The organism is Bradyrhizobium guangxiense (genome assembly GCF_004114915.1).
In the GTDB taxonomy this organism is placed as follows: Bacteria; Pseudomonadota; Alphaproteobacteria; order Rhizobiales; family Xanthobacteraceae; genus Bradyrhizobium; species Bradyrhizobium guangxiense.
Genome location: NZ_CP022219.1, coordinates 6,535,818 through 6,593,277, shown reverse-complemented (window position 1 = coordinate 6,593,277; position 57,460 = coordinate 6,535,818). Strand labels below are relative to the sequence as shown.

At 64.7% G+C, this 57,460-nt stretch carries 46 protein-coding genes, 1 tRNA gene and 1 pseudogene (2 of these 48 only partly in view); 21 read left to right on the top strand and 27 right to left on the bottom strand.

Annotated elements, in window-relative coordinates; genetic code table 11:
- Together X268_RS31545 and X268_RS31540 are read left to right on the top strand one after the other, a co-directional pair.
- On the top strand, positions 1–78 hold the final stretch of the coding sequence (locus X268_RS31545) for a DNA-3-methyladenine glycosylase I (protein ID WP_128928560.1). The gene continues 609 nt to the left of window position 1, outside the view; 78 of the gene's 687 nt are visible here — the last part of the coding sequence; its start codon lies beyond the left edge, outside the window; its stop codon occupies positions 76–78.
- 214 nt (positions 79–292) lie between these two features.
- Positions 293–586, top strand: a complete 294-nt coding sequence (locus tag X268_RS31540; RefSeq protein WP_128928559.1) for a hypothetical protein — start codon at positions 293–295, stop codon at positions 584–586.
- Between the two features lie 68 nt (positions 587–654).
- Here the strand turns inward: X268_RS31540 and dinB are convergent, their stop codons facing one another.
- Positions 655–1,755, bottom strand: coding sequence for a DNA polymerase IV (gene dinB / locus X268_RS31535; protein WP_128928558.1), 1,101 nt, complete (start codon positions 1,753–1,755; stop codon positions 655–657).
- Between the two features lie 42 nt (positions 1,756–1,797).
- Between dinB and X268_RS31530 the strand changes: the two genes are divergently transcribed.
- Entirely contained in the window at positions 1,798–2,241 is a 444-nt protein-coding gene (locus X268_RS31530; protein ID WP_128928557.1) for a TspO/MBR family protein, read from the top strand.
- Between the two features lie 96 nt (positions 2,242–2,337).
- Entirely contained in the window at positions 2,338–2,547 is a 210-nt protein-coding gene (locus tag X268_RS31525) for a hypothetical protein (protein ID WP_128928556.1), read from the top strand.
- 27 nt (positions 2,548–2,574) lie between these two features.
- Here the strand turns inward: X268_RS31525 and X268_RS31520 are convergent.
- The 13 genes from X268_RS31520 to X268_RS31460 form a co-directional block, all read right to left on the bottom strand.
- A tRNA-Arg gene (locus X268_RS31520) sits at positions 2,575–2,651 on the bottom strand.
- Positions 2,652–2,813: 162 nt separating this feature from the next.
- Positions 2,814–3,917: a sensor domain-containing diguanylate cyclase gene (locus X268_RS31515; RefSeq protein WP_128928555.1), complete on the bottom strand. Its 1,104-nt coding sequence runs from the start codon at positions 3,915–3,917 to the stop codon at positions 2,814–2,816.
- Positions 3,917–7,039 (bottom strand): bifunctional diguanylate cyclase/phosphodiesterase, encoded by a 3,123-nt coding sequence (locus tag X268_RS31510; RefSeq protein ID WP_128928554.1) that lies wholly within the window; start codon positions 7,037–7,039, stop codon positions 3,917–3,919. The genes X268_RS31515 and X268_RS31510 overlap by 1 nt, the downstream gene beginning before the upstream one ends.
- 175 nt (positions 7,040–7,214) lie before the next feature.
- On the bottom strand, positions 7,215–8,297 hold the full coding sequence (locus tag X268_RS31505) for a branched-chain amino acid ABC transporter permease (RefSeq protein ID WP_208764402.1): 1,083 nt from the start codon (positions 8,295–8,297) through the stop codon (positions 7,215–7,217).
- A complete protein-coding gene (locus X268_RS31500; RefSeq protein ID WP_128928552.1) occupies positions 8,294–9,304 on the bottom strand; it encodes a branched-chain amino acid ABC transporter permease in 1,011 nt (336 codons plus the stop codon). The genes X268_RS31505 and X268_RS31500 overlap by 4 nt, the downstream gene beginning before the upstream one ends.
- Positions 9,301–10,023, bottom strand: a complete 723-nt coding sequence (locus X268_RS31495) for an ABC transporter ATP-binding protein (RefSeq protein WP_128928551.1) — start codon at positions 10,021–10,023, stop codon at positions 9,301–9,303. Before X268_RS31495 ends, X268_RS31500 begins: the two co-directional genes overlap by 4 nt.
- Complete coding sequence (locus X268_RS31490; RefSeq protein WP_128928550.1) at positions 10,020–10,808, bottom strand: ABC transporter ATP-binding protein; 789 nt, start codon at positions 10,806–10,808, stop codon at positions 10,020–10,022. The genes X268_RS31495 and X268_RS31490 overlap by 4 nt, the downstream gene beginning before the upstream one ends.
- Before the next feature lie 181 nt (positions 10,809–10,989).
- A complete protein-coding gene (locus X268_RS31485) occupies positions 10,990–12,174 on the bottom strand; it encodes a substrate-binding domain-containing protein (RefSeq protein ID WP_164938038.1) in 1,185 nt (394 codons plus the stop codon).
- A gap of 106 nt (positions 12,175–12,280) precedes the next feature.
- Positions 12,281–14,308, bottom strand: a complete 2,028-nt coding sequence (locus tag X268_RS31480; RefSeq protein WP_128928548.1) for an acyl CoA:acetate/3-ketoacid CoA transferase — start codon at positions 14,306–14,308, stop codon at positions 12,281–12,283.
- Between the two features lie 97 nt (positions 14,309–14,405).
- Entirely contained in the window at positions 14,406–15,716 is a 1,311-nt protein-coding gene (locus X268_RS31475) for an MFS transporter (protein WP_128928547.1), read from the bottom strand.
- 197 nt (positions 15,717–15,913) lie between these two features.
- Positions 15,914–17,356 (bottom strand): sigma-54 interaction domain-containing protein, encoded by a 1,443-nt coding sequence (locus tag X268_RS31470; protein WP_128928546.1) that lies wholly within the window; start codon positions 17,354–17,356, stop codon positions 15,914–15,916.
- 99 nt (positions 17,357–17,455) lie between these two features.
- Positions 17,456–19,192, bottom strand: coding sequence for a putative bifunctional diguanylate cyclase/phosphodiesterase (locus tag X268_RS31465; protein ID WP_164938037.1), 1,737 nt, complete (start codon positions 19,190–19,192; stop codon positions 17,456–17,458).
- Between the two features lie 304 nt (positions 19,193–19,496).
- On the bottom strand, positions 19,497–20,462 hold the full coding sequence (locus X268_RS31460; RefSeq protein WP_128928544.1) for a sensor histidine kinase: 966 nt from the start codon (positions 20,460–20,462) through the stop codon (positions 19,497–19,499).
- A gap of 179 nt (positions 20,463–20,641) precedes the next feature.
- Here X268_RS31460 and X268_RS31455 point away from each other — a divergent pair, with 179 nt between their 5' ends.
- The gene (locus X268_RS31455; protein ID WP_128928543.1) at positions 20,642–21,481 is read left to right on the top strand and encodes an SDR family NAD(P)-dependent oxidoreductase; all 840 of its coding nucleotides are present in this window, start codon (positions 20,642–20,644) and stop codon (positions 21,479–21,481) included.
- Positions 21,482–21,641: 160 nt separating this feature from the next.
- Here X268_RS31455 and X268_RS31450 read toward each other — a convergent pair whose 3' ends face one another.
- Positions 21,642–23,018 (bottom strand): cytochrome P450, encoded by a 1,377-nt coding sequence (locus X268_RS31450; protein ID WP_128928542.1) that lies wholly within the window; start codon positions 23,016–23,018, stop codon positions 21,642–21,644.
- A 148-nt stretch (positions 23,019–23,166) separates the two neighbouring features.
- Complete coding sequence (locus X268_RS31445) at positions 23,167–24,402, bottom strand: LLM class flavin-dependent oxidoreductase (protein ID WP_128928541.1); 1,236 nt, start codon at positions 24,400–24,402, stop codon at positions 23,167–23,169.
- Positions 24,403–24,784: 382 nt separating this feature from the next.
- Between X268_RS31445 and X268_RS31440 the strand changes: the two genes are divergently transcribed.
- Positions 24,785–26,191: an MFS transporter gene (locus X268_RS31440; protein ID WP_128928540.1), complete on the top strand. Its 1,407-nt coding sequence runs from the start codon at positions 24,785–24,787 to the stop codon at positions 26,189–26,191.
- A gap of 147 nt (positions 26,192–26,338) precedes the next feature.
- Positions 26,339–27,502 carry an extracellular catalytic domain type 1 short-chain-length polyhydroxyalkanoate depolymerase gene (locus tag X268_RS31435; RefSeq protein ID WP_128928539.1) on the top strand — a complete coding sequence of 388 codons (1,164 nt, stop codon included), beginning with the start codon at positions 26,339–26,341 and terminating at the stop codon, positions 27,500–27,502.
- A 1-nt stretch (position 27,503) separates the two neighbouring features.
- Here the strand turns inward: X268_RS31435 and X268_RS31430 are convergent, their stop codons facing one another.
- The gene (locus X268_RS31430; RefSeq protein WP_245477715.1) at positions 27,504–27,806 is read right to left on the bottom strand and encodes a hypothetical protein; all 303 of its coding nucleotides are present in this window, start codon (positions 27,804–27,806) and stop codon (positions 27,504–27,506) included.
- Between the two features lie 140 nt (positions 27,807–27,946).
- Here X268_RS31430 and X268_RS31425 point away from each other — a divergent pair, with 140 nt between their 5' ends.
- Positions 27,947–28,315: a winged helix-turn-helix transcriptional regulator gene (locus X268_RS31425; RefSeq protein WP_128928537.1), complete on the top strand. Its 369-nt coding sequence runs from the start codon at positions 27,947–27,949 to the stop codon at positions 28,313–28,315.
- A gap of 3 nt (positions 28,316–28,318) precedes the next feature.
- Here X268_RS31425 and X268_RS31420 read toward each other — a convergent pair whose 3' ends face one another.
- Complete coding sequence (locus X268_RS31420) at positions 28,319–28,987, bottom strand: MBL fold metallo-hydrolase (protein WP_128928536.1); 669 nt, start codon at positions 28,985–28,987, stop codon at positions 28,319–28,321.
- A gap of 162 nt (positions 28,988–29,149) precedes the next feature.
- Here X268_RS31420 and X268_RS31415 point away from each other — a divergent pair, with 162 nt between their 5' ends.
- The gene (locus X268_RS31415) at positions 29,150–30,748 is read left to right on the top strand and encodes an alpha-amylase family glycosyl hydrolase (RefSeq protein WP_128928535.1); all 1,599 of its coding nucleotides are present in this window, start codon (positions 29,150–29,152) and stop codon (positions 30,746–30,748) included.
- Positions 30,749–30,923: 175 nt separating this feature from the next.
- Here the strand turns inward: X268_RS31415 and X268_RS31410 are convergent, their stop codons facing one another.
- Complete coding sequence (locus X268_RS31410; RefSeq protein ID WP_128928534.1) at positions 30,924–32,624, bottom strand: alpha-amylase family protein; 1,701 nt, start codon at positions 32,622–32,624, stop codon at positions 30,924–30,926.
- A gap of 121 nt (positions 32,625–32,745) precedes the next feature.
- On the opposite strand from X268_RS31410, the gene X268_RS31405 reads away from it, so the two are divergent.
- Entirely contained in the window at positions 32,746–33,237 is a 492-nt protein-coding gene (locus X268_RS31405; RefSeq protein ID WP_128928533.1) for an MmcB family DNA repair protein, read from the top strand.
- 35 nt (positions 33,238–33,272) lie between these two features.
- Here X268_RS31405 and X268_RS31400 read toward each other — a convergent pair whose 3' ends face one another.
- Together X268_RS31400 and X268_RS31395 are read right to left on the bottom strand one after the other, a co-directional pair.
- Positions 33,273–33,827, bottom strand: coding sequence for an ActR/PrrA/RegA family redox response regulator transcription factor (locus X268_RS31400; RefSeq protein WP_128928532.1), 555 nt, complete (start codon positions 33,825–33,827; stop codon positions 33,273–33,275).
- Between the two features lie 194 nt (positions 33,828–34,021).
- Complete coding sequence (locus X268_RS31395; RefSeq protein ID WP_128929450.1) at positions 34,022–35,344, bottom strand: ActS/PrrB/RegB family redox-sensitive histidine kinase; 1,323 nt, start codon at positions 35,342–35,344, stop codon at positions 34,022–34,024.
- Positions 35,345–35,450: 106 nt separating this feature from the next.
- Between X268_RS31395 and X268_RS31390 the strand changes: the two genes are divergently transcribed.
- From X268_RS31390 to X268_RS31375, 4 genes are all read left to right on the top strand, one after another.
- Complete coding sequence (locus X268_RS31390; RefSeq protein ID WP_128928531.1) at positions 35,451–36,254, top strand: ABC transporter ATP-binding protein; 804 nt, start codon at positions 35,451–35,453, stop codon at positions 36,252–36,254.
- 31 nt (positions 36,255–36,285) lie between these two features.
- Positions 36,286–37,104, top strand: coding sequence for an ABC transporter permease (locus tag X268_RS31385; RefSeq protein ID WP_128928530.1), 819 nt, complete (start codon positions 36,286–36,288; stop codon positions 37,102–37,104).
- 122 nt (positions 37,105–37,226) lie between these two features.
- Positions 37,227–38,555, top strand: a complete 1,329-nt coding sequence (locus X268_RS31380; protein WP_128928529.1) for a polyhydroxyalkanoate depolymerase — start codon at positions 37,227–37,229, stop codon at positions 38,553–38,555.
- A gap of 217 nt (positions 38,556–38,772) precedes the next feature.
- Positions 38,773–39,612, top strand: coding sequence for a M48 family metallopeptidase (locus X268_RS31375; protein ID WP_128928528.1), 840 nt, complete (start codon positions 38,773–38,775; stop codon positions 39,610–39,612).
- A 270-nt stretch (positions 39,613–39,882) separates the two neighbouring features.
- Here X268_RS31375 and X268_RS31370 read toward each other — a convergent pair whose 3' ends face one another.
- Positions 39,883–42,099, bottom strand: a complete 2,217-nt coding sequence (locus X268_RS31370) for a transglycosylase domain-containing protein (RefSeq protein WP_128928527.1) — start codon at positions 42,097–42,099, stop codon at positions 39,883–39,885.
- 178 nt (positions 42,100–42,277) lie between these two features.
- Here X268_RS31370 and X268_RS31365 point away from each other — a divergent pair, with 178 nt between their 5' ends.
- On the top strand, positions 42,278–42,703 hold the full coding sequence (locus tag X268_RS31365) for a DUF1330 domain-containing protein (RefSeq protein WP_128928526.1): 426 nt from the start codon (positions 42,278–42,280) through the stop codon (positions 42,701–42,703).
- Between the two features lie 247 nt (positions 42,704–42,950).
- Here the strand turns inward: X268_RS31365 and X268_RS31360 are convergent, their stop codons facing one another.
- The 3 genes from X268_RS31360 to X268_RS31350 form a co-directional block, all read right to left on the bottom strand.
- Positions 42,951–44,177 (bottom strand): ABC transporter substrate-binding protein, encoded by a 1,227-nt coding sequence (locus X268_RS31360; protein ID WP_128928525.1) that lies wholly within the window; start codon positions 44,175–44,177, stop codon positions 42,951–42,953.
- Between the two features lie 265 nt (positions 44,178–44,442).
- Positions 44,443–45,684 (bottom strand): ABC transporter substrate-binding protein, encoded by a 1,242-nt coding sequence (locus X268_RS31355; RefSeq protein ID WP_128928524.1) that lies wholly within the window; start codon positions 45,682–45,684, stop codon positions 44,443–44,445.
- A 162-nt stretch (positions 45,685–45,846) separates the two neighbouring features.
- Positions 45,847–46,203, bottom strand: coding sequence for a DUF1304 domain-containing protein (locus X268_RS31350; RefSeq protein WP_208764477.1), 357 nt, complete (start codon positions 46,201–46,203; stop codon positions 45,847–45,849).
- A 98-nt stretch (positions 46,204–46,301) separates the two neighbouring features.
- Between X268_RS31350 and X268_RS31345 the strand changes: the two genes are divergently transcribed.
- On the top strand, positions 46,302–46,832 hold the full coding sequence (locus X268_RS31345; protein ID WP_128928523.1) for a methylated-DNA--[protein]-cysteine S-methyltransferase: 531 nt from the start codon (positions 46,302–46,304) through the stop codon (positions 46,830–46,832).
- A 159-nt stretch (positions 46,833–46,991) separates the two neighbouring features.
- Here the strand turns inward: X268_RS31345 and X268_RS31340 are convergent, their stop codons facing one another.
- Positions 46,992–49,781: a [protein-PII] uridylyltransferase gene (locus X268_RS31340; RefSeq protein WP_128928522.1), complete on the bottom strand. Its 2,790-nt coding sequence runs from the start codon at positions 49,779–49,781 to the stop codon at positions 46,992–46,994.
- Between the two features lie 193 nt (positions 49,782–49,974).
- Between X268_RS31340 and X268_RS31335 the strand changes: the two are divergent.
- From X268_RS31335 to X268_RS31315, 4 genes and pseudogenes are all read left to right on the top strand, one after another.
- A pseudogene (locus tag X268_RS31335) lies at positions 49,975–50,666 on the top strand (ABC transporter substrate-binding protein); the annotation flags it as partial.
- A gap of 155 nt (positions 50,667–50,821) precedes the next feature.
- Positions 50,822–51,331, top strand: a complete 510-nt coding sequence (locus X268_RS31325; RefSeq protein ID WP_128928521.1) for an OsmC family protein — start codon at positions 50,822–50,824, stop codon at positions 51,329–51,331.
- Positions 51,332–51,511: 180 nt separating this feature from the next.
- Complete coding sequence (locus tag X268_RS31320) at positions 51,512–52,321, top strand: hypothetical protein (RefSeq protein WP_128928520.1); 810 nt, start codon at positions 51,512–51,514, stop codon at positions 52,319–52,321.
- A gap of 391 nt (positions 52,322–52,712) precedes the next feature.
- Positions 52,713–54,389, top strand: coding sequence for a methyl-accepting chemotaxis protein (locus X268_RS31315; RefSeq protein WP_128928519.1), 1,677 nt, complete (start codon positions 52,713–52,715; stop codon positions 54,387–54,389).
- A 28-nt stretch (positions 54,390–54,417) separates the two neighbouring features.
- Here the strand turns inward: X268_RS31315 and mutS are convergent, their stop codons facing one another.
- Entirely contained in the window at positions 54,418–57,156 is a 2,739-nt protein-coding gene (gene mutS / locus X268_RS31310; RefSeq protein ID WP_128928518.1) for a DNA mismatch repair protein MutS, read from the bottom strand.
- Between the two features lie 283 nt (positions 57,157–57,439).
- Between mutS and pcaF the strand changes: the two genes are divergently transcribed.
- Positions 57,440–57,460, top strand: partial view of a 3-oxoadipyl-CoA thiolase gene (gene pcaF, locus X268_RS31305; RefSeq protein WP_128928517.1) — the 5' portion only. 1,188 nt of this gene lie beyond the right edge of the window; the window shows 21 of its 1,209 coding nt (coding positions 1–21); its start codon is at positions 57,440–57,442; its stop codon lies off the right edge, out of view.

The following is a 57,460-nucleotide window of genomic DNA, read 5'->3' as shown; positions in this document are numbered from 1 at the left end:
GCCGAGGAGACTGGCCTGTCCTACACCTATCTGTCACGAATCTGCGCGCTGTCGGTGGGTGAGAACCGCAGCGAGTAGCGGGTCGATAGAGCGCCATCGGCTGCTGGATCGTGGACATCGTGTGGCGATCTCATGCCGCGAGCGCGGCAGACGGAACGCACGATCACGAAATACATTTCACAGGAACATTTGTGCACAGCACCTGTTCGGACTGGAGCCAGGCGGACAAGGGTGCAGGGAACGCGCGCTCCCGCCCGGGCCAATGAAACCGGACACAGAAACGGAGCAGTTCATGAAGCTCACATCCGAACAGGTGAAGCAGACCGTCAACCAACTCGGCGCTCAGGTGCTGCCCGACGAGCATCCGGCCATGCCGCAGCTCAACAGCATGTTCGGCGATCACACCTTTTTCGTCGATGAGATGGGCCTCAAAGTGCTCGAGCCCACACCATCGCTCGGCGCCGATCGCCAGAGCGGTGAAGTCGTCAGCCTCGCCGATTGGGGCGATTCCGACCTGACCCGCCTGATGGCGCACGAGCCCGAGCCGACCGGCGTGATCGTGGTGTTCGAGCACATGAAGCATTGAGCGGATCGGCTTTTCATGGGTGGCGGGTGTGAAACCCGTCACCGTCAGCCGCATGCGCTCAGTTTCGTTCAAATGCCCAGGGTCAGCTGCGACTCCGCATCGTCGCCGGCCTGGAGCGCGGACAGCGACACACCCAGCAGCCTGGCGCGCTTGGCCAGCGGCATCTCGGCCTCGAGCAGGCCGCAGGCCAGCCGTGCCAGATCGTCACGGTTGGCGACTACCGCAGCGACGGATTTGCTGCGCGTGATGATCTCGAAATCGGCAAACTTGATCTTCAGCGTGATGGTGCGGCCGCGATTTCCGGTGGTCTCGCAATGGCGCCAGACCTTGTCGACGAGAGGTCTGAGCTCAGCGGCCAGTGCGCCATATTCGTCGAGGTCGGCCTGGAACGTGGTCTCCGCGCCGATCGACTTGCGGATCCGGTTGGCCCGCACCGGCCGCTCGTCGACGCCGCGCGAGATCCAGTAGTAATAGGCGCCCGACTTGCCGAAATGCGCGTTCATGAACTCCAGCGTCTGATTGCGAATGTCGAGTCCGGTGAACAGGCCGAGCGCGTTCATCTTCGCAGCCGTCGCCGGCCCGATGCCGTGAAACTTCGCGACCGGCAGCGTCTCGACGAAGGCCGGTCCCATCTCCGGCGCGATCACGAACTGACCATTGGGCTTGCGATGATCGGAGGCGAGCTTGGCCAGAAACTTGTTGTAGGAGATGCCCGCCGACGCGTTGAGGCCGGTCTCGGCCTTGATCTTCTGGCGAATGCGCAGGGCGATGTCCCGCGCCAGCGGGATGCCTTGCAGGTTTTCCGTCACGTCGAGATAGGCCTCGTCGAGGGACAACGGTTCGATGACCGGCGTGTGCTCGGCAAAGATGTCGCGGATCTGCCTGGAGATCGCCTTGTAGACCTCGAAGCGCGGCTTGACGAAGATCAGCTCGGGGCATTGCCGCTTCGCCGTCACCGAGGGCATGGCGGAGCGAACGCCGAACTTGCGGGCCTCATAGCTGGCGGCCGCGACCACGCCGCGCTCGGCCGAGCCTCCGACCGCGACCGGCCTTCCGCGCAGCTCCGGATTGTCGCGCTGCTCGACCGAGGCATAGAAGGCATCCATGTCGATATGGATGATCTTGCGGACAGGCGAGGGCTCGCCGGTCGTCGGGTCGGATTCGCTCATGCAAGCATGATACAATTGCGTGGTGAGATGCGCGAGGTAGGGATGCTTCAGTTGCTGGTCTTCGTGGTGGGCGTGGTCGGCATCGGCTGGCTGATCGGCGCGACCAATCTCCCGGGAGAATGGTATGCGAGCCTCGCCAAGCCGGCTTTCGTGCCGCCGAACTGGGCGTTTCCGGTGGCCTGGACCATCCTCTACGTCATGATCGCAATTGCGGGCTGGCGGACCTATCGGCATGGACCCCGAAGCAGCGCGATGCTGGTCTGGGCGGCGCAACTGGCCCTGAACTTCGCCTGGTCGCCGGTCATGTTCACGCTGCATCAGATCGGCGCCGCGCTCGTCATCCTGATCGGCCTGTTCGTTGCGATCGTGACCTACATCAGCCTCGAGATGTCCCGAGACAGACCGGCCGCCGCCTTGTTCGTGCCCTACGCAGCCTGGGTCGCGTTTGCCGGCGCGCTCAATGCGGCGATCTGGCGGTTGAATTGAGGTGTTCACCTGAGAGTTCTTCAAAGAAGAATCCCAGGCTTGTGAGTGGCAAGCATGGCCGCGCGATCTAATATGAGGTCGCGGAGGACAAAGCCAATGCAATACAGCTCCGAGCTCATTCACACGATGCGGCAAGCGCTGGAGACCGTGATGGCGAGCGTGCCGGCCCATCAATCGGTGTTCGGCCTGAAGGCGGCCGTCGCCGAATGCATCCTGAACGCCGCCGCACACGGCCAGACGTCATATGACGGGTTGGTGACGGTCGCGTCCGATCAGATTCAGACGATGATCTCGATGCTGACGTGAGCGGCGGCGCGAAGCCCGCGGCGAGACTGGCGCACCCGACACGATTCGAACGTGTGACCTTTGCCTTCGGAGGGCAACGCTCTATCCAGCTGAGCTACGGGTGCTAGTCGAGGTTCATTTAGCCGATTGGCGAGGGGCGGGCAACCGCTTCTCGCCGGATCGGCCCTAAAGCATGATCCGGAAAAGTGCGAAGCGGCTTTCCGGAAAGATCATGCGCAAGCAATAACCTAAAGCGCGGTGACGATTTATTTGAATCTCATCCCACTTTAGGCCGATTTGCGCCGGAAAGGGCCCGGAACCGCTGCGGCCCGCCGGCCGAGGCTGGCGAACTCGGCCAGCACCCGCTCGGCGCAGATGACGCGGTTGCGGCCGAGCCGTTTGGCGACATAGAGCGCCTCGTCGGCCGCACCCAGCAGACGGTCGGGGCCGCCGTCGACCGCGCCTGGAATGCGGCTGGCGACGCCGACGCTGAGGGTGACGTGGTCGCCCGCGCCCGCGGCGCCGTGGGTAATCGCTAAGGCCATGACGGCGCCGCGGATTTCCTCGGCGATGACGCAGGCGCTGTCGCAATCCATGTCCGGCAGGATCAGCGCGAACTCCTCGCCGCCATAGCGGCTGGCGAGATCGAGCGGACGCACGGCGTGCCGGCTGACGACGGCAGCGACGGCGCGCAGGCATTCGTCGCCGGTCTGGTGGCCATGGTGGTCGTTGAACAGTTTGAAATGGTCGACGTCGGCGAACAGCAGCGCCAGCGGTTTTTGCGTGCGCTGGCCGCGCGCCCATTCGCTCATCAGCATCTGGTCGAACGAGCGGCGGTTCGACAGGCCGGTCAGCCCGTCCTTGGTGGCGAGCTCCTTCAGCGCCATCTCGGCGCGCTTCTGGGCGGTGAGGTCGCGCAGCGTCTCCACCACGGCGATCAGATGGCCGGCCTCGTCGTGGATGGGACCGGCATCGATGGCGAGATAGAGCTGGCTGCCGAGCTTCGGCATCGTGCACCAGTTCTCCGCGGAAAAGCCGAGCCCGTTATGGCCGCGCGCGGCATATTCGGAATAGAACTCCGGAAGCCGTTCGGGCTGGTCGAGTGCGACGAGGTCGGCAAGGCAGGGGCGCCTGGTCTCGTAGAAGGCCTGCCAGTGCTTCGAGGTGCCGATCACCTCCGAGGCGGCAAGGCCGGTCAACCGCTCGCAGGCCCGGTTCCAGATCACGACGCGGCGCTCCGGATCGATCACGAAGGTCGGCACCACCAGGTGCTGCATCAGGCGCACGGCGTAGGAATCAGCGACGTCGACGGTCTTCGCCGCCGCTTTGCCTGGAGCCTTGCCTGAACCCCTGGCTGAGGCCTTTCCCGACGGCTTCACTGGTTTCGCCATCAGGCCCCCGCCGCCACTGGCAAGGTCCCGGGCAAGCCGTCGCCCGGACCGAACAGCTTCCGCACTTCGCTGGCCGGCTTCGGCGCGCTGAACAGATAGCCCTGCATCTGCGTGCAGCCGAGCGCGCGCAGCATCTCGCGCTGCGCCTCGGTCTCGACCCCTTCGGCGACCGTGGTCATGTTGCTGGCGGCGGCGATGTTCACCACCGCCTGCACGATCACGGGTGCGCCACTGGTCTCCGCGATGTCGGCGACGAAGCAGCGGTCGATCTTGATCTTGTCGAACGGGAAGCGCTTGAGATAGCTGAGCGAGGAATAGCCGGTGCCGAAATCGTCCAGCGCGATGCGCACGCCGATCGAACGGAGCTGGTGCAGGATCGAGAGCGCAGCCTCGTCGTCGCGGATCAGCACGGCCTCGGTGATCTCGAGCTCGAGCCGGCGCGGGTCGAGGCCAGAGGCGGCGAGAGCGCCCGCGATCCGCAGCGCCAGCGTGTCGCATTTGAGCTGCACCGGCGACACGTTGACCGCGACGCGGACATGCGTCGGCCAGGTCGCGGCCTCGTTGCAGGCTGTGCGCAGCACCCAGTCGCCGAGCTCGGTGATCAGGCCGGTGTCCTCGGCGACCGGAATGAATTCCGCCGGCGACACCATGCCGCGCTCGGGGTGACGCCAGCGCAGCAGCGCCTCGCAGCCCGAGACTTCGCCCGAGCGCAGGTCGACCAGCGGCTGATAGTGGATCTCGAAGCCGCCGTTCACCAGCGCCTGCCGCAAATCCTGCTCCATGCTCAGGCGCGCCCTGGCGCTCGCGTCCATCGCCGGCTCGAAGAAGCGATGGGTGCGGCGGCCCTCGGCCTTGGCGCCGTACATCGCGAGATCGGCGTTCTTGATGAGCTGATCGAGGTCGGTGCCGTCCTGCGGCGCCAGCGCGATCCCGATGCTCGCGTCGGTGGCGAGCTGATGGCCGAGACAATGATAGGGCTGCCGGATTACCTGGTAGATCCGGGTGACGAAGGACAGCACCTCGGCAGAGGATTGGATTCCGGTCTGGATCACGGCGAACTCGTCACCGCCCAGCCGCGCGATGAGATCGCCTTCCTTGAGGCAGCTGCGGAGACGGCCTGCGATCGCCTTCAACAGCTCGTCGCCGACGTGGTGCCCGAGCGAATCGTTGATCCCCTTGAACTCGTCGACGTCGATATAGAGCAGGGCGAACTGATCCCCGCCGGCGACCTTGGTCAGCTCGTGCTCGATCTGCTCGCGGAACAGCGTGCGGTTCGGCAGGTCGGTCAGCGCATCGTAATGCGCCATGTGTGCGATCTTTTCGTCGGCCCGGCGCCGCTCGGTGACGTCGTCGATGACGTGGATGAGATAGCGCGGCTCGCCGGCGTCGTCGCGGATGCCGATCCGGGTCGAGGTAATGTAGCGCAGCCCTGTGCCGGGCATCTGCCAGGCGTGTTCGTCCTTGAACAAGCCTTTGGTCGATTTCAGGGCGTTGCTGTCGTCTTCGGTGATGCGCCCGGCGGGCCCCTTCGGGAAGATGTCGAAAGCGGTCTTGCCCACGACGTCCTGACGGGACTGGCCGAACAGCTGCTCGGCGACACCGTTCAGCAGCAGGTATTGCCGCGTGCGGGCGTCCTTCACCGTGATCTGCGACGGGATGTGGTCGATGATCTCGCGCAGGAACGTGTAGTTGCGGTCGCGCTCCTGTTCCAGGTTGCGGCGCTCGGTGATGTCCTCGATCGTGGCGACCCAGCCGCCCTGTGCCAGCGGGGTATTTATCACCTGGAAGGCACGGCCGTTAGCGAGCTGATGTATACGCGTGGAGACCGTTCCTTCCGCAACCACCCTCATGACATCGGCGCAAAAGGCTTCGACATCGCCGTCGAATGCGCCGCGTTCCTTACGATGATACATCGCCTCGCGGATGTGGCAGCCGGGCTTGATGACGTCGTGGGAGAGGCCGAACATCTCGGCGTAACGGCGGTTACAGGTGACGATGTATCCCGCGGCGTCGTACAGGATCAGCCCTTGGGTCATGTTGTTGAGGGCGGTGTGGAGCCGCAGCCGCTCCGCTTCCAGCCGCTCCTGCGCCTCGCGGTTCTGGCGGTTGATCAGGCGAATGATCAGATAGAGCATCAATGCGATGACCGTTGCCGAAACCGCGGCGGCCGTGACCATGAAGCCGGTCTGCTGCCGCCAGTCCGCCAGGGCCGCGGCCGTCGTGTTGGTGGCGAGGATGACCAGCGGGAAGTGCGTCAGCGACGCGGCCGAGCCGAGCCGCTCCTCGCCGTCGACGGGGCTCTTGCCGCGGAGCGTCTGCTGGCCGCCTTGGGCCAGCACCTTCTGCATTAACGGCGCGTCCTTGAAGTTCCGTCCGATCAGCTCCTCGCGATGCGGATAGCGCGCCAGCAACTTGCCTTCGCGATCGAACAGCGAGATGGCCGTGCCCTCGGCAAGTGCGACGGAGGCGAAATAATGCTGGTAGCTGTCCGGATCGATCCGGCGGACCATCGCGCCGAGGAAGGTGCCGTCCGCGCCGTTCAAGCGGCGCGCGACGATCGTCGTCCATTTGTTGAGGATGAAGCTGCGGACGGATTCCAGCAGCACCGGTTCGGACTGCGGATTGGTCTTGAATGTCTGGAAGTAGGTCCGCGAGGACACGTTGATCTTGGGCAGCGGCTGGGCGCGCGACCAGTTGATCAGCTCGCCGTCGGCATCGTAGATCGCGATATCGCCGAGATAGGACACGGAGCTGATCTTGCCGCGCAGCATCTGGTGTGCCGCAGGTCCGGACATGCGTTCGCGGAACATCGCCGGCGAGGTGATCTCCATCAGGTTCATCTGGCCGATCAGATCGGCGGCGACGACGTCGGAATCCTCGAATTGCTGATCGAAGTGCCGCGCGATCAGCTGCACCGTGTTTTCCAGCTCGCGTTCGCGATTGGCCAGGGTGCGCTCGCGAAACTCGCCGACGGCCATGGCAGTCACGGCGAAGATGCCGGCGACCAGCAACACGCCGCACAGCGTCAGCCACAGCACAGGACCACGCCGCGCCAAGCCCTCCCAGCCGCTCCTTGCGGCTAGAGACATTCCGGCTGCCACCGTGGAAAAGACCTGGCGCATTCCCCCCTCCCTGGAGGAACACGAATACACCGCACAAATGGCCTAAACCTTAGGAAAGCCAGTTACCTAAGCCTTAATCCAGTTGCGCAATGGCGCCCGCATGCAGCGGAGCGGGTATCGCGCCGCGGTTGTGCGGCGCGTGCGGCAATCGCTGCGCTGCATCGTTAACTGAGGCTTAATGCGGACTGCCGGCGCTCTTGCCGGCGGGATTGCGCAGCCGTCCGACCACGCCGGTCGGGAAGAAGTAGACGCTGGCGATGAACAGCAGCCCGAGCCACAGCAGCCAGCGGTCGGGGTGCAGCAGTCCCGGCAGCAGCGGCAGGCCGGCTTCCGACGCCGCCTTGGAGGCGACGCCCATCAGCGACTGCAGATAGTTCTGCGCGAGGATGAAGATGGTGGCGCCGATGATCGCGCCGTAGATCGTGCCCATGCCGCCGATCACGACCATCAGCAGGATGTCGAGCATGATCGAGAAGCTGAGCGAGGTGTCGGGACCGGCATAGCGCAGCCACAGCGCGTTCAGGATGCCCGCGCTGGCGGCGACAAGGGCGGCGAGGCAGTTGGCATAGGTCAGGTGGAATACGGTGCGGAAGCCGAGCGCCTCGGCGCGAAAGCGGTTCTCGCGGATCGCCTGCAGCACGCGGCCGAACGGCGAGTTCACCACGCGCAACAGAGCGAGGATCATCAGGGCAGAGATGGAGAACACCAGGTAGAAGGTCAGGATGCGGCCGTTGATCTCGAAGCCGAACAGGTTCTTCGAGATCAGCACGGTGCCGGGACGCAGCAGCTCCGGCAGCTGGAAGCTGCGCCCGTCCTCGCCGCCGGTCAGCCAGGACAGCTGCGAGGCCAGCACCTGGAAAGCGGAGGCGACCGCGAGCGTGATCATGGCGAAGAAGATCGCCGCGACGCGCAGCGAGAACAGGCCGATCGCGAGCGCGAGCAGGGCTGCCAGCGGCAGGCCGACGACGATGCCGGTTGCGACCGCGGCCCAATTCGGGCCCATCCCGTACAGCGCGATGGCGATGGCGTAACTCCCGATGCCGTAGAACATGGTGTGGGCGAACGACACCGAGCCGGTATAGCCGAGCAGGAGGTCGTAGGAGGCGACCAGCGCGGCGAAGACACAGATCTTGGCCGCGACGTTCAGCGCCTTGGCGCCAGGGAACAGGAATGGCGTCGCCGCCAGCGCCAGGATGATGACGACGAGAACGAGCGTGAGGATGCGGCTACGCGGCGGATCGCCTGAGAGGATCATCATCGGCTGGTCACCGCATAGAGGCCGCGCGGCCGCCACATCAGAATGGCGACCATCAGCAGGATGTTGGAGACGAGGGCGAGTTTCGGCACCAGGAAGCCGCCGTAATTGGCAATCATGGCGACGAGAATCGCACCGATGAAGCAGCCGCCGATCGATCCCAGCCCGCCGATGATGACGACGATGAAGATCAGCACGGTAAGGTCGTCGCTCATGGAGGCGTGGACCTGCTCGCGATAGAGCGCCCACATCACGCCGCCGAGGCCGGCCAGCGCAGATCCCGTCATGAACACGCCGAGGAACAGGCGGCGGATGCGATAGCCGAGCGCCTCGACCATCTCGCGGTTCTCGACGCCGGCGCGAATCAAGAGGCCGAGCTTGGTGCGGTTGAGCACGAGCTGGATCGCGATGAAGACGGCAAGCCCGATCAACATCGCCAGCACGCGGTACTTGGCGATTGCGACGTCGCCGAGGATGAAGGAGCCGCGCAGCGAGGCCGGCAGCGGCATTGGGATGATCTGCGGCCCCCACAGCGCATAGAGCGTCTGCTCGGCGACGATCAGGCCGCCGGTTGTCATCAGGATCTGCTTCAGATGCTGGCCATAGACCGGCAGGATCAGCACCCGCTCGACGACGAGGCCGAGCGCGCCCGACACCGCCATCGAGAGCAGCGCGGCCGGCGCCAGCACCGCGAGGTTCATCCAGAGCGAATCGGCCTGAATGGAGGCCGCGAACGGCGCCAGCACCAGGGTCGCGACATAGGCGCCGACGGCGATGAAGGCGCCATGGCCGAAATTGAGCACGTCCATCAGGCCGAACACCAGCGTGAGGCCCGAAGCCATGATGAAGATCATCATGCCCATGGCAAGACTGGCGGCGGTCAAGGTCAGCCAGGAGGAGGTCGAACCGATCAGCGGGATCATGACAAGCGCGAGCGCCACCGGCAGCAGGATCGGCGCGAGGTCGCGCTTCGGCTTCGGCAGAGGATCGGTTGCGGCAAGGTCAGTCACTGATGCGCCTCCAGGCTCAGGCCAAGCAGCCGCTCCTGCAGCGGCACGTCGGCGGCGAGCGCCGCCATCTCGCCGCGATGGACGATGGTGCCGTTGTCCATCACCAGCACGTTGTCGCCGAGCTCGCGGGCGGCGAAGAAATTCTGCTCGACCAGGAGGATGGTCGCGCCCTTGCGCTTGATCTCCTTCAGGCACTCGATCAGTGCCATCACGATGGCCGGCGCCAGACCTTTGGTCGGCTCGTCGATCAGGAGCAGCTTGCGCGGCTCGATGATGGCGCGCGCGATCGACAGCATCTGCTTTTGCCCGCCGGAGAGGCTTCCCGCGCGCGACAGCCAGAACCGGCGCAGCGCCGGGAAGAAGCCGAAGATCCATTCCAGCTGCTTGTCGTCCATCGCAGCGTCTCGCGCCGCCAGCACGAGATTCTCCTTCACGGTGAGATCGGAGAACACGGCCATGCTCTCCGGAACATAGCCGACGCCGAGCCTTGCAATATCGGGCGTGGCGCGGCTCTCGATGCGCATCCCGGCGAGGCTGATCTCGCCGCTGGAAGCCTGCCACAGCCCCATGATGGTGCGCAGCGTCGTGGTCTTGCCGGCGCCGTTGCGGCCGAGCAGCATCGTGGTCTGCCCTTGCGGGACGGCGAGATCGATGCCCTGGAGGATGTGGTAGCGCCCGATATGGGTGTGGACGCCGGAGAGCCTGAGCAGGTCGGTCATGAGGCACTCCCTGCAGCGTTGCCTGCAGTGTTCTTGGGCGCGACGCCGAGATAGGCTTCCTGCACGATCGGCGAGGCGATCACCTCGGCAGGAGCGCCGTCGGCGACGAGCTGGCCGTTGTGCAGGACGATGATGCGGTCAGCGAGCGAGCGCACCACGTCCATCTTGTGCTCGACCAGCAGGATGATCTTGCTCTTGTCCTGCTTGAGCTGCGCGATCAGGTTGAGGACAACAGGCACCTCGTCGATGCTCATGCCCGCGGTCGGCTCATCGAACATGAAGACATCAGGTTCGAGCGCGATCATCAGGGCGACCTCGAGCTTGCGCTGGTCGCCATGCGACAGCGCGGTAGCAGTGACGCCGCGACGATTGCCGAGCGCGACCTGGTCGAGGATGGCATCGGCGCGCGCGATCAGGTCGCGCCGCATCGTCCAGGGCCGCAGCATGTCGTAATGGGTGCCGTTCGCCGCCTGCACCGCGAGGCGGACGTTCTCTTCCACGGTGAGGTTCGGAAACAGGTTGGTCAGCTGAAACGCGCGCCCGAGTCCTGCACGGGTCCGCATCGGCGCGGAATGCTGTGTGATGTCAGTGCCGTCGAACAGGATGCTGCCGCTGGAAGCGCGCAACTGGCCCGAGATCAGGTTGAAATAAGTGGTCTTGCCGGCGCCGTTCGGCCCGACGATGGCGGTGAGCTCGCCGGGGCGAAAGCTGCACGTTACGCTGTTGACCGCGACATGACCGCCGAAGCGGATGGTGAGGTCGCGGGTTTCGAGGGAAAGCGTCATGTTTCGTAAGGTGTCTCGGCCCGGTGATACACCTCTCCCCGGAGGGGAGAGGTCGATTTGTCCCTGGCGATGCGAAGTATCGTCCAGTGCTATCGGGTGAGGGGGCTCAGGTCTCACGAGAGAGCAGAACCCCTCACCCGCGCCTTCGGCGCGACCTCTCCCTATGGGAGAGGTGAAACCATCACCGCTTGTTGCGGACGGGAACGTCCATGTCCTCGATCTTCAGCTCGCGCACCGGCTCGAGCACGGCCCAGGCGACGTTCGGATCGACCTTGACCTTGAAGTGATACATGCTCTGCAGCGCCTGATGGTCCTCCTTGCGGAACACCATCTTGCCCTTCGGCGTGTCGAACTCGAGACCCTCCATCGCCGTGATCAGCTTCTCGGTGTCGGTCGACTTCGCCTTGGTGACGGCGGCGACGACGGACATCGCAGCGGCAAAGCCGCCCGCGGTGAAGAAGTCCGGCGGCGCGTTGAAGCGCTTCTGGTGCTCGGCGACCAGCCAGTCGTTCACCGGGTTCTTCGGGATCTCGTAGAAATAGTAGGTCGCGCCTTCCATGCCGGGCAGGCCCTTATAGGCGGCGAGCGCGGGCAAAATGTTGCCGCCGGTGGAGAGCTCGATGCCGTAGCGCTTCGGGTCCATGTCTTGGAGCTTGGCCAGCGGATTGCCGGCGCCGGCCCAGATCACCCAGATCACCTTGCGGCCGGGCTTGTCCTTCAGTGCGTCGAACAGGCGCTGGCCGACCGCGGTGAAGTCGGTGGTCGAGGTCGGAGCATATTCTTCCGCGGCGAGCGTCGCGCCGGTCTTGGCGAGCGCCTCCTTGAAGGCGGCGACGCCATCGCGGCCGAACGCATAGTCCTGTGCCAGGGTTGCGACGGTGACGCCCTGCTTGCCGATCGCGACCGCATTCGAGATCGCGTCCTGTGAGGAATTGCGCGCGGTGCGGAAGATGTAGCGATTCCACTTCTCGCCGGTAATCTGGTCCGCGACGGCGGGCTCGACGATCAGGATCTTCTTATTCTCCTCGGCGACGGGGAGAATCGCGAGTGCCGCGGCCGACGAGGTCGTGCCGATGGCGATGTCGGCCTTGTCGTCCTGATAGGCTTCCGCGAGCGCAGCCTTCGCAAGGTCCGGCTTGCCCTGGTCGTCCTTGGTGATGATGACGATCTTGCGCCCGTCGAGCGTCATCGTGCCCTTGGTGGCGTATTCAAAGCCCATTTTCAGACCGGTCTCGGTCTGCTTGGCGTAGGCCTCGAGCGGGCCGGTCTTGCCGTAGATCAGCGCGACCTTGAGATCGTCGGCGCGTGCGGAGGTGCCCGCGGCGAGCGCGAGAAGGGTTGTTGTTATGATGAGTGATCGACGCACGATGGTCCCTCCTGATTGAATGCCTTTCGGCAACAGCGATTTGCACAACACTACAAATATTGCAATTGAACCTTACGGCCGAGCGTGCCGGACTTTCGAACATGCATCATTTCTGGGCCGACCGCGCATTGCCGGCGCCCTCGGCCCGGCGCCGATCGGACTGCGCCTCCTCGGCGCTCTCGAAAATATGCGGCGCGACGCCGCGTCTCTCCAGGGCTTCGCCGAGCTTGATGCGCAGGAAGCCCGACGTGGTGTAGCGCGACACGCCGGAATAGAAGCGGTCGACCAGGCTGCGCACCATGGCCGAATAATCGTCCATCAGCTCCGGCAGGATGGAAAAATTGTCATAGTTGACGATGGCGTAGACCCGGCGGCCGAGCGGCGCGAGCCTGGCCTCGACGATCGCAGCGATGGTGTCGATCTCGGCCTTGCTGCGCAGCGGGTAGCGTTCCAGGTTGACGAAGAACAGGTTCTGCTGCTCGTCCAGCGTGAACCGCTGGTCTAGCGGGATGGTAAGCAGGCGCTCGCGCAGGTCCATCAGACCCTCGCGGAAGATGCGGTCGTCCATCAGCGCCGGGTCGCGCGGGATCAGCGGCTTGAAATCCATCAGGCGCAGGATGTCGCGCTCGACGTCGATGCCGGGCGCGACCTCGGTGAGCTCGAGCCCGCCGGCCCGGAGTTCGAACACGCAGCGCTCGGTGACGTACAGCGTGCGCTGCCTGCGCGCGGCGGCAAACGGGCCGCTGAAGGTGACGTGCTCGACGCCGTCGACGAACTTGCGCGACTTGGCCTCGTCGAGAATGACAAGCTTGCCGTCCTTCACCGCGATGCGCTGCTTGCCTGCGCCGAAGGTGCCGACAAAGATCACCTCCTTGGCGTTCTGGCTGATATTGATGAAGCCGCCGGCGCCCGCGAGCTTCGGCCCGAACTTGCTGACATTGAGGTTGCCGGCGCGATCGACCTGGGCGAGGCCGAGGAAGGCGGCATCCAGACCGCCGCCGTCGTAGAAGTCGAACTGGTAGGGCTGGTCGATCACCGCCTGCGTGTTGATCGCCGCGCCGAAATCGATGCCGCTCGCGGGGATGCCGCCGATCACGCCGGGCTCCGCCGTCAGCGTGATGAGGTCGATGATCCGCTCCTCATTCGCGACCGAGGCGATCCCCTCGGGCATGCCGATGCCGAGATTGACGACGCTGTTGGCCTTGAGCTCGAGCGCGGCGCGCCGCGCGATGATCTTGCGCTCGCTGACCGGCATCACCGGCAGCGAGGCGGCACGGACGCGGATCTCACTGGAGAAGGCCGGATTGTAAGGCGTGCCGAAGGTCTGCCAGTGATTCTCCGGCTTCGCTACGACCACGCAATCGACGAGAATGCCGGGGATCTTGACCTGGCGCGGATTGAGGCTGCCAGCCTCGGCGACGCGCTCGACCTGGGCGATGACGATGCCGCCGGAATTATGCGCGGCCATGGCGATGGCTAGCGCCTCCAGCGTCAGCGCCTCCTTCTCCATGGTGAGGTTGCCGTCGGGATCGCCGGTGGTGGCGCGGATGATCCCGACATCGATCGGAAACGTCTTGTAGAGCAGGCACTCTTCGCCGCGCAGCGTGATCAGCTCCACCAGATCTTCGGTGGTGCGCGCGTTCAGCTTGCCGCCGCCCTGCCGGGGGTCGACGAAGGTGCCCATGCCGACGCGGGTGACATGGCCGGGCCGGTGCGCCGCGATGTCGCGGAACAGGTGCGTGATGACGCCCTGCGGCAGGTTGTAAGCCTCGATCTGCCCCGCGATCGCGAGCTGCTGCAATTTCGGCGCAAGCCCCCAATGGCCGCCGATCACGCGCCGGACCAGGCCCTCATGCGCGAAATGGTTGAGGCCGCGCTGCTTGCCGTCGCCCTGGCCCGCGGCATAGACCAGCGTCAGGTTGCGCGGCTTGCCCTGCGTGTAGGGCGCATCGCCCTCGTTGGAGAGATAGAGCTCCTCCAGCGCGATCGCGATCTCCTCGGCAAAGCCGATGCCGACGAAGCCGCCGGTCGCCACCGTGTCGCCGTCGCGGATCAGCATGACCGCCTCAGTCGCGGTGACGACCTTGCCCTTCTCGGAATTGCGCAGGTAAGGCAGAGCTGGATGATGGCTCACGGCGTTCCTCCCGTTCCCTCGACCGTATGCCGTTGTTGTCGTTGATCTTATCGCGGGGAGCAGGCCTGGAATAGGTCGCTCCCCGCGACAAGGGGCATCAGGACTGCACTATCTTGCGTGTCTCGGTGGCGAAATAGACCGACACGACGGTGATCAGCGCCAGCGCGATCATGTAGAGCGAGATCGGCCAGGTCGCCGGCGCGTAGGCCGTCATCAATCCCGTCGCGATCAGCGGCGACAGCGCGCCGGCGAAGATCGAGGCGAGGTTGTAGCCGAGCGAGACGCCGCTATAGCGCACCTTGGTGCCGAACAGCTCCGACAGGAAGCTCGCCTGCGGCCCGTACATCGCAGCGTGTCCGACCGCGAGACCGAGCACGATCGCGATCCAGGCATATTGCGGGTTCTTGGTTGCCAGCAGCATGAACAGCGGGAACGACATCAGCGCCGAGAACACCGCGCCAAAGATGTAGATCGGCCGCCGCCCGAGCCGGTCGGAGAGCGCGCCGAAGACGGGAATGGTGAAGGTCTCGATCGCCGCGCCGATCAGGACGCCGTTGAGCATGTCCTGCTTGTTCATGCCGAGCGATTGCGTCGCATAGGCGAGCACGAAGGTCGCGTAGATATAGAAGAAGCCGTTCTCGGCGAAGCGCGCGCCCATCGCCAGCAGGATGTTCTTCGGGTACATCCTGATCGCCTCGAGGATCGGCATCTTCACGTCCTGCTTGGTGTCCTTGACCCTCTGGAACTCCGGCGATTCCGCGATGGTGAAGCGGATCCACAGCCCGACCAGCACCAGCGCGATCGAGAACAGGAACGGGAGGCGCCAACCCCAGGCATAGAGCTGCGCGTCGGTCAGCATCGCCGAGACCACCGAGAACACCAGCGTGCCGAGCACGAGGCCGAGCGGCGCCCCGAGCTGCGGCCAGCTGCCATAAAAACCTTTCTTATCCGCAGGCGCATGCTCGACCGCCATCAGCACCGCGCCGCCCCATTCGCCTCCCAAGCCAAAGCCCTGGATCAGCCGGCAGGCTACGAGCAGGATGGCGGCCCAGATGCCGGCGGTCTCGTAGGTCGGCAGGAAGCCGATCGCCGCGGTCGCCGCGCCCATGATCAGCAGCGTCAGATACAGCATGGTCTTGCGGCCGATCTTGTCGCCGTAATGCCCGAACACCACGCCGCCGAGCGGACGCGCGATGAAGCCGAGCGCGTAGGTTGCGAATGCGAGCAGCGTTCCCATCATGGGGTCGAAGGTCGGAAAGAACAGCTTGTTGAAGATCAGCGCCGCAGCGGTGCCGTAGAGGAAGAAGTCGTACCACTCGATCGCCGTGCCGATCAGGCTCGCGGTGGCGACCGTGACGTGCGAGGGCTGTCTCGCCTGAAGCTGATGGACCGAGATCGCTTCACTCATCGTGCGTCCTCCCTGGTTTGAGAATGCGCATGTGCAGCATGCGTCATTGTGCAAAGCGAAGAGCAAGGTCCGCGCCAGATGCGGGCCGTTTGGGCAAATTGGCTGAAAACACGGCAATTTCCGCTGTTGTGGGCGAAGCGAGCCGCGACATAGCGTGTCCGGAATCCGAGACTCCGGACAGGTGCGTGTCTCGAAACTCAGACGGAGGCCGGTCCCGAAGCGAGGCCGAACTTGGCGAGCTTCTTGTAGAAGGTCGCGCGCGAGATCCGCAGCATCCTGGCGGCCTCGGTGATCTGGCCGTTGCTAGCGGCGAGTGCCTGTTCGAGCGTGTGCTTCTCGAATTCGGCCTCGGCCTCGGCATAGGGCACGACGGCGCCGGTCGGCCGCTCCGCCGCTGTGGACCTGATCTCGGCGCCGACGGGGAGAATGCGCGCGAAATCCTCGCCGGTCAGCCGGCCGGAATCGCTGAGGATCAGCGCCCGCTCCAGAATGTTGCGGAGCTCGCGGACGTTGCCCGGCCAATCGTAGCGCGCGAGCGCGGCGAGCGCGCTCGGCGTGATCTTGGCCTTGACGTAGTCGCCGGATGCGCTGATGTCCTCGAGCAGCCGGGCGCTGATCTCGGGAAGATCCTCCAGGCAATGGCGCAGCGGCGGCAGGTCGATCGAAAGCACGTTCAGCCGATAATAGAGATCGGGGCGGAATGCGCCGTCGCTGACGCGCTTGCGCAAGTCCACATTGGTTGCCGCGACCACGCGCACGTCGACCTTGGAGATCTTGTCCGAGCCGAGCGGCTCGATCTCGCGCTCCTGCAGCACGCGCAGCAGCTTGGCCTGCAATTGCAGCGGCATCTCGCCGATCTCGTCCAGGAACAGCGTGCCGCCGTCGGCGAGGCGGAATTTGCCCTCGCGCCCCCGGCGGTCGGCGCCGGTATAGGCGCCGGGCGCGGTGCCGAAGAACTCCGATTCGATCAGCGTGTCGGGAATCGCGGCCACATTGACGCTGACGAACGGCTTCTCCGCGCGCGAGGAAGCGTTGTGGATCGCCTGCGCCAGCATCTCCTTGCCGGTTCCGGTCTCGCCGGTGAGCAGCACGGTGACGTTCTGCCGCGCGGCGCGGCTTGCGAGCGCCTTGGCCTGCGCGATGCCCGGCGTGGTGCCGACGAAGTCGGCGAAGGTGAAGCGCGCCGCGCGCGCGTTGGACAATTGCCGCCGCGCCAGCCGCAGATCGCTCTCGAGCTGGGCGACGCGGGCGAGCAGCGGCTTCAGGCTCTCGAGGTGATCATAGAGCACGAAGCCGATCGCGCCGATCACCACCCCCTTCTCGTCCTCGATCGGCATGCGCGTGACGACGAGCTGCTCGCCGCCGAGCTCCATGATGTCGAGCAGGATCGGCTCGCCGGTCTCGACCACCTTCCGCATCAGGCTGTTCGGAATGACCTCCTCGATCGGCCGGCCGATCGCCTCATCGGTGCGCTTGAGGCCGAGCGCGGCGAGGTATTTTTCGTTGACGTAGACGACGCGGCCGCCGCGGTCGATCGCGATCGCGCCCTCGCAGAGCTTTTCCAGCCGTTCGAACAGCGTCTCCATCGCGCGCGCACGAAGGTAAGCGGGGTCGCTGATCGAGGAGGAAGAGGCAGACATGACATACCTCGTGGGAGGTCCGCCCGTGTATTAGCAAAAGGCCAGCAATTTCAAAGGGGGAATTGGGGGCTGAAGCCAGCTCGGCGATCGCTGTCGCCCCTACCTCCGATATCCGCCCGCGCGCGAATAGCTTTGGCGGTTCTGCTGGTGCGGGCGGCTTGCGACGCTTGCCCGCGACTCGCTGGAGAGCGGGGTTGCGAGCTTCAGCTCCTCCAGGAAGATCGGACGGGAGAAGTAATAGCCCTGGGCGTAGCGGATCTTGGTCGCGGCCTGCAGATAGACGAGCTCCTCGTAGGATTCGAGGCCTTCGGCGATCACGGTCATGCCGAGCGCTTCGCTCAAGGATTCGATCGCGCGCAGGATGCCCTGGCTGCGCGGGCGCTTATGAATGTCGGTGATGAAGGTGCGGTCGATCTTGATCTCGTCCGCGGTGATGTCGGCCAGCGCCGAGAGCGAGGAGTAGCCGGTGCCAAAATCGTCGATGGAGATGCCGACGCCGAGCTTGCGGAACATCGGCAGGATCTCGGCCTGGAACTGATTCTTGGCGACGAAGGCGTCTTCCGTCACCTCGATCATGAAGCGCTGCGGAAAGCCGGTCTCATCCAGCGCCCGGGCGAAGCTGCGCATGAATTCGGGATTGCCGGCCTGCTTGGCGGCGACGTTGATGCTGATGGTCGCTTCCGCGCCGAACGTCTCGTTGATCGGGTCGATCGACTTGACGATCTCGGCGAGCACGAGGTGAGTCAGCTCGTCGATCAGGCCGAGCTCGCTGGCGAGATTAATGAACGAGCCGGGCGCCTGGATCACGCCTTCGTCGTCTCGCAGGCGCACCAACGCCTCGATGCCCTTCACCGCCTGAGTGCGGATGTCGACCTTGGACTGGAAGGCGCAACAGAAGCGCTTCTCCAGCAGCGCGAGCCGCAGCGACTGCTCGACCTTCATGCGCGCGAGCGCCTCGCGCTCCATGCTGGCGTCGAAGAAGGCCGCCGATCCCTTGCCGTCGTTCTTGACGCGGTACATCGCGATGTCGGCGTTCTGGCGCAGCGTCTCGAAGCTGCTTCCGTGATCGGGATAGAGGCTGACGCCGACGGAGGTGGAGGCGAAGACTTCCGAATTGTCGATGAAGAACGGCGCCGTCAGCCGCTCCAGCGTCGACTGCATGAATTCGGCGACCTCTTGCTGGCTCTGGACCGGCGACAGCAGCAGCAGGAATTCGTCGCCGGAGATGCGCGACAGCATATCGGAATCGCGCAGGTCGCGTCCGAGCCGCTTCGACAGCTCGACCAGCAGCGCATCGCCGACGGCGTGGCCGTAATAGTCGTTGATGTGCTTGAAATTGTCGACGTCGAGGAAGGCGAGCGCGAAGCGCGAGCCGCCGCGATTGTCCGCAAGCAGGCTGTTGGCACGATGTTCGATCACGCGCCGCGAAGGCAATCCGGTCAGCTCGTCGAAATAGGCCGAGCGGAACAGCTGGTCCTCGAAATTCTTCTGCTCGGTGATGTCGGAGGACGCCGAGATCAGCAGCTCGCGCCCGGCGAGGCGAACGGGACGATGGGTCGTGAGCAGCACCTGGCGTGCGGCACCGCCGTGAAGCGCTTCCTCGGTGACGACGGCCTGGCCGGCGCTCAGGGCCCGGCGACAAGCTTCGCGGCGCGGTGTCAGATCGGGTGAGGGGCGGCTGCCGTCCATGCCGAGCTGCGCGGCCGCGGCATCGTTCACCAGCAGCAGCTCGCCTTGCGCATCCTGCACGGTCAGGCCGGTCGGCAGCATTCTAACGATTTCTTTGAGAAAACCGAGCTCGGCTTCGAGCGCGCCGGAATATTCGTTGTCGTTCATAGAAGGCATGAATCTTGTTGTTTCAGCGCGCTTTTGCAATGGGCGCGATCTTGCGCGGTTCCCTCTTAAGTTTGGTTAAGGGGTCAGGAGAAATACGGGGGTGTTTTGGCGGAAAATTGCGACGTTGCGACGCGTGCCGACGATCGTCATTAACAGAGGGTCAACGGCGCTCGAGAAACCGCGAGCGGAGCGCTCATGCGCTTTCGGTTGGACAGAGTCGAGCGCAGGATTTGCTGGATCGAAACGCGGCGCGGCGAGGCCGGCCCCCCTCTCACCTTGCGACTTCCGAACCCGACATCGCGGTCTAGCCGCTCTCGGGAATGCGACACTGCATGATGCAATGCAGCCCGGTCTTCAAATAGGTGATCTCGGTTCTGCCGTCGAAGGCGGACAGTGCCGATTTCAGCAGCTTGGTGCCGAAGCCGGGCTCGGACACCTCGTCCACGCTCGGTCCCCCGGTTTCGTCCCAGGTGATGGTCAGGCGGTCGTCGCTGACGGTCCATGAGACCTGCAAGAGACCGCGCGGCGCGGAGAACGCGCCGTACTTGCCCGCATTGGTGGCGAGCTCGTGAAACATCAGCGATAGCGTGACCGCGAGCTTCGGCGGCAGGAACAGCCGCTCGCCATTGAGGGTGAAGCGAACATGGCCGTAAGGCCCGAGCTCCGAGATCAGGAGATCGCGGATGTCGCAGCCGGCCTTGTCGATTCGCGAGATCAGATCGTCGGTTGCGGCCAGCGAGCGCAGCCGCGGATCGACCCGAGCCCAGACCGCCGGCTGGTCATGCAGCACCTGGTGCAGCACGGCATGCACGGTCGACAGCTTGTTCTTCAGCCGGTGCTGCAGCTCGTCGACCAGCAGCTTGCGATACTCTTCCTCCTCGATCAGGCGCTTGGCGATTCGACGCTGCTCCGCCAGCAAGGTGCGATAGTGCTCGACGCCCCAGATGGTGAGCGCGCAGACCGCCCAATAGAGCGCGAGCAGGGCAAACCGGGCGCGATCGGCAAAGGCATCGCCGAAATTCACGACGACGCCGAGCACGCCGCCGACCAGCGCGGTCACGATCCCGATCCGGAAGCCTCCGAACGCGGCGGCAAAGAACACGGCTGGAAAATAGGGCGTGAAGTAGACATCGGGCCGCACCTGCGCGAGCGCCCAGCGCGCCAGGGTCGCAACCAGCAGGCAAGCCACCGCAAAGGCAATGCTCAGACCGAGCGATGGCGGCGCCGTACCCTGCCAACCCCTGCGGAATTCGTCGATCAGCTTCCCCATGCGCAGCCCAGTTGCGATATGCGTCGGAAAATCGAGCGGCCCATCAGGATGGTACGCATTCCGTCCGCGCAAGCATAGCTTGCCTTGGCGGAGACAGGCAGGGATAGTAGTCGCCGCCGCGATGACAGCGGCCGATATTCGCCATTTGGCATCAAATCGTTCGAAAACAGGAACATTCCATGGGCAGGCTGGACGGCAAGGTTGCAGTGATCACGGGAGCGACGAGCGGGATCGGATTGCGCACTGCGGAAGTCTTCGTTGCCGAAGGTGCCAAAATTGTGATCGCGGGCCGGCGCGTACCGGAAGGCGAAGCGCTGGCGAAGCAGCTCGGCGCCAATTGCATCTTCCGCCAGACCGATGTGACGGTCGAAGCGCAGATGCAGGCCTTGATCGCGCTCGCGGTCGACAAGTTCGGCCGGATCGACTGCCTGTTCAACAATGCGGGCGGCCCGGCGCAGACCGGCGGCATCGAGGGCCTCGAGGTCGAGCGCTTCGACGCGGCGATGGCAACACTGGTGCGCAGCGTCATGCTCGGCATGAAGCACGCCGCGCCTCACATGAAGAGGCAGGGTAGCGGCAGCATCATCAACAATGGCAGCATCGCCGGACGTCTCGCCGGGTTCTCGTCCTCGATGGTGTACAGCGCGGCCAAGGCGGCGGTGATCCACCTCACCAAATGCGTGGCGATGGAGCTCGGCGAGTCCAATGTGCGCGTCAACGCGATCTCGCCCGGTGCGATCGCGACCGGCATCTTCGGCAAGGCGCTGGGACTCTCGACCGACGCCGCGGAGAAGACACCGGCGGTGATGCGCGAGGTCTACAAGACCGCGCAGCCGATCCCGCGGGCCGGCCTGCCGGACGACATCGCCCAGGCCGCCGTGTTCCTGGCGAGCGACGAATCCAGCTTCATCAACGGCCACGACCTCGTCGTCGACGGCGCCATGACCGGCGGCCGCAATTGGAGCCAGCAGCAGCAGGGCTATGTAGCCTTGCGCAAGGCCTTCGATCAGGGGGCGTAGCAGCCCCGGCGACGGTGCCGTAGGGTTGGCAAAGGCGCGCTCTTCGCGCCGTGCCCACCATCGATGTTTGCACCCGGAGGGCGTGGTGGGCACGCTTCGCTTTGCCGCCCCGCGAGACCTCGTCCCCGGACGCAGTGCAGCGCTTCTTCAGCGGTGAGTGCTAAACCGCCTTCACCCTCACCCGCAATCCGTCCCGCGGCTTCGGGATCGGCCACATCTGCCAGTCCGGCTTGTAGCCTGGCTCCAGCGACACCTCGAGGTTCTGCAGGAAGTGCCGGGCGAAGCATTTTGCCTGCATATAGGCGAAGTGCAGGCCGAGGCACATATGAGCGCCGCCGCCGAACGGGACGAAGGCGAAGCGGTGACGGCTCCGTTGCGCCTCCTCGGTGAAGCGCAAGGGATCGAAGCGATCCGGCTCCGGCCAGATGTCCCTCATGTGATGGGTGTAGAGCGGATTGACGCCGACCGCGGTGCCGGCCGGAATCGTAAAGCCCTTGAAGGTGAAATCGCGCATCGCGCGGCGCGGCATCGAGGGCACCGGCGGCTTGATCCGCAGCGCTTCCTTGAACGCCATCTCCGACAGCGGCATCTTCTCGAGATCGTCGAAGCTGCTCGGCGCATCCGCCGCAAGCCCGAGCGCGAGACCCTCCGCGCGCAGCCTGTCCTGCCAGTCCGGGTTGGCGGCAAGCTCGCCGACGAAGGAGGTCAGCGACGAGGTCAGCGTGTCGTGTGCCGCCATCATCAAGAAGCTCATGTGGTCGATGATGTCCTGCTCGGACAGCAGCGCGCCATCCTCATGGGTGGCACGGCAGAGCTGCGAGAACAGATCGTCGCCGCCGTGATTGCCGCGCCGCAGCGGGATCTGCTCGCGGAAATAGGCGACGATGCGCTTTCGACCTCTGACGCCGGCCGCCATCTGGGTGCCGGGCAGGGGGCGGCGGATCGGGGCCACGGCAGCCGCGACCATGTCGACGAAGGCGCGGTTGATCTCGTCGACCTCCGGCCCGATGTCGGCGCCGAGGAACGAGGCCGCGGCGAGATCGAGCGTGAGCTGCTTCATCGCGGGGTAGAGCTGCATCTCCCCCTGCTTGGCCTTCCATTGCGCGACGCGCGCGGCGATGCCGCGGTCGAGATCGGCCAGATAGGATTTCATCGGCCCGGACTTGAACGCGACCGACAGGGTCTTGCGGTGCAGCCGGTGCTCGTCGAAATCGAGCAGCATCAATCCGCGCGGAAACAACAGGCCGAGGACCTTGTTCCAGCCGTGGGTCGAGGAGAACAGCTTTTGCTGGTCGAACATCACGAGCTCGTTGGCCTCGGGCCCGAGCAGCACGACATTGGTCTCGCCGAACACGTGGGTGCGGTAGACCGGGCCGTATTTGGCACCGTTCGCCTCGATATGGCCCTTGGGGTCGGCCAGCACCTGCAGGGTCTTGCCGATGATCGGCCAGCCTTCGTCGCCGGGAATGTGCGTCAGGGCGTTGCGTTTGGGCGCGGTGAAGCCGGGCGCCGTTGCGGCCACATTCTGCATCGACATGACGATTGCTCCGGTTGGCAGGCCCCGCCAGCGTAGCACAATCCGGGTGCGGTGAGCTGCGGTCGTCTTGCGTACAAAATCGTCACACCCACCAGCGTCGTCGCGGGCTCGCGCTGCGCGCCTCCCGGGACGACGGGTCGAGTGCGGTCTACCGCTTCGCCGCTTCCTTCTGCAGATCGGGGGCGTTGACGGCGGGGATGGCGACACGGCCGGGGCCCGTCACCTTCAGCGCCTCGGCGGCCTTCTCGTTCTCCATGATCTTGGCCATCACCGCCTGGCCCGCGCGCTCGAAGATCGCGCGGTTCTCGATCACGAATTTTTGCGACCGGCGCAGGCCGTCGATATAGCCGTTGATCTCCGGCACCACGTAGCGCGCCACCATGTCCCAGCTTCGGCGCGTCGCTTCCGGATTGGCCCAGTCGTGCACGAAACCGATGATGGCGCCGACGCCGCCGGAGACCTGCATCACGTTCTTGATGGTTTTGACGAGATCGTCGGGCGTGCCGATGGTGGAGGCCGCGCCCTCGACGAAGGCGGTCTTGTCCACGGCTTCATCCGGCGAGGAGAATGCGGTCAGGCCCGGCCGTTGCAGCGTGCCGACGTTATACTCGTTGTGCCAGCGCATCAGCCCGGCGCCGGCCTCCTTGCGCGCCTGCTCACGGGTCTCGGCGATGTGGAAGGTCAGGAGCACGCGCCAGTCGGCGCGGTCGACCTTCGTGCCGTGCTTCTTCGCTGCATCCTCGGCGAACTGCCATTGCTGCTGCAGTGACATCAGCCCTTGCGTGGTCATCGAGCCCAGCGAGATGATGCCGATGCCGTACTTGCCGGCGAGTGTCATGCCTGACGGCGAGATCTGCGAGGCCACCACGAACGGCATCTTCTCCTGCAACGGCAGGATCTGCAGCGCGGCGTCGTTCATGGTAAACCAGTCGCTCTTGGCGGTGACGCGCTCGCCGTTGAAGAGCCGGCGGATGATGCCGATGGCCTCGTCCTGGCGGTCGCGCTGCGTCATCGGGTCGATGCCGAGCGTATGTGCGTCGGAGGCGAGCGCGCCGGGGCCGGAGCCGAAGATGGCGCGGCCGCCGGTCATGTGGTCGAGTTGCACCATGCGCTGGGCGACGTTGAAGGGATGGTGATAGGGCAGCGACACCACGCCGGTGCCGAGCTTGATCCGCTTGGTGCGCTCGCCGGCCGCGGCCAGGAACATCTCGGGCGAGGCGATCATCTCCCAGCCGGACGAATGATGCTCGCCGCACCAGAACTCGTCATAGCCGAGCGCATCTAACTGCTCGACGAGGTCGAGGTCGCGCCGGAACTGGAGCATCGGATGCTCCCCGATCGGGTGATGCGGGGCAAGAAAGGCTCCGAACTTCAGGCGCGCCATGGCGTTTCTCCGGCTTTGATTTTCTGCTTGTTGAAACAGTGAGGCTACGTGCCGGCGCGCGCGAACGCAATCGCGCGATGTCCCGCGTTACGGAATGCCGGCATGCGTGAAGGCTGGATGCTCCTGCTCCCTGTCCCGCTTGAGCGGCTTCTTCGTGGCCATCCTTCGAGACGCCCGCCTATGGCGGGCTCCTCAGGATGAGGTCGGAGTGCGCGGGAGCAGCTTCAACAGGCGCCGATGCTGCTTAGCCTCATCCTGAGGAGACCGCGAAGTGGTCGTCTCGAAGGACGAGGCGCGCGCTCCGAACCTTACCTGCGAGGTAATCGCGTGGCTGCATGCGGTCTGAAATCATCGGGCAACGACAGTCCAAAGGCCCACACCGATGCACCAAATCGTCACAAAGCCCGTCGATTCGACCCGCCGCTGGTGGGTGCTGGCGATCGTGGTCGCCGCGCAGTTCATGTTCGGCGTCGATGCCTTCATCGTGAACGTCGCCATCCCCACTATCGCGGTCGAGCTGCACGCGACGCCGGCCCAGATCGAATCCGTGATCGCGATCTATCTGATCGCCTATGCCACGCTGGTCGTCACCGGCGGCCGACTCGGCGACATCCACGGCACCAGGAACGTGTTCCTCGCCGGCGTGCTCGGTTTCACCCTGACGTCGCTGTGGTGCGGCCTCGCGCAATCCGGCGCGGAGCTGATCATCGCGCGGCTGGCGCAGGGTGCCACCGCAGCGCTGATGGTGCCGCAGGTGCTGGCGACGCTGCATCTGCTCTTCACCGATGAATCGCGCAGCCGCGCCTTCGCCGTCTACGGCATCGTGCTCGGGCTGGCCGGCGCCGCCGGCTTCCTGCTCGGCGGTCTCCTGATCACGATGGACCTTGCCGGCACCGGCTGGAGGTCGGTGTTCTTCGTCAACGTTCCCTGCGGCCTCGCCATTGCGGCGGCCGCCTGGTGCATCATGCCCTCGGTGCCGCGGCGATCGGGTACCAGGCTCGACATCAAGGGCAGCATGGTCCTGTTCGCGGGGCTGCTGTGCCTCATCGGTCCGCTGCTGTTCGGTCACGATGTCGGCTGGGCCCCCTGGCTGTGGGCCGTGATGGCGGTCGGCGGCGTCATCCTGGCTGCGTTCCTGAAGCTGGAGCATGCGGTCGCGCGCGCCGGCGGCATGCCGCTGATCGACCTGACGCTGCTGGCGGACTCCGCTTTCCTGCGCGGGCTCGGCGCCGCCTTCTTTTTCTTCTTCGCCAATCTTTCGTTCTACCTCGTCATGACGCTGTTCATGCAGCGAGGCCTCGAGATCCCGCCGCTCTCGGCCGGCATGGCCTTCATCCCGCTCGCGCTGGCCTTCGTCGTGGCGTCGCGCCACAGCGGCGCGCGGGCGCGGCATCGTGGCACCAAGGTGCTGATCGAGGGCTGCGCGCTTCAGATCGCGGGCCTTGCCGCACTCGCGCTTGTTGCGGGCTGCGTCGATGCGCCGTCGCCGCTCCTCATCGCGCTCACCATGATCATCTTCGGTTACGGCCAGGGATTGGTGATGGCGCCACTCTCCGGTGCGGTGCTCTCGACCGTGAAGCCCGTCGCCGCAGGCTCCGCCTCCGGCATCTACGGCACCATTGCACAGATCGGAAATGCGGCCGGAGTGGCCGCAATCGGCGCGGTATTTTTCGCGGTCGACGCGTTGCAATCAACGCGCGCAGGATTTTTGGTCTCGCTTGTGCTGTTTGTGACATTAATCATGATCTGCGTCGCATTTCTGTCGTGGCTGCGCCGCGCATCTGCATGAAGTTGAGGCATTGCGGTTAATGCGTGCAGATTCCCTGTAGATTTGCCGTGATTTCCGCTGGATTGACAGCGCACGGTCTTTTTATTTTGCACCGCAGCAACTATCTGGTTTGGCTAGACGTTGAACGTCGCCCACCAGGAATTTGCCGTGTCGTTAGCTAGAAATGTCGATCTGTTGAGACGTCTGCCCAGGCTGGACGGTCTGCGCTTCGCCGAGCCTGGCCGCAGCGCTGACGCCTCCAGCCCGTTGCAGGAAGTCACCGGCTTCGGCAGCAATCCCGGCGCCTTGCGGATGTTCGCGTTCGTGCCGCCGCAGTTGCAGAAGCCGCGCGCGCTCGTCGTCGTGCTGCATGGCTGCGGCCAGACCGCGGCTGCTTACGACCTCGGGGCCGGCTGGTCGACATTGGCGCAGCACTATGGCTTCGCGCTGGTGATGCCCGAGCAGCAGCGCGTCAACAACGGCAATACCTGCTTCAACTGGTTCAATCCGGAAGACATTGCGCGAGGCAGCGGCGAGGCGCATTCGATCCGCGAGATGATCGCGCATATGGTCAAGGCACATCGCATCGAGTCCAGGCGCGTCTACATCACCGGCCTGTCCGCCGGCGGCGGCATGACGTCGGTGATGCTCGCGACCTATCCGGAAGTCTTCGCGGCGGGCGCGGGGATTGCCGGACTGCCCTATGGCATCGCCGCGAACCTGCGCGAGGCGCTCGACGGCATGTTTCATTCGCCGGCGCGCCCGGCGCGCGAGCTCGGCGATCTCGTGCGCAACGCGTCCGATCATCGTGGTCCCTGGCCGAAAATCTCGGTGTGGCACGGCAGTGCCGACCGCACCGTCAATCCCGGCAATGCCAACGAGATCGTCAAGCAATGGCTCGATCTGCACGATCTGCCGGAAGCGCCGATGGCGGAAACCATGGTCGACGGCTATCCGCGTCAGGCCTGGTGGGGCAAGGACGGCGAGACGCTGGTCGAGTCCTACGCCATCACCGACATGGCCCACGGCACGCCGCTGGGGCTCGCCGATAACGATCAGCGCTATGGCGTCGAAGGCGCGTTCCTGATCGAGGCCGGCATTTCCTCGTCCTATCACATCGCAAAGTTCTTCGGCCTCACCGACTGGATCGCGGACGCGGCAAAGGCGGAAGCGAGGCCGGCCGCGAAGCCGGTGCTCCCGCCCGCGCCCCATCTCGCCCGCTCGATCCGCGCTGCCGAACAACCGGCGGAGCCGAAGCGTGAGCAGGGGCGCGGCTTCGACCTCGGCCAGATCATCACCCGCGCGCTGACCGCGGCGGGGCTGATGAAGTAGCTCAGGCTGTCTGGTCGATCCACTCGATCGGCGTCACCGTCACCTCGCCGCCGGCGACCTTGCGCGTCATCTCCTGATAAGCCCTAAAGAAGTCGCGCGATTGCAGCGCTTTCTGCGCGGCGTCATCGGCGACACTGGCGAGGTGGAAATAGCTGCTGCCGTCGCGGGCCTTCAGCACACGATAGCCGATCCGCCCCTTGAGCTCCGGATCGCCGTCGATCGCCTTGACGAAGCGGCCGATCTCCCTGTGCCATTCTTCCGTCGTGCCGTTCCTGAAGTCGTATCTGATCATGAAGTGCTTCATGTGACGCTCCCTGTTCGTCCTGTGCGTCATCATCTGCGGCTTGGAGGCAATCCTGCAAGTATGGACAAAATTGATAGTATGGACTTTTTCGCCGTCGCGCCTATCCTTTCGGCAAGCTGGCTGCGCATGGAGGAGACGACATGGCAAGGGCGAACCCGGCGCGCAGCTGTCCGGTTGCGGCCTTTCAGAAGATGATCAGCGGCAAATACAAGCTGCGCATCGTCTGGGACCTCAAGGACGGCCCGCGCCGCTATGGCGAGATCCGAAGCGGACTGCTGCGCGGTGCCACCGGCAGCGCGGAGATCACTCCGCGCGTGCTCAGCCGCGAACTGAAGGCGCTCACCGCGAGCGGGCTGATCGACCGCAGGGATTTTGGCGAGGTGCCGCCGAAGGTCGAGTATCGCCTCACCCGCAAGGGCAAGAGCTTCGTGCCCGTCGTCGCGGCGATCCGCGAGTGGGGCGAACGTCACCTCGGTGAGACCGCCGCGCTCGTGGACGCGGCGGAATAAACCTCACATCTCGCCGGTAATGAACGGATTGGTCATCCGCTCCTGGCCGATGCTCGAGCCGGCGCCGTGGCCGCAGATGAAGCCGACGTCGTCGCCGAGTGGAAGCAGTTTTGTCAGAATCGAGTTGATCAGCGTGGCGTGGCTGCCGCCGGGCAAATCGGTGCGCCCGACCGAGCCGGCGAACAGGACGTCGCCGACATGGGCGAAGCGCAGCTCCTTGTTGAAGAACACCACGCTGCCGGGGGAGTGACCGGGACAGTGGAAGATGTCGAACTGCAAATCGCCGATCGACACGCTGTCGCCCTCGTTGAGCCAGCGGTCCGGCGCGAAGTTGCGCACGCCGGTCATGCCGAAGCGGGCGCCGCTCTCGACCACGTTGTCGAGCAGGAACTTGTCCGCTTCATGCGGCCCTTCGATCGGCACCTTCAGGGCATCACGCAGATCGGCCGCGCCGCCGACATGGTCGATATGGCCGTGGGTCAGCCAGATCTTCTCCACGGTGACGCCGGTCTGCTTGATCGCGTCCAGGATTTTCGGCACGTCCCCGCCGGGATCGATCACCACGGCCTTCTTGCTGGGCTCGTCCCAGATGATGGTGCAGTTCTGTTCGAACAGCGTCACGGGAACGATGATCGCGCCCGCCTTGGCTTTGGTGTCATTTTGCTCGGTCATGGCGCCACAATGCCGATTTTTGTCAGGCCGCCAAGCAAAAGATTCGGGCCGCCCGCGCGGAACAACCGTCACACGGCCGTCCCAATTGGCTTGCCAATTTGAACCGGGGCGGCGCTGTCGCGTTCTCCCGCGCAAGACGCAGATTCTGGATGGTCTTCCGGCATGGCTCAAAGCAACGAGAACTGGTGGCGCGACGGCATTTTCTACCAGATCTACCCGCGTTCGTTTCAGGATTCCAACGGTGACGGCGTCGGCGATCTCGCCGGCATTTTGCGGCGGCTGCCTTACGTCAAGTCGCTCGGCGTCAACGCGATCTGGCTCTCGCCGATCTTCCCGTCGCCGATGGCCGATTTCGGCTACGATATCTCCGACTATACCGGCATCGAGCCGCTGTTCGGCACGATGGAAGATTTCGATGCGCTGATCGCGGCGGTCCACGACAACGGCCTGAAGCTGATCCTCGACCTCGTGCCCAACCACACCTCCGATCAGCATCCCTGGTTCGTCGAGAGCCGCGCCTCGCGCGACAATCCCAAGCGCGACTGGTACATCTGGCGTGATCCCGCGCATGACGGCGGCGTGCCCAACAACTGGCTGTCCGAATTCGGCGGCAGTGCGTGGCAGTTCGACGAGACCACCGGCCAGTATTATTACCACGCCTTCCTCGCCCAGCAGCCGGACCTAAACTGGCGCAACCCGGACGTTCGCGCCGCGATCTACGACGTAATGCGGTTCTGGCTGGACAAGGGCGTCGACGGCTTTCGCGTCGACGTGATCTGGCACCTCGTCAAGGACGCCGAATTCCGCGACAATCCGCCCAACCCGCATTACGTCGAGGGCCGGCCGCCGAACGAAAGAATTCTGACGCAATATTCGACAGACCAGCCGGAGGTGCACGAGGTCATCGCCGAGATGCGGCGCGTCACCGACAGTTTTGGCGCCCGCGTCCTGATCGGCGAGATCTATCTGCCGCTGCATCGCCTCATGGCCTATTACGGCAACGACCTCACCGGTGCGCAAATGCCGTTCAATTTTGCGCTGCTCTCGACGTTCTGGAGCGCGCGCTCGATCGAGACGATCATCGAGGATTACGAGAAGGCGCTGCCGCGCGGCGCCTGGCCGAACTGGGTGCTCGGCAACCACGATCGCCCGCGTGTGGCGAGCCGCGTCGGCACGGAGCAGGCGCGCGTCGCGGCCATGCTGCTGCTGACGCTGCGCGGCACGCCGACGCTCTACTACGGCGACGAGATCGGCATGCACCAGGTGACGATCGCGCCGGAGGATGTGCGCGATCCCTTCGAGAAGAACGTGCCCGGCATCGGCGTCGGCCGCGACGGCTGCCGCACGCCGATGCAGTGGGATGCGACCGAATATGCAGGGTTCTCAACCACGCGGCCGTGGCTGCCGCTGCCGGAGCACTATGTGCGTGACAACGTCGTCAATCTCGAAGCCGATACACGTTCGATCCTGAGCCTCTACAAGCGCCTGATCGGCTTGCGCCAGAGCTGTCCGCCGCTGGTCGCGGGCGATTATCATCCGATCGCCGCGCAAGGCGATCTCCTGATCTATCGCCGCGAGGCCGAGGGCAAGGCGGTGATCGTGGCCCTCAATCTCGGTCCCGACCCGATCGCGGTGACGACGAGCGCGATCAAGTTCGGCAGCAGCATCTTGCTGTCGACCTTCCTGGATCGCGAGGGCGAGCAGATCGAAGGCGTGATCGATCTGCGTGGCAATGAGGGGGTGGTGGTGCAGCCGCCGTAACTGGCTGTCGTCCCGGACAAGCGCAGCGAAGCGGAGCGCAGATCCGAGACCCATAACCACAGGGAGCAGTTTGACGAAGATTCGAAGTTGCCTGCTCGCCTCAACTCCTCCCTGTGATTATGGGTCCCCGCGTTCCGGGGACGACAGTGGAGTGTGCGGTTACGGTAGGGCGCTACTAGCCCGGATGCTTCTTCCCGCGCACCGCATTCCGGTCGATATCGCTCCGCTTCAAGAGATAATCCAGCCCGCCGACGCGGTACCAGCGATAACCGTAAGGCTCCAGCACGACGCGGTGCTGGCCGCGCTTGTCGGCGTGGCTGTGGTCCTCCGCGAGCAGATTGATCAGGTGCGCGCCGGCATCAGCAGGCAGCCCCGCCGAGAACGCGATCTCGCGCGGCTTCTCGTCGAGATTATGCACGAACAGCACCGAATTGTTGCGCCAGTCGTAGCGCATGATGAACACGGCCGGATCGCGCGTTGCAATGACCGTGAAATCGCCCCAGCCAACCTCCGGCACCTCTTTTCGCATGCGGACGATGCGCTCGGTCCAGTTCAGCATCGAGTTCGGATCGCGCCGCTGCTTGGCGACGTTGACGTGCGGATAGCCATACGGCCCCTTGTCGATCACCGGGCAGGCCGGCTTGTCGCTCTTGGTGAAGCCACCATGCGGCTCCGTTGACCATTGCATCGGCGTGCGCGCGCAATTGCGCTCGGGCAGCGAGAGGTCGTCGCCCATCGCGATCTCGTCGCCGTAGCGGATCACGGGCGTTCCCGGCAGCGTGCACATCAGGCTGTAGGCGAGCTCGAGTCGCCTGCGGTCGCCACCCAGCATCGGCGCGAGACGCCGGCGGATGCCGCGGTCGTAGAGCTGCATGTCCTTGTCGGGACCGAATGCCTTGAACACGGCATCGCGCTGCGCCTTGGTCAGGCGGCCGAGATCGAGTTCGTCGTGATTGCGCAGGAACAGGCCCCATTGCGCCGTGGCGGGCCGCGGCTTGGTCGCCTTCAGCGCCTTCGCCAGCGGACGGCAGTCGGCGGAGGCCAGCGCATAGAACAGATGCTGGTTGACGTGGAAGTTGAACATCATGTGCATGCGGTCGGCGTCGCGGCCGAAATACTCCATGTCCGTCTTCGGCAGCACGTTGGCTTCGGCAAGGATGATAGCATCGCCCTGCCGCCATTGCAGGAATTCGCGGAACGCGCGCAGCATGTCGTATTGCTCGACCGGCTTCTTCACCTTCGCGCCCTTGGTCGCGATCACGAAGGGCACGGCATCCATGCGGAAGCCGGAGACGCCGAGCTGGATCCAGAAGCCCATGATCTTGAGGATCTCGGCCTGCACATGCGGGTTCGACGTGTTGAGATCGGGCTGGAAATCGTAGAAGCGGTGGAAGTAATACGCGCCCGATTCCTTGTCGCGCGTCCAGGTCGATTTCTGCACGCCGGGAAACACCATGCCCTTATTGGCGCCGGCCGGCTTTGTGTCGGACCACACATACCAGTCGCGATAGGGCGAGTTCTTGTCGCGCCGCGCTTCCTTGAACCAGTGATGCTGGTCCGAGGTGTGATTGACGACGAGGTCGATGATGACGCGGATGCCGCGCTGCTTGCAGCCATGGGCGAACTCGACGAAATCGCCCAGCGTGCCGTAGCGGGGATCGACGCTGTAATAATCGGCGATGTCGTAGCCATCGTCGCGGCCCGGCGAGGTCTGGAACGGCATCAGCCAGATCGTGGTGATGCCGAGGCCATGAAGGTAATCGAGCCGGCGCAACAGGCCCTTGAAATCGCCGACCCCGTCGCCGTTGGCGTCCATATAGGAGCCGACGGACAGGCAATAGATCACGCCGTTCTTGTACCAGAGATCGTCGATCATGCGCGCAGCCTGGGTGGTTCCGCCCGGCTGGGCGGCTGCGTGATAAGCGCGTGGGGGAGGTGAGGTTCCGCGGCTCCATCGGGCAGTGTCCGCCTCTCACGGAATCGGCTACTCTCCCGCCATGGACAACACCGCCCGCAACATCGCCCTTGTGCCACCGCCCGATCGCCGCCAGTCCGAGACGGCGCTCGCGATTGCGCGCGGCACGTCCCGGCTGCTCCGTTCGCTCGGCTTCTCCTGCATCAGCGAATTGCCGCTGCCATCGGGCCGGCGTGCCGATCTGGTGGCGCTGAACGAGCGCGGTGAAATCTGGATCGTCGAGATCAAATCGTCGGTGGAGGATCTGCGTGCCGACCAGAAATGGCTCGAATACCGCGCCCATTGCGACCGGCTGTTCTTCGCCTTCACGCAGGACCTGCCGTGCGAGATCTTTCCGGAAGGCACCGGCCTGATCGTCGCCGACGCTTACGGCGCGCACATGCACTGCGAAGCGCCCGAGCACAAGCTCGCCGCCGCCACCAGGAAGCAGATGACGGTCCGGTTTGGAATGGCGGGGGCCTTGCGGATCAACCGCCTGGTCGATCCGCAGGGCCACGCAGATTTTTGGGAGTAGCGGCGCTACGCGCCTTTGCCCACCCTACGACGCCTTTACCTCGGCGCGCGCTTAGCCAGGATGCGCTGCAGCGTGCGGCGGTGCATGTTGAGGCGGCGCGCCGTCTCCGAGACGTTGCGGTTGCACATCTCGTAGATGCGCTGGATGTGCTCCCAGCGCACGCGATCGGCGGACATCGGGTTGGTCGGCAGCTCGGATTTCTCCGCACTGGTCGACAGCAGCGCCGCGACGACGTCGTCGGCATCGGCGGGCTTGGGGAGATAATCGATCGCACCCATCTTCACCGCGGTCACAGCGGTGGCGATGTTGCCATAGCCGGTCAGCACGATCGCGCGCGCATCCGGGCGCTTCTTCTTCAGCGCCGAGACCACGTCGAGGCCGTTGCCGTCGCCGAGCCGCAGATCAACCACGGCGTATGCGGGCGCTGCCTTGCCGATCTGCGCAAGGCCGTCCGAGACGGTATCGCATGACGTCACCGCAAAGCCGCGCGTCTCCATGGCGCGCGACAACCGCTCCAGGAACGGCTTGTCGTCTTCGACGATGAGCAGCGAGCGATCGGTCTGTTCGTTCAGTTCGGCGATGGCGTTCAAGGTTTTGTCCTCTCTCCAGCGCGTCTACATATGGCCTCGCAATCGGGCGGTGCCAAGGCCGCCGATAGTCGATCGGCCCCGTTGTGCGACGCAAGGTCGCGGCCTCAAGCGCGATGAATTCTCATCGCGCTCGCGGTTCTTGTTGTCAGCATGATCCTATCGGAAAACCGCTGAACACTTTTCCGGGATCATGCCTATCCTATTGTTTCTTCGAGGGTCTCGATAGCCTCAAAGCGTTGTCGCGGCCACGTGATCTGGACCACGGCACCGTGTTCCGGAAAGGTCCGGTTGGTAAACGAGACCTTGGCACCGGTGCGTTCGAGCAATGTGCGCGCGATGAACACGCCGAGCCCGAGGCCGCGCCGTTCGCCGCTGCCGTCATCCTGGCTGCGGCGCCGCGACAGATAGGGCTCGCCGATGCGGTTGAGGATGTCGGGCGGAATGCCGGGGCCGTCGTCGGAGATGACAAGCTCGATCGTGTCCCTGTTCCACCAGGCGTTCACCTCGACCGTGCTGCGGGCGAAATCAACCGCGTTCTCGACGATGTTGCCAAAGCCGTAGAGGATCGCCGGATTGCGCGAGCCGACCGGCTCGGCCACGGCGGCGACCGCGATCCGCACCTTGATCTCGACGCCGAAATCGCGGTGTGGGGCCACCACCTCCTCGATCAGCTCCGACAGCTTCATGCGGTCGAACGGCGCGCCCGTGGAGGACAGCTGGGTGATCTTGCTGAGGATATCGCGGCAGCGCTGGGTCTGCTCGCGCAGCGTCTTCAGATCGGCGGCAAAGCTGGGGTCCTTCACCGTCTTTTCCAGCTCGCGCGAGATCAGGAAGATCGTGGCGAGCGGCGTGCCGAGCTCATGCGCGGCCGCGGCTGCGAGCCCGTCGAGCTGGGTCAGATGCTGCTCGCGCGTCAGCACCAGCTCGGTTGCGGCCAGCGCGTCGGCGAGCTTGCGCGCCTCTTCCGTCACCTGGAACGAGTAGAGGCTGGTGACGCCGATCGCGAGCGCGATCGAGAGCCAGACGCCGACGAGATAGATCGGCGGCAGCACCAGCGGATCGTCGGAATCCCAGGGCAGCGGCAGGGGGAAGAAGAACAGCACCGAAGCGCAGGCGACCGCGAGCAGGCCGAGGCCGAATGTGAAGCGCGCCGGCAGCGCCGTGGCCGAGATCAGCACTGGCGCGAGAAACAGGAACGAGAACGGGTTCTGCAAACCCCCGGTGAAGAACAACAGCCCAGCCAGTTCCACGATGTTCAGCGCCAGCAGGCCAGCCGCCTGCATCGGCTCCAGCCGCTGCATCGGATTGACCGCGGTCTGGAGCGCCAGATTCAGCGACGCCGACAGGGCGATGATGCTGACGCAGGGAACGATCTCGACATTGAACTCCAACCCCTGCGCCACGATGAAGATCGCGGCGAGCTGGCCCAGCACCGCGAGCCAGCGCAGCCGGAGGATCGTGTCCAGGCGGATATGCCGCTGCGCGTGGCGGAAGCTGGAGGCGGCAATTTCGGTCATATCGGCCAATGTGGCGGCGCCTTCTAAGGTCACATACGCTGGGCTCGCGGAACCACCGGATTACAAGCCTTGCGCTCCCTGCCGCAATAGCAGAAGAACGGTCAGCATGACCGAGAACGAAAAGGCTTCAAGCCGGCCGACTGTCGCGGAGCACATCCCGTCCGCGGCGATCGCGGTCGATCACGTCGTCAAGGTCTACAAGCAGACCCGCGCCGTCGACGGCATCTCCTTTTCGCTGCCGCGCGGCAGCATCACCGGGCTTCTGGGCGGCAACGGCGCCGGCAAGACCACGACCATCGCGATGATCATGGGCCTGGTGCTGCCGACCTCCGGCCGCGTCCAGGTGCTCGGTCATGAGATGCCCGAGGAGAGCGCGGCCGTGCTGGGGCGGATGAATTTCGAGAGCCCCTATGTCGACATGCCGATGCGGCTCACGGTGCGACAGAACCTCACCGTTTTCGGCAAGCTCTATGCCGTGAAGAACCTCGCCGGCCGCATTGCCGAGCTTGCCGAGGATCTCGACCTCACCGACTTCATCGACCGTGCCAACGGCAAGCTCTCCGCCGGGCAGAAGACCCGCGTCGCGCTGGCCAAGGCGCTGATCAACCAGCCCGAGCTGTTGCTCCTGGACGAGCCGACCGCCTCGCTCGACCCTGATACCGCCGACTGGGTGCGCGCGCATCTGGAGCGCTATCGCAAGCAGAACAATGCCACCATCCTTTTGGCTTCGCACAACATGCTCGAGGTCGAGCGGCTCTGCGACCGCGTCATCATCATGAAGCGCGGCCGCATCGAGGACGACGACACACCGGAGGCGATCATGGCCCGCTACAACCGCACCACGCTGGAGGAGGTGTTTTTGGATGTCGCGCGCGGCCGGGCGAATGGCGCCAAGGAGGCGGTGAGGTGAGCAAATCTCTGAATGGCTACGGGAGAGCGCCATGACCGCCGTCTCCCTCCACCGCGGCATCTCGGTCCATCGCATCGGCGCGATGATCCTGCGCTATTGGTATCTCCTGCTGTCGTCCTGGCCGCGGCTGCTCGAGCTCTTGTACTGGCCGGCGCTGCAGGTCATAACCTGGGGCTTTATCCAGTACTACATCGCGCAGAACGCCAGCTTCTTCGCCCGCGCCGGCGGCACGCTGATCGGCGCCGTCATCCTCTGGGACATCCTGTTCCGCGGCCAGCTCGGCTTCTCCATCTCGTTCCTGGAGGAGATGTGGGCGCGCAATCTCGGCAACCTCATGATGAGCCCCTTAAGGCCGATCGAGTTTCTGCTGTCGCTGACGGTCATGAGCCTGATCCGGCTTGCGATCGGGATCATCCCGATGACACTGCTGGCGCTGTTCCTGTTTCACTTCAACGTCTATGCGCTCGGCCTGCCGCTGATCGCCTTCTTCTGCAACCTGATCTTCACCAGCTGGTCGGTCGGCATCTTCGTCTCGGGCCTCGTACTGCGGAACGGCCTTGGCGCCGAGAGCATCGTCTGGACGATGATGTTCGCGATCATGCCGCTCGCCTGCATCTATTATCCCGTCAGCGTGCTGCCGGTCTGGCTGCAATACGTCGCCTGGACGCTGCCGCCGACTTACGTGTTCGAGGGCATGCGCGCGCTCCTGATCGAGAACAGCTTCCGCACCGACCTGATGCTGGATGCACTGGCCATCAATGCCGTGCTTCTGGTTGCATCTTTTGGGGCATTCCTTGCCCTTTTGCGCAGCGCCAAGCGAAACGGCTCGCTGCTGTCTGGCGGCGAATAGTGTCACTTTCTCGTGGATTCAGGCTGTTTTGCCCGGGTTCGGCTACGTAGATGTACGGAACCATGCATTGACGCAATATTACGCATTCGGCAGTATGCTGCGATGCGAAGAGGAATATAGCGATGCCCATTGGTGAGTTTGGCGGCGCGCCGCCCCTGGCGGCCGAAGGCAGTCCGGTCCTGACGACGCCGATGTACTGGATGTATGAGATGGCGCACGCCTCTCTCAATCCGGCACGTGCGGTTACCGACGCCACCAAGCTGCTGTTTCAGAATCCGCTCAATCCCTGGGCGCGCACCGAGGTGGGCAAGTCGGTCGCCGCGGCCTGTGAATTGTTCGAGCGCACCACGCGCCGCTACGGCAAGCCGGAATGGGGTCTCGACGACACCGAGGTCAATGGCATCCGCGTCCCCGTCGAGATCCGTTCGGTCTGGGAAAAGCCGTTTTGCCGGCTGCTCTATTTCGATCGCAAATTCACCCGTCCGCTGCGCAGCCCGCAGCCGCGCGTGCTGATCGTCGCGCCGATGTCCGGCCATTATGCGACGCTGCTCCGCGGCACGGTCGAGGCCTTCCTGCCCGCGCATGAGGTCTACATCACCGACTGGGCTGATGCCCGCATGGTGCCGCTCAGCGAGGGCCGTTTCGATCTCGACGATTACATCGACTACATCATCGAGATGCTGCACGTTCTCGGCGGCAACACCCACGTCATGGCGGTGTGCCAGCCCTCGGTGCCCGTCGTCGCCGCGGTCTCGATCATGGAGGCGCGGCGCGATCCCTTCGTGCCGATCTCGATGACGCTGATGGGCGGGCCGATCGACACCCGTCGCAATCCGACCGCGGTGAACGACCTCGCCCAGGAGCGCGGCATCGACTGGTTCCGCAACCACGTCATCACCAAGGTGCCGTTTCCGCATCCGGGCATGATGCGTGATGTCTATCCGGGATTCCTGCAGCTCAACGGCTTCATCAGCATGAATCTCGACCGGCATATGGACGCCCACAAGCAACTCTTTGCCCATCTGGTGAAGGGCGACGGCGACCTCGTCGACAAGCATCGCGAATTCTATGACGAATATCTCGCGGTGATGGACCTCTCCGCCGAGTATTACCTGCAGACCGTCGATACCGTTTTCGTGAAGCACTCGCTGCCGAAGGGCGAGATGACCCATCGCGGAACACGCGTCGATCCCTCCAAGGTCACGCGCGTCGCGTTGATGACGGTCGAAGGCGAGAACGACGACATCTCCGGTCTCGGTCAGACCGAAGCGACGCACACATTGTGCAGCTCGATTCCCGATCATCGCCGTGTTCATTACGTCCAGAAGGGCGTTGGACATTACGGCGTGTTCAATGGATCGCGCTTCAGGTCGGAAATCGTGCCGCGCATTCATGACTTCATGGTTTCGGCGGCGAATCCGAGTTCATTGCAGGCTCGCGCCGCCGAATAACCCGGGTTTTCGGCTTTCCCGTCAAAAAATCAGACCCTGCCGCACGTCCCGGCCGGGTCTGTTTTCCTCCAGATTCGCGGTATTTAGGTAGCTTTATAGGAGTGAGTCTGTCCTCACCCCTTGGGGGTGTCGCATGCGTCCAGCGGGGGCGAAAAAACCCGGTTCCGACCCCAGTCTGTAGGGTCTCCCGGACTCCAGACCGCTGTATATTGGGCAAATGATTTGTTTTTGCGCCGAGCGCTTTCCCTGGCGGCGGTTATGGCAGAATCCGGGCGCTCTCCTGCCCCCCGGACTGACAGACATGGCCACTCGCGCACTCCTCTATCGTCGGCCTCACGAACCGAAGACCCTCGTCATCACCCACGGATCGCAGTTTTTTGCCATCCGATTGCGCCGGCATCGCCGTGCGCGCCGCTACACGCTCAGAATCCATCCGAGCGATCGCGAAGCCATCCTCACCATGCCGCCGCGCGGCACGCTGGCCGAGGCCAAGGACTTTGCGCAGCGCCACGGCGCGTGGATTGCCGCGCGTCTCGGTCGCCTGCCGAAGGCCGCGCCGTTCCAGCCGGGCACGGTGATACCGCTGCGCGGCACGCCGCATCGCATCGTTCATCGCGCCGGTCAGCGCGGCACGGTGTGGACCGAGATGCGCGATAGCGGCGAACGCATCCTCTGCGTCGCCGGCGGGCTCGAACATGTCGATCGCCGCGTCGGGGACTTCCTCAAGCGCGAGGCGCGCCGCGACCTCCAGCGTTCGGCGGAGGCCTACGCTGCCGAGCTCGGCGTCAGGGTCAAGCGGCTCTCGATCCGCGATCAGTCCAGCCGCTGGGGCTCCTGCACCTCGGCCGGCTCGCTGTCATTCTCCTGGCGCCTGATCCTCGCGCCGCCCTTCGTGCTCGACTACCTCGCCGCGCACGAAGTCGCCCATCTCGTCGAGATGAACCATTCGGCGCGGTTCTGGCGCGTGTGCGGAAAAGTCTGCCCGTCGATGGAGCGCGCCAAGAAGTGGCTCGACACCTACGGCAACGATCTGCACCGGTACGGGGCCGAGGATTAGGGCCTCGGCCGCAGATCACGCCCTCGGCGCTAACTCAGCAAGCACTGTCATCGCCCGCGAAAGCGGGCGATCCAGTATTCCAGAGACCGCCGTTGTCGAGTCGAGAAGCTGCGGCGTACTCGATGCCCCGCTTTCGCGGGGAGACAGCGTAGGGCCCGTTCGGTATTTTTGCCGCCCGCGCAAGCCGTTGATTTCGTTATCTCCGGCTACTGTGCATGGGCTTGTTTTCGCGATTTTTGTTCTGAGGTCACCTGCGACCTCAGACAGAATCTATCGGTTTCCGCCAAACAGCCGGTCCATCAGCCAGCCATCGAGCCCTGCCGCAGCCTCCGGCCGCGCATTGGCGCGTGTCGGTGGCGGTGGGCGATAGACGCCCGTGTTGACCGCAGCCGGTGCGGGCGCGATCGCCGTGGGCGGTGACACCTGCGAGGCCGCCTGTGCGAGGTTCGATAGCCCCCAGCCGCCTGCCGAGCTCGGCAGGGCTGCCACCGCCACGCCCTCGTGCGCGGTGCGCATGAAGCGCGACCACACTTCCACCGGCAGGCCGCCGCCAGTGGCCTTCTTGGTCGGCGAGTTGTCGTCATTGCCGAGCCAGACGCCGGTAACGAGGTTGGCGGTGTAGCCGATGAACCAGGCGTCGCGATAATCCTGGCTGGTGCCGGTCTTGCCAGCCGCGGGCCAGCCCCGGATCTCGGCCTTCTTGGCGGTGCCCGATATCAGCGTCTCCCGCATCATCGCGTTCATCATGCCGACATAGCGGGGATCGATCACCGGATTGCGCTCCTCGGGCTGGCGCATGTAGAGCAGCTTGCCGCTGAGCGTCCGGATCCGCGTGACCACATGCGGTGCGACCGCGAAGCCGCCATTGGCGAACGGCGCATAGGCGCCGACCAGTTCGACCACCGAGACCTCCGAGGTGCCGAGCGCGATCGAGGCGTTGGGCTCGAGCTTGGAGGAGATGCCGAGCCGGTGCGCGGTGCGGACCACGTTCTTCGGTCCGACCTCGAGCCCGAGGCGGATGGCGACGGTGTTGAGCGACATCGCCAGCGCCTGCGTCAGCGTCACCGCGCCGAAATATTCATGGGTGTAGTTCTCAGGCTTCCAGCCCTTGACCTCGATCGGCGCGTCCTGCCGCACCGTGTCCGGGGTCAGGCCCTGCTCGAGCGCGGTGAGGTACACGAACGGCTTGAACGAGGAGCCCGGCTGGCGCTTGGCCGTCACCGCGCGGTTGTACTGGCTCTCGGAATAGTTCCGCCCGCCGACCATGGCGCGCACAGCGCCGTCGGGCGTCATCGCCACCAGCGCGCCCTGGCTGACATTGAACTTCACGCTCTTGGCCGCGAGTTCGTCGATGATGGCCGCTTCCGCCACGCTCTGCAGCTTCGGATCGATCGTGGTTTCGACCTTGATGCTCTCGTCGATCTGGCCGACCAGGTCGTCCAGCACCTCGCCGATCCAGTCGGCGACGTAGTTGACGGTGCCGGCCCCCGCCGGCTTCACATTGTAGGAGGGATGGCCGATCGAGGCCTTTGCCTGCGCGTCGGTGATGAAGTTGGCATCCGCCATCGCCGCGAGCACGATCTGCGCGCGCGCCTCGGCGCCTTCGGGATTGCGGTTCGGTGCCAGGCGCGAGGGCGACTTGACGAGGCCGGCCAGCATCGCGGCCTCGGCGACGGTGACGTTCTTGGCCGACTTGCCGAAATATTTCTGCGCCGCCGCCTCGACGCCATAGGCGCCGGAGCCGAAATAGACGCGGTTGAGATAGAGCTCCAGGATCTCGTTCTTGGAATGCTTGCGCTCCAGCCAGATCGCGAGCTCCGCCTCTTGCAGCTTGCGCTGCATGGTGCGCTCCTGGGTCAGGAACAGATTCTTGGCGAGCTGCTGCGTCAGCGTCGAGCCGCCCTGCGACACGCCGCGATGGAGCACATTGGTGACGAGGGCGCGCAGGATGCCGACAGGATCGATGCCGAAATGCGAATAGAAGCGGCGGTCCTCGATGGCGATGAACGCCTTCGGCAGGTAAGGCGGCAGGTCGCTCAGCGCGACGTTGGCGCCGGCCATCTCGCCGCGCTGCGCCAGCACGCTGCCGTCGATGCCGACGATCTGGATCGTCGGCGGACGCTTTGGGATCTCCAGCGACTGGATCGGCGGCAGATGGGCGCCGACATAGATCACGACACCGGTCACGGCGATGAAGCCCCACAGACTCAGCACCGCGCCCCAATAGACGAGGCGGCCAAGGCTGAAGCCGCCGCGCGACTTCGTGCGTCGCTTGGCGCCGCTGCGGCCGGCCGGCGCCTTGCGCTCGCGCGGCGGCTCGTCGCCAGCATCCTCGCTCTTGCGCTTGGCGGATGATTTCGCTGGTTTCTTCGGCTTGTCGTCGCCGCCGGGAATGCGATCGGCCGGGTTCAGGCGCAGATCGGCGAGCGCTGCGGGCAAGCCGAACAGCGGCTCCTTCCGCCCACCCTTTTTCTTTCCCCACGCCATACGCAATCCGCCCGGTCAGCCCGCCCCGCCGAGACGCTAGCGGTCGCTGTTTAAGGCCCGGTTCCCCCGGTGTTAACGCGTGATTAGGAGGTGGGGCATTCGCCTGCCGCAGTTCCGCATCCACGGCGACAAAGCTAGGATCGCCGGCACAAGAAGAGGAAGCATACGAGGAGCGCTCATGGGCCATATCGATCCGACCAAGGAGATCTTCGCGCAGTTCCGGGAGAACGACCGTCCCGGCCCGATCCACATGCTCAATCTGGTGCGGTTGCGGAAAGAAGCGGCCTACCCTGATGGCCGCAAGGCAAGCGGCGCGGAAGCCTATGCGGCCTATGGCCGCGAGAGCGGCCCGGTGTTCGAGCGCCTCGGCGGCCGCATCGTCTGGCAGGGCAGGTTCGAGCTGATGCTGATCGGCCCGCAAGACGAACGCTGGGACCATTGCTTCATCGCGGAGTATCCGAGCGTCGCGGCTTTCGTCGAGATGATCCGCGATCCCGTCTATCGCGAGGCGGTCAAGCATCGCCAGGCCGCGGTGGAGGATTCTCGGCTGATTCGGCACGCGGTGCTGCCGGTGGGGAAGAACTTTGGGGAGATACCGGCATAAGGTGTATTCGCGCGCCACTCTCTCTCCCCGTCATCCTGAGGTGCGAGCGGCGCGATGCAAAGTATCGCGCGGGGAGCCTCGAAGGATGCACGGCCCGGATGCTTCCGCGCGGCCGCCGGCCGGGCCGTCGCCCTTCGAGGGCCGCTGAAGAAGCGGCCACCTCAGGGTGACGGTGTTGGATTGAGCCTGCTTCAAACAAAATCGGCGGCCCGCAGGCCGCCGATGTCATTCAGAGATCGACCAACCACTAACCCGCCGGACCTGCGTCCTCCAGGATCGGGCCGAACAGCTCCCAGCGCTCGCCGTTGAACTTCATCATCTGAAGCTGCTTGTTGACGCGGTAGTCGGTCGGCGAGGTGTTGGCCTTGATGCCGGGCAGCGACAGGTCGAGCTCCACGTCCTTCAGGCTGGTGGCGACCTTCATGACGTTCTCGCGGGTGAGGTCGTCGCCGCATTTCTGCAGGACGTAAGCCATCAGCTGCGAGGTCGAGTAGCCGTAGCTGTTGAAGCTCGAGTCCTTGTCGCCGTCCGGATAGTACTTGGCCATGAACTCGAAATATTTCTTCATGCCGGGATCGTCCTTCCAGGTCGGATCGAGCGGATCTTTGCCGTAATTGACGCTGATCACGCCCTTGGACGCTTCAAGGCCTGCGGGCTTCATCACGGCGCCGACCGACGTGGCGTTGATGTCGAGAATGTGCACGGGATGCCAGTCGAGCTCGGCGATCTTCTTGATCGCCTGCGCGGCCTGTTTCGGCGTCGTGGCGCTGAAGAACAAGTCGGCGCCTGCCGATTTGATCTTGAGGATCTGCGAATCGATGGTGGGGTCGGACACCTCGTATGAAGCTTCCGCGACGATCATGCTGGAGGCCTTGTCTCCAAGCCCGGCCTTGATGCCGTTCAGATAGTCTTTGCCGAGATCGTCGTTCTGGTAGAGCACGCCGATCTTGGCATTCGGATGGTTCTTGATGATGTACTGGCCGTAGATGCGGCCTTCGACGAAGTAGTTGGGGTTGAAGCCCATCGTCCACGGGAAGTTCTTGGGGTCGGTGAACTTCGAGGCGCCGGTGGCCGCGAAGAGCTGCGGCACTTTCTTGGCGTTGAGATATTTCTGCACGGCAGCGTTCGACGGGGTGCCGAGAAGCTGGAAGGTGAGCAGCACCTCGTCGCTCTCGACGAGCTTGCGCACCTGCTCCACGGCCTTCGGCGGCGAATAGGCGTCGTCATACTGGACCAGGTTGATCTTGCGGCCGTTGATGCCGCCCTTGTCGTTGATCATCTTGAAATAGGCGGCCTGCGTCTTGCCGATCGTGGCATAGGCGGAAGCGGGGCCGCTGAACGGGTTGGTCTGGCCGATCTTGATTTCGGTGTCGGACGCGCCGGGATCATATTTCTTCTGGGCATTGGCTGCCGAGACCGACAGCGCCAAGGCGAGCGCCGTGCCAGTGACCAGATGCAAAAGTCCGTTCCTCATTCGCAATTTCCTCGGTTTGTTATCGCGGACGATCTTTCCGCCACCGTGGCGGCGGACGTCATCGCTGGACGCGAGTGTGGCGAAGGCTTTGCTGCGACGCAAGATTACATGCTGGTCACGGCAGCGACTTTAGTCGAACCGGCACGGGGACCTGCAGGCATGGTTGACGACGTGGGCAGCGTGAAAAGCAGGACGCTCCGCACCGTGGGTGCGGAGCGTCCGCAACGTGACTCTGCCCGGGCAGAGGCGGGGGATCCCGGACGTGCTAGCCCGATGGTCCGGTGTCCTCGATGATTGGTCCGAACAGCTCCCAGCGTTCGCCGTTGAACCTCATCATCTGCATCTGCTTGTTGACGCGGAAGTCGTTCGGCCCGGTGTTGATCTTGATGCCGGGCAGCGCGAAGCTCGGCGTGAAGTTCTTGATGTTGGCGACCTGCCTCATGATGTTCTCACGCGTCAGATCGTCGCCGCATTGCTTCAGCACCTGCACCAGCAGCTCCGCCACCGAATAGGCATAGGTGTTGACGGTGTTGAGCTTGTCGCCTTCCGGGAAATACTTGTCCATGAAGGCGAAGAAGGCCTTCACGCCCGGATCGTCCTTCCACTGCGGGTCGCCGGGCTCCTTGCCATATTGGGTCGAGATGATGCCCTTGGAGATATCGAGGCCGGCCGGCTTCAGCGTCGCCGAGATCGGGCTCGCATTGATGTCGACAATGTGCACGGGCGACCAGCCGAGGTCGGCAAGCTTCTTGATCGCCTGTGCCGCAAATTTCGGGGTCGAGGCGTCGAAGAACACGTCGACACCCATCGACTTCAGCTTGACCACCTGGGAATCGACGGTGGGGTCGGTGACCTCGTAGGAGACCTCGCCGACGATCATGCTGGCGGCCTTGTCGCCGAGGCCGCTCTTGAGGCCGGCGAGATAGTCGCGGCCCATGTCGTCGTTCTGGTAGAGCACGCCGATCTTCGCGTTCGGGTGCTCCTTGAGAATGTATTTGGCGTAGATGCGCCCCTCGGACACGTAGTTGGGATTGTAGGCGATGGTCCAGGGATAGTTCTGGGGATCGTTGAAGCGAGCCGCGCCGGTCGACGCCAGCAACTGCGGCACCTTCTTGCCATTGAGATATTTTTGCACGGCTGCATTGGCGGCGGTGCCGATCAGCTGGAAGGTAAACAGCACCTCGTCGCCCTCGACGAGCTTGCGCACCTGCTCCACCGTCTTCGGCGGCGAATAGGCGTCGTCATATTGGATCAGGTGGATCTTGCGGCCGTTGATGCCGCCTTGATCGTTGATCATCTTGAAGTAGGCGGCCTGGGTCTTGCCGATATTGGCGTAGACGGAATAGGGGCCCGAGAACGGCACGGTCTGGCCGATCTTGATCTCGGTGTCGCTCGCCCCGGTGTCGTATTTCTTCTGGGCCAGGGCTTCACTTACGAAGGCTTGGCTCGCTGAGAACGCGAAGGCGAGCGCCGCCGTGGCAGCTAGAAAGGCTCTGCGATTGCTCATCTGGGGTGTTCCTCCTGACGGAATTTTCGGCCGACGGTCTTTTCCGTTGATTGCAACGGTCGCCATCGCTGCCGAAGATTGTGGAGGAAGGCTTGCCGCCGCGCAAGGATTGCAGCGCTGCGCCGTACCGTCTCAGGCCAGGGAGCCTTAAGGTCAGGCGCGTCAGGCCAGGAACAATGCAACCAGCGCGACCGCCGCCGGCAGCGCCTGCACCATCAGGATGCGACTGCTGACGGTCGCGGCGCCATAGGCGCCGGCGACGATCACGCAAAGCAGGAAGAACACCTTGACCTGGAACGCAAAGGCCGGGTTGCCGTGGACGAGACCCCAGATCAGGCCGGCGGCGAGGAAGCCGTTATAGAGGCCCTGGTTGGCGGCCAGCACCTTCGTGATCTCAGCCTTCTCCGGCGTATTGCGAAACACCTTCAGGCCCTGCGGCTTGTCCCAGAGAAACATCTCCAGGATCAGGAAGAAGACGTGCAGCGCGGCGACCAGCGCCACCAGGACATTGGCGATCAAGATCAAGGTGAGCCCCCCAAAAGCGTCAGCTTTCGGGTGGACGTTAGCATGGCCGGCGTGGCAAGTGCGATGGCGCGTTTCGATGCAATGGTGCCGCAATGGCCAGCCGACCGACCAAACCATTCGCTAGCTTCGGCCTCGATCGCCTGACCACGCCGATCGGCATCGCGCTGCTCGTCACCGATGCCGAGGGCGCCTTGCGCGCACTCGACTGGGAAGACTACGAGCACCGCATGCGCGAGCTGCTGCGTCTGCACTACGGCGCGGTGAATCTGAGCGACCGACCTGCGCCCGCGGCCATGCGGACGGCACTGTCGGGCTATTTCGAAGGTGAGCTTGGTCAGCTCTCGTCCATCGCCTGGCGCATCGCCGGCACGCCGTTCCAGCAAAAGGTCTGGACTGCGCTGGCGAAGATTCCCGCCGGCACCACGATGAGCTACGGCGCGATGGCTGCGAAGATCGATATGCCGAAGGCCATTCGTGCGGTTGGTCATGCGAACGGCTCCAATCCGATCAGCGTCGTGCTGCCGTGCCATCGGTTAATTGGCGCAGACGGCTCGCTGGTGAAATATAGCGGCGGCCTGGAGCGGAAGAGGTGGCTGCTGCGGCACGAGGGCGTGGAGGTTTGAAGACGTAGTACGCCGAACTCTCTCCATTCGTCATTCCGGGGCGCGCGCAGCGCGAACCCGGAATCCATTTATCCGCGTCACCAGTGGCTTGATGGATTCCGGGTTCGCCGCTGCGCGGCGCCCCGGAATGACGAGCGGAGAGAGACGCGCGACTGCCCGCTACGCCGCCGGCTGAACCGCCTTGTCGCCGGCCATCACATGGGTCAGCGCGCTCTTGATCGCGGCCTGGCGTGTCGGCGCGTTGATCTGCGCGCCGAGGAGGTCGGTGACGTAGAACACGTCGCGCGCGCGCTCGCCGAAGGTCGCGACGTGGGCCGATGCAATGTTGAGATTGAGCTTCGAAATTGCCGTGGTCAGCTCGTAGAGCAGGCCGGGGCGGTCGAGGCCGGAGACCTCGATCACGGTGTAGCGGTCGGACCATTGGTTGTTGATGGTCACTTCCGGCTCGATCACGAAGGGTCTTGCCTTGCTGCGCACGGTGCGCCGCGCCACCACCTCCGGCAGGCGCAGCTTGCCTTCCAGCACGTCCTCGATCATCTCGCCGATGCGGGTGGCGCGCCGTCCCTCGTCTTCGTCGCGGTCGTATTCCCGGGAGATCGAGATCGTGTCGAGCGCGCGGCCGTCGGTGGTGGTGTAGATCTGGGCGTCGACGATGTTGGCGCCGGCTGAGGCGCAGGCGCCGGCGATGATCGAGAGCAGCCAGGGATGGTCGGCCGCGAAGATCGTCAGCTCGGTGACGCCGCGCACCTCGTCGAAGCCGACATTGATCGCGAGCTTGTGGCCGGCCTGCTCGCTGGAGCGGACGAAGCGGGCGTGGCGGATCTTGCGCGGCAGCTCGACCTTGAGCCAATAGGCCGGATAGTGCCGGCCGATATAGGCATCGAGCTCGTCCGCCGGCCATTCGGCGAACGCCATGCGGAACTCGGCGTGGGCGGACGCAAGCCGTTTTCCCCGGTCGACCTCCGAGAAGCCGCCGGTGAGCACTGGCTCGGTCTCGTAATAGAGCGAGCGCAAGAGCTGCGCCTTCCAGCCGTTCCAGACGCCCGGGCCGACGCCGCGGATATCGGCGGTGGTCAGGATCGTCAGCAGCTTCATCTGCTCGACCGACTGCACCACCGCTGCGAAGTTCTCGATGGTCTTGCGATCCGAGAGGTCGCGCGACTGCGCGACCGTGGACATCGTCAGATGCTCCTCGATCAGCCAGGCCACGAGCTCGGTGTCGGCAGGGCTGAAGCCGAGCCGCGGGCAGAGCCGGCGCGCGACCTTGGCGCCGGCGATCGAGTGGTCCTCCGGCCGGCCCTTGGCGACGTCATGCAGCAGCGTCGCGATGTAGATCACCGATCGGTGCTCGGGCCGGGACTTGCGCATGAGGTCGCTGGCGAGCGCGAACTCCTCGACGCCGCCGCGCTCGATGTCCTGCAGGAAGCCGATGCAGCGGATCAGGTGCTCGTCGACGGTGTAATGATGATACATGTTGAACTGCATCATCGAGACGATCTTGCCGAAGGCGCGAATGAAATGGCCGAGCACGCCGGTCTCGTTCATCCGCCGCAGCACGGTCTCGGCGTCGTTGGAGGTGAGAATCTCCATGAATAGCCGGTTGGCCTCGGGATTCTCCCGGAGCTGCGCGTTGATCAGGCCCAGCGAGCGCGTCACGTCGCGCATCGCATCCGGATGGAAGGCGAGGTTGTTCTTCTGCGCGAGGCGGAAGATGCGGATCAGATTGACCGGATCGTGCTTGAAGACGTCGGGCGCGGCGACGTTGATGCGGTTGTTGTCGACGATGAAGTCGTCGCTGTCGGGGACGCGCCGCTTCACCGCGCTCGGCCGCAGCCGCGCCATCATCCGGCTCAGCACCGGCGCGGGCTTGGCCTGCTGGTCCTCGAGCTTGGCGCAGAGGATGGCGGTGAGATTGCCGACCTCCTTGGCGACCAGGAAGTAGTGCTTCATGAAGCGCTCGACGTCCTGCATGCCGGGATGTGAGGTGTAGCCGAGCCGCACCGCGATCTCGCGCTGAAGGTCGAAGGAGAGGCGCTCTTCGGCGCGGCCGGAGTAGAAGTGCAGATTGCAGCGCACCGACCAGAGGAAATCGGCGCAGCGGCGGAAGGTGCGGTATTCCTGCGCGTCGAACACGCCGCGCTCGACCAGCTCGCTGGTGTCGCGCACGCGGTAGACATATTTGGCGATCCAGAACAGCGTGTGCAGGTCGCGCAAGGCGCCCTTGCCGTCCTTGACGTTGGGCTCGACCAGATAGCGCGACTGGCCACCGCGGCGATGCCGCTCCTCGCGCTCGGCGAGCTTTGCAGTGACGAATTCCGACGCGGTGCCCTGCACCACCTCCTTGTCGAAGCGCGCGACCAACTCGTCATAGAGCGGCTTGTCGCCGGTGAGGAAGCGCGTCTCCAGGATCGCGGTGCGGATAGTCATGTCGCCGCGCGCCTGCCGGATCGACTCGTCCACCGACCGCGTAGCGTGGCCGACCTTCAGCCCCATGTCCCAGAGGCAATACAGGATCGCTTCGGCGACCTGCTCGCCCCAGGCGGTCTGCTTGTAGGGCAGGATGAACAGGAGATCGATGTCGGACTCGGGCGCCATCAGGCCGCGGCCGTAGCCGCCGGTCGCGACCACCGCCATGCGCTCGGCGCCGCTCGGGATCGGCGAGCGGTAGAGATGCCGGGTCGCCGCCGAATACAGGATGCGGATGATCTCGTCCTGGACGTGACACAACCGCTCGGCGCAGCGACGGCCGTGGCGGTCCTTCAAGAGGATTTCCTGGGCCGCGGCGCGCGCCGCGATCAGCTCGGCCTTGAGCAATTGCGCCATGGCCGTGCGGAACGCGTCCTCGCGTCCCTGATGCTTTTCGGCAAGCGCATCGACCGCGGCGGTGATCCGCGCGGTGTCGAAACGATCATCCACCTCGGCCTTGTGCTCAGTCGCGACGCTGTCCATGTCTCACCGGATATAAGAGGTGGCAGGCGCTGTCCCCCGCCATTCTCTGGCAATAGTCGTTCCATGCTGGAAAGCTGTGGCTTCGCGCAAATCGGTTCTCGGCCGACGGGCTTTCGAGGGGCGGATCTTCTCGTTGATATCTAGATATAACTCGTTGAAAAACAATGAAATTGTCGATGGCTCGGGCGCGACCATTTCACGACGCGTCCTGCTGGCAGGGGCGGCTGCGCTCGCCGCGATTCCTGCGGGAAAGGAAGCGGATCCGCTCAAGGAAATCCGCATCGACTGGGCGACCTATAATTTGGTGTCGATGGTCATGAAGCAGAAGGGCTGGAGAAGGAGTTCGCCAAGGACGGTATCACCGTCACCTGGGTGCCGTCGGGCGGCTCCAACAAGACGCTCGAATTCCTCAATGCCGGTTCGATCGATTTCGGCGCGATCAGGGGCTCGGCGGCGCTGGTCGCCAAGATCAGCATCCCATCAAGTCGATCTGCGTCTATTCGCGCCCTGAATGAACCGCGCTGGTGACGGGCGAGGACTGCAAAAATCGCTGATGTCGCGGATCTCAAGGGCAAGCGCGTCGCGGTGACGCGCGGCACCGATCCGCACATCTTCCTGTGCGCGCGCTGCTCGGTGCCGGCCTCACCGAAAAGGACATCGCGGCGGTGCTGCTCCAGCACGGCGACGGCAAGACCGCGTTGATCCGCGGTGATGTCGATGCCTGGGCCGGCCTCGACCCGAGGATGGCCCAGGCCGAGGAGGGCGCAAAGCGGTTCTACCGCGAGGCCGACGCCAACACCTGGGGCAATCCTCAATGTGCGCGAGCAGTTCTTGAAAGACTATCCGGACGCAGCTCGCCGCGTGCTCACGGTTTACGAGGAAGCCGCTGTTCGGGAATTTCAAACGAAGTGTGCTGACGTCACTCGACCGCAGCGTGCCCGACCGTGACGCAACCCAGGGTCCCGGTCAGGCCATGTGGTGGTGACAATTCGCCGCCAAGCCGGTACATCGAGAAGCGATTTTTCCGGGAGTGAACGAAAATGGACGCTGCAGAGCTGCGCCAGATGCAGGCTCCGATCAAGGAGCGCTACAAGGCCGATCCCAAGACCGCGCTCATCACATTGAAGGCCAAGGGCTCCACCGACAGTGAGGGTATCGCCTGCAAGATCGAGACCGGCCGGGCCATCGCAATGGCAGGCCTGCATCCGGCCACTGGCGGCTCCGGCCTCGAGCTCTGCTCCGGCGACATGCTGCTCGAAGCCCTGGTCGCCTGTGCCGGCGTCACGCTGAAGTCGGTCGCGACCGCGATCGAGGTGCCCTTGAAGACCGGCAATGTCTATGCCGAGGGCGATCTCGATTTCCGCGGCACGCTCGGCATCGATAAGGAGACCCCGGTCGGCTTCACCGAGATCCGCCTGCGCTTCGAGGTCGACACGCCGGCGCCGCAGGACAAGCTCGATCTCCTGCTCAAGCTGACCGAGCGCTATTGCGTGGTCTACCAGACCATCAAGAATGGCCCGAAGGTCTCGGTGTCGATGCAGAGGATGTGACTCTCTAAAACCCCTCCCCTGGAGGGGGAGGGTCGATCGCGCGTAGCGCGAGCGGGGTGGGGTGATCTCTCCATTCGCGCACTGTCTCGGTCGAGAGACTGTCACCCCACCCCGTCTCATACTTCGCTCCGCTCCATATGAGCCGACCCTACCCCTCCAGGGGAGGGTAAGAAGCCAAAAATGTCCCCCGACCTCCACTTCATTCTCTTCCTGCTCCTGCGCATGGCGATCGCCGCGACGTTCGTCGTGACGGCGTCGATCATCACCGAGCGCGCGGGTCCGGTGATCGGAGCGCTGGTCGCGCCCCTGCCGATCTCGGCCGGTCCGTCCTACGTCTTCCTCGCCATCGATCATGACGCCGCCTTCATCGCCCAGGGTGCGCTGGCGAGCCTGCCGATCAATGCGGCGACCATCTTCATGTGCCTCACCTATGTCGTGCTGGCGCAGCGGAACAATCTTCTGGTGAGTTGTGGAAGCGCGGTCGCGGTGTGGATCGTGCTTGCATCGATCATCCGCCAGTTCGACTGGCCGCTCACGGCGGGGCTTGCCGCCCACCTGATCGCCTTCGGCATCTGCATTCCGCTCCTGGCCGGCTACCGCCATGTCAAAATGCCGCTGGTGACGCGCCGCTGGTACGACGTGCCGATGCGAGCAACACTGGTCGCGACGCTCGTCGCCATCGTCGTTTCGACCTCGGGCTGGGTCGGTCCGCGCATCAGCGGCATCATCGCGCTATATCCCGTGGTCTTCTCCAGCATCATGGTGATCCTGCATCCGCGCATCGGCGGCCCGCCGACCGCGGCCGTGCTCGCCAACTCTGCCTGGGGCCTGCTCGGATTCGGCGCGGCGATCGCTGTTCTGCACGTCGCGGTGGTGTCGTACGGCTCGGTCGTCGGTTTGACTCTCGCGCTCGGCACTTGCGTCACCTGGAACCTGACGCTGTGGGGAATTGGTCGGCGCGCGATGCGCAAGGCGCGGCCGACGCCGTGAGACTACGGACATGCGTGACCGGGCGTCGCGAAAAGCCGAATGCGGCACGTTCAGTTCACGTCAGCCAGTGACCAGGCATCTTTCCCAACCCGTTGAATGAGAAGCATCATTCCAAATCCTGCCGAGCTGTTTCAGTCCGCGCTCCGGCGGCTCTCGCGTGGGCGGGCTGATTCATCCCCGTCGAATTCCCGACAGTAGAATTAGAACTTTGTTCGAGCTTTTCCCGTACGAATGATGCTGCGTACCCGCTCCGCTGTCATCGGCGCGAACTCGTCCGAGCTGCATCCGAGTGCAGGGACTCGCGGGAATTGTAGTTTGAGTACGGCTGTCTTGCCGCGACGGTCACTTCCCCTAACAGCTGTCCACGTCATTTCGAGATGGAGATTGTTTGATGTTCGGTCGCAAGTCCCAGATAGATGCACAAGCCCGGCTCGATGCGATCGGCCGCTCCCAAGCTATGATCGAATTCAATCTGGATGGGACGATCATCACGGCCAACAAGAACTTTCTCGACGCCCTGGGCTATCGGCTTTACGAGATCCAGGGCAAGCATCACTCCATGTTCGTGCCGGCCGACCAGCGCGACAGCGCCGAGTACAAGGCGTTCTGGGCTGCGTTGAACCGTGGCGAGTGTCAGGCCCGCGAGTTCAAGCGGATCGGCAAGGGCGGTCGCGAGGTCTGGATCGAAGCAGCCTACAATCCAGTGCTCGACGGCAATGGCAAGACGGTGATGGTCGCCAAGATCGCGACCGACATCACCGCGAAGAAGATGCGGAGCATGACGGATGCGTCGAAGATCGCCGCCATCAGCCGAGCCCAGGCGGTCATCGAGTTCAAGCTCGACGGCACCATCGTCACCGCCAACGAGAATTTCTGCAAGGCGCTCGGCTATTCGCTGGCCGAGATCGAGGGCAAGCATCACAGCCTGTTCGTGGCCGAGGCCGACCGCAACAGCGCGGCCTATCGCGAGTTCTGGGCCGCACTCAACCGCGGCGACTACCAGGCTGGCGAGTTCAAGCGCATCGGCAAGGGCGGCAAGGAGGTGTGGATTCTCGCTTCCTACAATCCGCTGCTCGACGAGGCCGGCAAGCCGTACGGCGTCGTCAAGTTCGCGACCGACGTGACTGCGGAGAAGCTGAAGAACGCCGATCTCGCCGGTCAGATCGCGGCGATCGACAAGGCCCAGGCCGTGATCGAATTCAACATGGACGGCACGATCATCACCGCGAACGCCAATTTCCTCAGCGCGCTCGGCTATTCGCTGGCCGAGATCAAGGGCAAGCATCACAGCATGTTCGTCGAGCCCAGCGAGCGCGACGGCGCCGCCTATCGCGAGTTTTGGGCGGCACTCAACCGCGGTCAGTACCAGGCGGCCGAATACAAGCGCATCGGCAAAGGCGGCAAGGAGGTCTACATCCAGGCGTCCTACAATCCGATCCTGGATCTCAACGGCAAGCCGTTCAAGGTCGTCAAATATGCCACCGACACCACGCGGCAGGTGCTGGTCCGGATGGGCAACGAGCGCGTGCGCGGCATGATGGAATCGGTCGCGGCGGGGTCGGAGGAGCTGAACGCTTCGGTGCGCGAGATCTCCGAGGCGATGACCAAATCCCGCGAGACTGCGATGAGCGCAGTGGACCAGGTCGCCGCGGCCGACGCGCAGGCGCAGCGCCTGACCGAGGCGGCGCAGTCGATGAGCGGCATCGTCGAGATGATCAACAGCATCACCGGCCAGATCAACCTCCTGGCGCTGAACGCCACGATCGAATCCGCCCGGGCCGGCGAGGCCGGCCGCGGCTTTGCCGTGGTCGCCTCCGAGGTGAAGAGCCTCGCCAACCAGGCCAAGCAGGCCACCGACAAGATCGGCCAGGAGATCGGCAGCCTCAACGGCATCTCCGGCGACGTCGTCAGCGCGCTCAGCTCGATCAAGCAGGCGATCAACAACGTCAGCGAATACGTCACCTCGACCGCGGCCGCCGTCGAGGAGCAGAGCACGGTGACGAACGAGATGTCGACCAGCATGCAGCGCGCCGCCGCGGAAGCGGCTGCGATCGCGGCAAGGGCGTAAGCCAGGCGGTTGGAATCTACGGCATCGCTTACTGCTTCGGCAGCTTGGCCTTCAGCGCATAGAGCGCATCGAGCGCCTCCCGCGGCGACATCTCGTCGGGGTGCAGCGCCTTCACGGCTTCCATCAGCAGCTCCGCCTCGCTCGGCGGCGCGGCTTCAGCCGCGGCGCGCGAGGGCACGGCGAACAGCGGCAGATCGTCCACCAGCGCGCGCGCGGTCTGGCCGCGATCCTGTGCCTCCAGCTTGGAGAGCACCGATTTGGCGCGCGTGATCACCGCCGGCGGCAGGCCGGCGAGTTTTGCCACCTGGATGCCGTAGGAGCGGTCGGCCGAGCCCGGCAGCCCCTCGTGCAGGAACACGACGTTGCCCTGCCACTCCTTCACCCGCACGGTGGCGTTGAATAGCCGCGGCAGCTTGGCCGAGAGCGCGGTCAGCTCGTGATAATGCGTCGCGAACAGCGTGCGGCAGCGGTTGCTCTCGTGCAGATGCTCGATCGCCGCCCAGGCGATCGAGAGGCCGTCGAAGGTGGCGGTGCCGCGGCCGATCTCGTCCAGGATCACGAGCGAGCGCTCGCCGGCCTGGTTGAGGATCGCCGCGGTCTCGACCATCTCCACCATAAAGGTGGAGCGGCCGCGGGCGAGGTCGTCGGCGGCGCCGACGCGCGAGAACAGGCGGTCGACGATGCCGATCCGCGCGCGTGTCGCCGGGACGAAGCTGCCGATCTGCGCCAGCAGGGCAATCAGCGCATTCTGGCGCAGGAAGGTGGATTTGCCGGCCATGTTGGGACCGGTCAGCAGCCAGAGCTGGCCGGACTTTTGCGCCGGCGCCGGCGACAGGTCGCAGGCGTTGGCGATGAATGGCTCGCCGTTGCGCTTCAGGGCCTGCTCGACCACGGGATGACGGCCGGCTTCGATCGCAAAGCCGAGGGAGTCATCCACCTCGGGCCGCACGTAATGATCGTCGACGGCGAGCTTTGCGAGCGAGGTCGCGACGTCGAGCAGAGCGAAGGCGTGGGCGGCGGCGCGCAGATCGTCGCTGATCGCCATGGCCTTTGCCGACAGCCGCTCGAAAATCTCGAGCTCCAGTCCAAGGGCACGGTCGCCGGCATTGGCGATCTTGGCCTCGATCTCGCCGAGCTCAGATGTCGTGAAGCGCACCTGGCCCGCCAGCGTCTGGCGATGGATGAAGGTGGCGTTCAGCGGCGCCGACATCAGCTTGTCGCCGTGCTGGGCGGTGACCTCGACGAAATAGCCGAGCACGTTGTTGTGGCGGATCTTCAAGGCCTTGACGCCGGTGTGGTCCGCGTAACGGGCCTGCATCGAGGCGACCACCAGGCGCGAGGCATCGCGCAAGTTGCGCGCTTCGTCCAGCGCCGGCTCATAGCCCTGGCGCACGAAGCCGCCGTCGCGCTTGATCAGCGGCAGCTGCTCGTCGAGCGCCGTCGCCAACTCGGCAGCGAGCTCGCGCGACGGCCGCTGCAGCGCCGCCATCACCGCGGCGATCTCCTGCGGCGGTTGGTCAAGCTCGGAAAGTCGCAGCAGCACCTGGTCGGCGGCGATGATGCCGTCGCGCAGGCCGGCAAGGTCGCGCGGGCCGCCGCGGCCGACCGAGAGACGGGCCAGCGCCCGCGACATGTCGGGCGCGCCGCGCAAGATGCTGCGGATGTCCTCGCGCGCGGCGGAATCGGTAACGAAAGTGCTGACCGCGTCCAACCGCCGCGCGATTGCGGGCGCGTCCGTCAGCGGTGCCGCCAGGCGCTGCGCAAGCAGGCGCGAGCCCGCCGACGTCACGGTGCAGTCGATCGCGTCGAGCAGCGAGCCGCGTCGTTCGCCCGCGAGCGTCCGCGTCAGCTCGAGATTGGCGCGTGTGGCCGGGTCGATCGCCATGGTCGCGCCCGAGGCCTCGCGCGTCGGCGGCGACAGCGGCGGATGCTTGCCGACCTGGGTGCGGTCGACATAGGTGACGGCGGCCGCTGCCGCGGTGGCCTCGAGGCGCGTGAGCTGGGACAGGCCGTCCATGGTCGCGACGGCAAAGTAGTCGCACAACCGCTTCTCGGCGGTGGCGCCGTCGAAGACGTCGCGGGTCAGCGGCGTCACGGCCGGCAGCTCGCGCAGGGTCTGTCCGAGCTCGCTGTCGTTATAGAGCGCGTCGGTGACGATGGCCTCGTTCGGGTTGATGCGCGCCAGCGTCGCGGCGAGCTCGCCGCCCGAACACTCGGTGACCATGAATTCGGCGGTCGAGATGTCGATCCAGGCGAGGCCGAAGCGGTCGCCGCCGGCGGATGAGCGCGCCCGCGCGATCGCGAGCAGATAATTGTTGGCACGCGCATCGAGCAGCGTGTCCTCGGTCAGCGTGCCCGGCGTGACCAGCCGCACCACGCCGCGGCGGACCACGCTCTTGTTGCCGCGCGCTTTCGCTGCCGCAGGGTCCTCGGTCTGCTCGCAGACCGCGACCCGATGGCCGGCCGAGATCAGGCGGTGCAGATAATCCTCGGAGCGCTCGACCGGCACGCCGCACATCGGGATGTCGGCGCCCTGATGCTTGCCGCGCTTGGTCAGGACGATGCCGAGCGTCCTGGAGGCGATCTCGGCGTCCTCGAAGAACAGTTCGTAGAAATCGCCCATTCGGTAGAACAGCAGCAGGCCCTGATGCGCCGCCTTGATCTCGAGGTACTGTTCCATCATCGGCGTGACGCGCGCGGCGGCTTCCGGCTGCGGTGCCGGCGCTCCGTCAGGGGGCGGGACAGGTATCGGCTGTTGCATGGTCATGGGCGGCGCAACCTACAAAATTTCGTCCCGTGGTCCTATCGGTTTGGCCGGTTTTCCACGCCGTCATTCCGGGGCGCCCGAAGGGCGAGCCCGGAATCCATCGGGCCGCAAATCGCGTGGATCAATGGATTCCGGGCCCGCGCCAAGTGGCGCGCCCCGGAATGACGGCGAGGGCGGAATGCTCAGCCCGCGAAACCGTCAATTGACCTGCCGCGGGCGCCCTCCTAAAACTCCGCCGACATTGAAGAATTTGGCCGAACCGCGGCATTCAGGGAGAACAACGATGCGTGACGTCTTTATCTGC

What these genes read in the sequence shown, in the direction of transcription:
- X268_RS31540 (WP_128928559.1), top strand. Translation starts at nt 293, where the DNA reads ATGAAGCTCACATCCGAACAGGTGAAGCAGACCGTCAACCAACTCGGC.
- dinB (WP_128928558.1), bottom strand. Translation starts at nt 1,755, where the DNA reads ATGAGCGAATCCGACCCGACGACCGGCGAGCCCTCGCCTGTCCGCAAG.
- X268_RS31530 (WP_128928557.1), top strand. Translation starts at nt 1,798, where the DNA reads ATGCTTCAGTTGCTGGTCTTCGTGGTGGGCGTGGTCGGCATCGGCTGG.
- X268_RS31525 (WP_128928556.1), top strand. Translation starts at nt 2,338, where the DNA reads ATGCAATACAGCTCCGAGCTCATTCACACGATGCGGCAAGCGCTGGAG.
- X268_RS31515 (WP_128928555.1), bottom strand. Translation starts at nt 3,917, where the DNA reads ATGGCGAAACCAGTGAAGCCGTCGGGAAAGGCCTCAGCCAGGGGTTCA.
- X268_RS31510 (WP_128928554.1), bottom strand. Translation starts at nt 7,039, where the DNA reads ATGCGCCAGGTCTTTTCCACGGTGGCAGCCGGAATGTCTCTAGCCGCA.
- X268_RS31505 (WP_208764402.1), bottom strand. Translation starts at nt 8,297, where the DNA reads ATGATGATCCTCTCAGGCGATCCGCCGCGTAGCCGCATCCTCACGCTC.
- X268_RS31495 (WP_128928551.1), bottom strand. Translation starts at nt 10,023, where the DNA reads ATGACCGACCTGCTCAGGCTCTCCGGCGTCCACACCCATATCGGGCGC.
- X268_RS31490 (WP_128928550.1), bottom strand. Translation starts at nt 10,808, where the DNA reads ATGACGCTTTCCCTCGAAACCCGCGACCTCACCATCCGCTTCGGCGGT.
- X268_RS31475 (WP_128928547.1), bottom strand. Translation starts at nt 15,716, where the DNA reads ATGAGTGAAGCGATCTCGGTCCATCAGCTTCAGGCGAGACAGCCCTCG.
- X268_RS31470 (WP_128928546.1), bottom strand. Translation starts at nt 17,356, where the DNA reads ATGTCTGCCTCTTCCTCCTCGATCAGCGACCCCGCTTACCTTCGTGCG.
- X268_RS31465 (WP_164938037.1), bottom strand. Translation starts at nt 19,192, where the DNA reads ATGAACGACAACGAATATTCCGGCGCGCTCGAAGCCGAGCTCGGTTTT.
- X268_RS31460 (WP_128928544.1), bottom strand. Translation starts at nt 20,462, where the DNA reads ATGGGGAAGCTGATCGACGAATTCCGCAGGGGTTGGCAGGGTACGGCG.
- X268_RS31455 (WP_128928543.1), top strand. Translation starts at nt 20,642, where the DNA reads ATGGGCAGGCTGGACGGCAAGGTTGCAGTGATCACGGGAGCGACGAGC.
- X268_RS31450 (WP_128928542.1), bottom strand. Translation starts at nt 23,018, where the DNA reads ATGTCGATGCAGAATGTGGCCGCAACGGCGCCCGGCTTCACCGCGCCC.
- X268_RS31445 (WP_128928541.1), bottom strand. Translation starts at nt 24,402, where the DNA reads ATGGCGCGCCTGAAGTTCGGAGCCTTTCTTGCCCCGCATCACCCGATC.
- X268_RS31440 (WP_128928540.1), top strand. Translation starts at nt 24,785, where the DNA reads ATGCACCAAATCGTCACAAAGCCCGTCGATTCGACCCGCCGCTGGTGG.
- X268_RS31430 (WP_245477715.1), bottom strand. Translation starts at nt 27,806, where the DNA reads ATGAAGCACTTCATGATCAGATACGACTTCAGGAACGGCACGACGGAA.
- X268_RS31425 (WP_128928537.1), top strand. Translation starts at nt 27,947, where the DNA reads ATGGCAAGGGCGAACCCGGCGCGCAGCTGTCCGGTTGCGGCCTTTCAG.
- X268_RS31420 (WP_128928536.1), bottom strand. Translation starts at nt 28,987, where the DNA reads ATGACCGAGCAAAATGACACCAAAGCCAAGGCGGGCGCGATCATCGTT.
- X268_RS31415 (WP_128928535.1), top strand. Translation starts at nt 29,150, where the DNA reads ATGGCTCAAAGCAACGAGAACTGGTGGCGCGACGGCATTTTCTACCAG.
- X268_RS31410 (WP_128928534.1), bottom strand. Translation starts at nt 32,624, where the DNA reads ATGATCGACGATCTCTGGTACAAGAACGGCGTGATCTATTGCCTGTCC.
- X268_RS31405 (WP_128928533.1), top strand. Translation starts at nt 32,746, where the DNA reads ATGGACAACACCGCCCGCAACATCGCCCTTGTGCCACCGCCCGATCGC.
- X268_RS31395 (WP_128929450.1), bottom strand. Translation starts at nt 35,344, where the DNA reads ATGACCGAAATTGCCGCCTCCAGCTTCCGCCACGCGCAGCGGCATATC.
- X268_RS31390 (WP_128928531.1), top strand. Translation starts at nt 35,451, where the DNA reads ATGACCGAGAACGAAAAGGCTTCAAGCCGGCCGACTGTCGCGGAGCAC.
- X268_RS31385 (WP_128928530.1), top strand. Translation starts at nt 36,286, where the DNA reads ATGACCGCCGTCTCCCTCCACCGCGGCATCTCGGTCCATCGCATCGGC.
- X268_RS31380 (WP_128928529.1), top strand. Translation starts at nt 37,227, where the DNA reads ATGCCCATTGGTGAGTTTGGCGGCGCGCCGCCCCTGGCGGCCGAAGGC.
- X268_RS31375 (WP_128928528.1), top strand. Translation starts at nt 38,773, where the DNA reads ATGATTTGTTTTTGCGCCGAGCGCTTTCCCTGGCGGCGGTTATGGCAG.
- X268_RS31370 (WP_128928527.1), bottom strand. Translation starts at nt 42,099, where the DNA reads ATGGCGTGGGGAAAGAAAAAGGGTGGGCGGAAGGAGCCGCTGTTCGGC.
- X268_RS31365 (WP_128928526.1), top strand. Translation starts at nt 42,278, where the DNA reads ATGGGCCATATCGATCCGACCAAGGAGATCTTCGCGCAGTTCCGGGAG.
- X268_RS31360 (WP_128928525.1), bottom strand. Translation starts at nt 44,177, where the DNA reads ATGAGGAACGGACTTTTGCATCTGGTCACTGGCACGGCGCTCGCCTTG.
- X268_RS31355 (WP_128928524.1), bottom strand. Translation starts at nt 45,684, where the DNA reads ATGAGCAATCGCAGAGCCTTTCTAGCTGCCACGGCGGCGCTCGCCTTC.
- X268_RS31345 (WP_128928523.1), top strand. Translation starts at nt 46,302, where the DNA reads ATGGCCAGCCGACCGACCAAACCATTCGCTAGCTTCGGCCTCGATCGC.
- X268_RS31340 (WP_128928522.1), bottom strand. Translation starts at nt 49,781, where the DNA reads ATGGACAGCGTCGCGACTGAGCACAAGGCCGAGGTGGATGATCGTTTC.
- X268_RS31325 (WP_128928521.1), top strand. Translation starts at nt 50,822, where the DNA reads ATGGACGCTGCAGAGCTGCGCCAGATGCAGGCTCCGATCAAGGAGCGC.
- X268_RS31320 (WP_128928520.1), top strand. Translation starts at nt 51,512, where the DNA reads ATGTCCCCCGACCTCCACTTCATTCTCTTCCTGCTCCTGCGCATGGCG.
- X268_RS31315 (WP_128928519.1), top strand. Translation starts at nt 52,713, where the DNA reads ATGTTCGGTCGCAAGTCCCAGATAGATGCACAAGCCCGGCTCGATGCG.
- mutS (WP_128928518.1), bottom strand. Translation starts at nt 57,156, where the DNA reads ATGACCATGCAACAGCCGATACCTGTCCCGCCCCCTGACGGAGCGCCG.